The following is a 56,011-nucleotide window of genomic DNA, read 5'->3' as shown; positions in this document are numbered from 1 at the left end:
AGGGGCCGGGCGCACCGCGTTCCCCGCGGGCCCCGCGAAGCCCCGTGCCCCCGGCGGGTTAGTGGCAGTTCGCAGACAGCCACCCCGTCACGGGGGCCATGGCCGCCTCGAACTCGCCGTTGGAATATACGCTCTGGTCAGAGAGCCCCGCCAGCGCCACCTCGTTGAACCGTGCGAAGTCCGCCTTCAGCGCCTCCGGCACCCGCTGTGCCGTCTCCGCAAGCTCCGCTTTCTTCTGCTCCAGTTCCGCTGTCTTGCCCTGGGCGGCGGAAAGGGGCAGCAGGGAGGCCCCCGTGGCTTGCGTGGAAATGGCGGCACAGGCCTCAGCCGCCGAGGCGTAGCCGCCAAAGGGACCGGACGCCGCGCTCGCGGACGCGGTCGGAGCGGCGCTGCCGGCCGGCGTCGTGGACGTTGCAGAGGCCGACGGCGCACCGCCGGAGGCGGGCGCGGAGCAGGCAGTAAGTGCCACTACGGCAAAAAGGGCGGCGAAGTGCAGCGGGCGGGCAAGATAGTTCACGGTTTCCATTCCTGGAGTGGTTTTGCCGCCTTCGGCGGCCTGGCTGGGCAGCCGACGAACGCCTGCCCCGTCCCCCGGCGTGCGAGTCTAGCCCGGCGGAAGCGCCTCTTTCCAAGTTGACAGGCCAGGTGCACTTTTGCTGTCCGGCCTCAAAACAGCTCTGTATATACAGTGATTCGGTGCAGCAGAAGGCGCCCGGACCTGGAAATACTCACCAGGTCCGGGCGCCTCCCGGTTATTGCAACAGTTACGGCTTACTTGTAGAGGCCGTTGCCGCCAACGTGGACGTTGGTGGGCAGGTAACCGAACGGGCCGAGGCCGTTCTTGCCGAAGCTGCGGTCAACCTTGGACACACCGTCCCGGAAGTTGATCTTCACGGTGGGCGACAGGGAGCCGCCGCGGACGCCGTTCACGTTGTCGATGAAGGACTGGACCAGGCCGCCCGGCTGCACGTAGTGCGAGTAGGCCTGGAACTGACGGCCGTTCTGGTTCGGCGTCGGCGCTTCCGGGGACTCTGACGGCAGGTTCAGATCTGTCGGGGAGCCGAGGGCCAGGCCGCTGTTGTTCATCGGCTGGTAGTCGGAGCGGACGCCGTTGCCCACGAAGCCGTAGACGCCGTCGGGTCCGCGCATGCCTGCAGCGTAGGTGAACTGGTGGCTGATCGTGAACAGGTAGTACTTGTTCTTGCCGCCTTCATTCTGGATGAAGATCTGCGGACGCTCGGTCTGGTCGTTGACGCAATTGGCGGACAGGATCGGCGGCAGGAAGTGCCACTTGGTCAGATCCTTGTTGTCTGCCACGGCCAGGCCAACGTTGGCGGTCTGGTAGTAGGCGCCCTTGCTGTTGACCTCGGCGAGGTTCTCGGCGTTGGGGTCACCCTTGGCGAAACCCAGGTCCTCGTTCTTGCAGCGGTAGTCGCCGCGCTTGCCGCCGGTGTTGCCTTCGAACACCATGAAGGTCTTGCCGGGGTGTGCCGGGTCAGCGAACGTGTACGGGTCGCGGAACGCGAAGCCCGGGTTCTGTGCCTTGTTCTGGTAGAGCTTTCCGTCCGGCTCAAGCAGCTTGGTGTGCTGGAAGCCGTCGAAGGTCACGCCGTTCTTGTCCGCGTGGATGTTGCCGAGCGCCTTGGCGATGGCTGCGTCCGGGGCGATGCCGCCGCCGCCGGCGTTGCGCTCCTTGACGTCGTAGAACGTGGTGGCCGTGTAGAACACGTTCACGTGGTTGCCCTGCATCAGACGCGTGGATCCGGACCATTCGGTGTTGCCGATGGAAGTGTTGTCCAGGAACAGGTGTCCGCCGTAGTTCCACTTGTCCTTGGCCGGGTCAGCGTTGGTCTTGCGGAAGAAGTAGCCGATGCGGGCGTTCCAGTGGCGCTGGTCGAAGCCGTAGCCTGCGTGCCGGTCAGCAACCAGCGAGAAGATCACGTCGTAACCCTTGTAGCTGATCTGGTTCGCGTTCTCGTCGGTCAGCGACCAGGTGTCCCAAACCCACACGTCATCGTTCATGGCGGGGAAGTCCTGGGGGATCTCCGGCATGGTGACGTCGGGGCTCATGGAGTTCTGGCCCGGCTTAACCTTGGAATCGCTCTGCGCCATGATCTGCTTGGCATCCGCACGGGTCCACTTTGAGGTGAAGTCCGACGCCGGATCGTGTGCCGTCTGGGTGTGGGGCGTCGGCAGGGGGAAGCCCGGAGTCGGCGCCGGCATCTGGGTGCTCGCCGGCGGATCCGACGGCTCGTTTGCCTGCGCCGAGGGCACGGCGAGGAACGCCGTGGCGGCGACAGTTGCCACCAGAGCTGCGGCGGCGGGGCGCCACCGCAGCATCCGGGGGGTGTTGGGGTGCTTGTGCATGTTTTGCTCTTCTCGCGGAGTTACGTTCGTGGAAGACGGGCAGCTGCCCTTGTCCCTTCACTCCGGCGACCCCGATGACACGGCGTGCGTCATCGAGGACGCCGTTGTGTCGAGGGAGAGACGGGGTTTGGGTGGACCCCGCGTTGGACGCTCAGAAATGTCTTACATTTCGCGGCCCACACTCAACGCTAGACAACGTTGTCACCCGAGTTCAACACGGTTTTCGGTCCTCACCCCTGGGTAAGCCTCCTGGTGTGCAAGCGCTTACATCTCGTTTGCGCGCGCGTGCCCCACTTCAGGACCGGAATCAAATGTGTCTTCATAATCGCGTCATCAATGGCCGTGATCACACCCGTGGCTGGCGGGCCGGCCGACCAAAACGGGGGACTTCGACGCCCAACACGCCGGCCGCCGTCGTGATTTAAGATGCCGAGGCCTCCAAATGCCCGACGGCGGTCGCTATCAGAAGAGAAAGGGTGGCAGTGAAACCGGGGTTTAACGGAACAGGGTGCAGGGAAACCCGGGAACGAAAAAACCCCGCTGTTCCTAAGGGAACAGCGGGGTTCTAGCTGGTGGCTCCGACCGGCGTCGATCCGGTGACCTTTCGATTTTCAGTCGAACGCTCTACCAACTGAGCTACAGAGCCTAGGTGACATGTCACCATGAATGCCGGAATTTCTTCCGGCAATCAAAGCGACCCTGACGGGACTTGAACCCGCGACCTCCGCCGTGACAGGGCGGCGCGCTAACCAACTGCGCTACAGGGCCTTGCTATTTCTTGCTTTGCGCAGTATTGCTACTGCGTTTTTTCAAGGACTCCAGCCTACCAGACTTTCTTGCCTGCTTTGACCACTTCCTTGCGTACCCCCAACGGGATTCGAACCCGTGCCGCCGCCGTGAAAGGGCGGTGTCCTAGGCCGCTAGACGATGGGGGCCTGGACTCAATTCGGTTGAACAAGGGCAAAAATAAAGGGCCGAAGCCTTTCGTTCTTGTCCTTTCGTGTTCCTCCGAACTGGACCTGTAAAACTATAGAGCCTCTCCCCGGAATATCCAAAATCGGCCCGGTGGACGCACAAACGGCAGGCAAATCGAAGCCCGCCACATTGGCAGTTTCTTGGCTAGACATGGCCGATTTCCGCCAGCCACCGCGCGGGGAACGGAGCTAGATTGGCACCATGGCATCCCCCGCCGGCACCAGCCCACTCCAGCCCCACTCCCCCGACGGCCCCTCCCCTGAAGGATCGATGCCGGAAGGCCCCGCCTCCGAAAAACCGGCACCCTCCATGAACGCGTTCGGCGTCGCCGCCGTCGTGGTGACGGTGATACTTCGGGCCTCCGCCTTCGTGGGCATTCGCGCCGTTGGCCCAAGCTTCTCCCCCGGAGCACTGACGCTGGGGCGGCTGGCGGTTGCCGCCATCGTGCTTGGCGCTGTGGTGCTTCCCAAACTCCGGGCGCTGCCGCGGGGCCGGGAGTGGTGGCCGATCCTCGCCTACGGCGTCATGTGGTTCGCCGGGTACAACGTGGCACTCAACGCTGCGGAGCATTCGCTCGACGCCGGAACCAGCGCGCTGCTCATCAACGTGAACCCGATCCTGGTGGCCGTGATGGCTGGCATCATCCTCAAGGAGGGCTTTCCGCGCTGGCTGATTATCGGCAGCCTGGTGGCGTTCGGCGGTGTCGCGGTCATCGCGCTGGGTTCAGGGCAGCGTTCGACGGCGGACGTGGCAGGCGTGCTGCTTTGCCTCCTCGCTGCTGCACTCGCCGCAGTGAGCGTCATCATCCAGAAGCCCGTGCTGCGGAAGTTTCCGGCGGGGCAGGCCACGTGGTTCGGCATCATGGTGGGTCTGGTCTGCTGCCTGCCTTTCGCAGGCCAGCTGGTGCAGGAGCTGCAGGCGGCGCCGTTGCCAGCCACCCTTGGCCTGGTCTACCTGGGCATCTTCCCCACTGCCATCGCCTTCACCACGTGGGCCTACGCCCTTTCGCTGATCGATGCCGGCAAACTGGCTGCCACCACGTACCTGGTGCCCGGCACGACGGTGCTGATCTCATGGCTGGTGCTCAGCGAAATCCCGACGGCCTGGGGACTCGTCGGCGGCGCCATCTGCCTCCTCGGCGTGGGGCTGACCCGGCGGAGATCCCGCTAAAGTTTGGGTATGCCCGCTAACCTGCCGCCCGGCCTCCCGATCGTGCCGGACGGAGCTGGCGACCCCTCCGGCTTCGACATGTCCGAAGCCGACTTCGAAGCCGCCGTCAGCGACGCCCTGGACCAGCTTCCCGCCGAGGTGGCGCGGGCCATGGACAACGTGGCGGTGTTCATCGACGACGACTACGTCCCCCAGCCCGGCGAGGACCCGGACACGGTGCTCCTGGGACTGTACGAGGGCGTTCCGCTGACCGAGCGCGATTCCTGGTGGGATGCCGGATCGCTTCCGGACCGCATCACCATCTACCGCCAGCCCATCCTGGACATCTGCTCCTCGCGCGAGGACGTGGTGGAGGAGGTGGCGGTGACAGTGATCCACGAGATTGCGCACCACTTCGGAATCGACGACCAGCGGCTTCACGAACTCGGGTGGGACTAGCCTTGTAGGCATGGGACACGACCACAACCACACCCACGGCCTCACGGCAACGGGTAGGCATCGCGGCAGGCTGATTGCGGTTCTGGTCATCACCCTCTCCGTGATGCTCATCCAGGTGGTCGGTTCCCTGCTCTCCGGCTCCCTTGCCCTGCTGGCCGATGCGGGCCACATGCTTTCCGACGCAGCCGGCGTCTTCATCGCCCTGATGGCTGCATGGATCGCTGCACTGCCGGCCAGCGATCTACGGACCTATGGCTACCAGCGCGCGGAAGTCCTGGCCGCCCTCGCCAACGCCCTGATCCTGGTGGTGGTCGCGGCTGTCATCTTTACCGAAGCCATCCGCCGCATTGGCTCCGCGCCCGAGGTGCACACAGACATCATGCTGTACGCCGCAATCCTGGGTGCGGCCGCCAACTTCGTCTCGCTGCTGATCCTGCGAAAGGCCCAGCAGGAAAGCCTGAACGTCCGCGGCGCCTACCTGGAGGTGCTGGGCGATCTCCTCGGCTCGTTCGCCGTCATCGCCGCGGCACTGGTCATCAAGTTCACCGGCTACCTGGCGGCGGACACCATCGCATCCGTGATCATCGCGCTGATGATCCTGCCGAGAGCCTGGCACCTGCTCCGCGAAGTGGTCGATGTCCTGCTGGAGGCCACCCCAAAGGGCGTGGAAGTCAGCATGATCCGCGAACATATCCTCTCCGTGGCGGGCGTGGTTGCCGTCCACGACATCCACATCTGGACGATCACGTCCGGCGTGCCGGTGTTTTCCGCCCACGTGGTGGTGGAGGACGAGATGCTGAGCGCGAAGGGTGCAGACCAGGTCCTGGACAAACTCACGACCTGCCTGGGCTCGCATTTCGATACCGAGCACTGCACCTTCCAACTGGAACCGGCCAGCCACTACGAGCACGAATCGCCTCAGCACGCCTGAGGCGTTTCCTGCCTGTTTCGTTGCCTCCGGGCGACGGTGACGCGACCCGCGCGTCGCATCTCCATCAAAATGCACTGATGTTGTTTATGTTATTGATGTGACTAGTGTTGCCAAAGTGGCAACCTGGCCCTAACCTCAGAGGGCTGGGCATCTTCAGAGGAGCACTTCCGTGCTGCCTCCCGACTCGTTTGCCCCGCCCTGACTTGCGAGGTTATGAATGAGTTTGACCGGCCCCGGCCGCACAGCGGCAGTCTTCTGCACCGCCGTCGTCCTCTTCGGAACCCTCGCGGCACCTGCGACCGCTGACCGGGCCATTGCCAAAATGGTGCCCACGACAGGTCTTCTGGCAACAGCCCTGACGGTACCGGCGTCGCCGGAAGTTCCCTCCCCCGCGGACATCGCTGCCGCCAGGTCCAGTGAAAGTGCGACGGCGGCAAAGGTCGCCGACATTGAGGGCATCCTGGCCGACGCCGCCACGGCCCAGGAGGTCACGTTCGCACGGACGCTCGAAGCCAACAACGCGTACAGCAACGCACTCGTGGAGCTGGACACAAGGTCGGACGCGGCCGCGGTGGCCACGGCCAGGGCTTCCGCCGCGGACAAGGAACAGTCCAAAAGCCGCAAGGCCGTGGGGCTGCTGGCCGGGGACCTCTACCGGAACGGTGGGCTTAATCCTGAGGTGAGCGGCCTGGTCACGGGCACGGGCGATGTCCTCGCCAAGGCGGCAACGCTGCAGGCACTTACCGCCGGCCGGAGCAGGGCCTTCGCTGCCGCAGAAACCACCGCCGCGGCCGCCGAATCGCTCACCGCTGCTGCCGCCGACGCCCGCCGCGCGGCAGACGACGCCGCGAAAACTGCCGAGACGCTCAAGGCAGAGGCAGACCAGGCCAATGCAGCCCAGGTAAAGGCGGTAGCGGACGCCAAGGCGCAGCGGACTGTTCTTGTGGGGCAGCTTGCCTCGTTGCGGAACACTACGGCAGCGCTCGAGTCCGCCCGCGTGGACGGCCTGGAACGCCAACGCCAGCAGGCCCGCCTCGCCGCCGTAACTGCAGCAGCTGAACGGGCCGCCGCGGCCCAGGCGGCCGCAGACAAGACAGCGGCGGCGAACGCTGCGGCGGCAGGCAGCGCGAGTGCTGCCTCGGCGGAGCAGTCCGCTTCCGCGCCATCCCGGACGCCTGCCCGGGCCGCTCCTTCACAGGCAGCTCCGGCACCTGCGGCTCCGGCCGCTCCTCCAGAGGCGGCTCCGGCTCCGGCAGCTCCCGCGCCGGCCCGCCCGGCACCTGCTCCGGCCCGCCCGGCTCCCGCGCCAGCACAGCCTGCCCCAGCGCAGCCGGCACCCGCACAGCCGGCACCAGCCCCGGTCCAGCCTGCCCCGTCTCCCGGCGGTTCCAACATGGCTGCCATCTCGGTGGCCATGGGCAAGGTGGGGTCCCCGTACTTCTATCAATATGGCGGCACTGGCACGTACGGCTTCGACTGTTCGGGTCTGGTCCAGAACGCGTTCGCGGCCATCGGGAAGCAACTTCCGCGCACGGCTGCGGAGCAGTTCGCCCAGGCGCCCGTCCACGTGCCCCTGTCCCAGGCGCAGCCCGGTGATCTGCTGGTTTGGGGATCGGCGCCCGGTTTCTACCATGTGGCGATCTACCTGGGTGGCGGCAGGGTGGTCCAGGCGCTGAACCCGTCCGCGGGCATCACCGTGACGGACCTGAGCATGATGGCCGGCATGCAGCTCCACCCGGTCGCTGCGCGGTACTAGCTCGCCCGCCACTAGCACCCCGCTACAAGGACCCCGACAGCGGAAACACCTAGGACAGCACGTCCTTGCTCACGAACCTGCCGTACGCGAGCGCGCCGAACACTGCGATGTAGCCCGCCTGCAAGAGCGCATTGTCACCGAACGAATCCCAGCCGATGGGTTGGCGAAGCAAGTCTGCGAAGCCGAACCAGTTGTGCGTGAACAGCCACGGGTGCAGCCACTCCAGCTGGGGCAGCTGGTCGAGCACCTGGGAAACGACGGACAGGACGATCGTGGCGGCCATGGCGCCGACAGGCACGTCGGTCAGCGTGGACAGAAACAGCCCGATGGCCGACAAACCCAGCAGGGACACGGCCTGATAAGCGGCGATCAGCAGCATCCTGACCAGCGCCTCGTCCGGTTCCACGAGGTCGCCCGAGAGCAGTGCAACCGGTCCCACCGGGAAAAGTACCCAGCCGATGCCCGCGCCGGCGAGCGCCACAGCCAGCGGGGCGGAAAGACAGAACGCAGCGGCCCCGGCATACTTGACCAGCAGGAGGCGCACCCTGCCGGCCGGAGCCACCAGTAAATACCGCAGCGTGCCTAGTCCGGCTTCCCCGGCAATGGTGTCCCCCGCGACCACCCCGATGGTCAGCGGAAGGAACAGCGGAACGGAAACCAGCATCGCGGTGACGGCCACGAACAGGCCATTCTGGCTGATCCGGTCCAGGAACGCCGGCCCCCTCCCCGGAGGAACAGCCGAGGAAACGCGGACGACGACGGCGATCACCACCGGGATGGCGGCCAGCGCCAGGAGCATGGCCTGGATCCTGCGGCGGCGGAACAGCTGCTTCAGCTCCGAGGCGAGCAGCGAACCGCTGGACGGCCGGCGCCTGGCACCCGGCGCCGGGCTGTTTTGCACGGTGAGCCGGTGCACCGCCGGTTCCCGTGCCGCCAGCCCATGCCCATCCGGTTCCTGCCCTGCGGGCGCCTGAGCTTCCGGTTCCCCCGCCGCCGGCTCCTGCGCTTCAGGGTCCTGCACTGGCGACCAATCACTGTGCGACATCGAAGCCCTCCCCCGTCAAAGCCACGAAGCGGTCCTCCAGGCTGCCGCGCTCCACCGTGAACCCGCGCACCCGCACGCCGTCCGCCACGAGGGCAGCGACGATCGCCTCCGGTGCCACGCCTCCGTCGGCGGCTGGGAGCCCCGCCGTGCCGTCAAACCCTGCGCCACCGGAGAACCCTGCTGTACGGTCAAACCCCTCCCCATTAGGAAGGCTGGACGTTATGACGGCATCCACTCCGTCTGGATGACCCACAACGGGGGACAGACCGAACCGCACCAAAACGCCCGAGGCCGTACCGGCGTCGGGCGTCACGAGGCGGAGCTGCGCGGTGCCCGACTCGCGGAGTTCGGCCAGGGGCCCCTGGGCCACCAGCCTGCCGGCGCTCATGATAGCCGCGTGGGTGCAAATCTGCTCCACTTCGGCCAACAGGTGGCTGGAGACGAACACGGTGGCGCCGTCAGCGGCGAGGGACCGGACCAGGTTCCGCACCTCCCGTGTGCCCTGGGGATCCAGCCCGTTGGTCGGTTCGTCCAGGACCAGCAGTTCGCGGCGTGCCAGCAGCGCGTTGGCGATTCCCAGCCGCTGTTTCATGCCGAGCGAGTAGGCCCGCACCTTCTTGCGGGCGGCATGGGAAAGCCCCACCCGTTCCAGCGCTTCGTCCACCCGCGCGCGGCGGGTGGACGGCGCAGCGTGCCGGTCCGCTGCATCAAAGCGGTGCAGATTTGCCGCACCTGAGAGGAAAGGATAGAAAGCCGGCCCCTCCACCAGCGCACCGACCCTGGGCAGGACCTCATCCAGCTGCCGCGGCATGTCCATCCCGAGGACCCGGACCTCGCCCGCGGTCGGCGCGGCGAGGCCGAGCATCATGCGGATGGTGGTGGTCTTGCCGGATCCGTTGGGCCCGAGGAAGCCGAAGACGGAACCCCGGGGCACAGCCAGATCTATGCTGTTGACCGCCAACTGGTGGCCGAACCGCTTGCTCAGCCCCTGTGTCTCTAGCGCCAGAGCGCGGCCAGCGGCTGTCACCTCACGGCTGCGGCGGCTTGGAGCCGCTCCAGGGGCACGGAACCAACGAACGTCCGGCCGTCGTCGGTCAGCAGGACATTAACCAGTGATGTGGAGATGGCCCGCCCGCCCTGGACAGTCACGGTCGCCTGGCGAAGCAGTGGATCATTGAGCAGCCTGTCGACTGATTGCTTTCCGGACTCACGGGACGCGGATGGGGCGGAAGCGGACGGGGCCGGAATGCCGACGATCCGTTCCCACCCGGAGCCGGTGACGGTGGGGGCGTGCCCGCGCAGGTCCTTATTGGCGCTGTTCTTGTCGGCCAGATCCTTGCCGGTACGGTTCTTGTCGGCCTGGCCCTTCGTGCCGTTGGGCTTTGCCGGCACCGCAAGTTCCTTCACCGAGGCACCCGGCGGCGGCGAGAAGTTGAACAGGGCTGCGTCAGGAGCACCCAGCGTTAGGCTGGAGAACGCCGTCCGGAACGCAGGCTCCTGCTGACCGCGGGCCCGTACCTCCACGCTCAGCGGCATGCCGTTCTCACCATCCACGGCCACGGCCACCGACCCCACCAGGGTCACAGCCGACCGCGGCGTGAGGACCAGGTTGTATGCCGCCCTGCCTGCCACCTCGGTATCTTCGGCCACCGCCGCGTCGGTGGTGCCGTCCAGCTTTTCAAGCATCTTCGCGGCCAGTTCCTCCGGCGTTGCCACGCCTGCCGGCATGTCATGGCTGCGGGATTCCTTCGACGCAGCGGCGGGAAGCGTGACGTGCGTGGCCGTGTTGTCCTTGGAGTTGTACAGCCACAGCTCATTGCCCTGCCGGACGGCGTCGCGTTCGGCCATCCGGTCCATCACCTGGATGCGGGCCTTGGTTGGTCCGTCGATGAAGACGCGGGCGCTGTGTGGGCCGGTCAGCAGCTCGGCGAGGGAACCCGTCCCTGCACCCGAGGTGGGTCCTACCTGGGGGACATCGGGCAGGCCGAGTTCGGACGACTGCTCCACCGTGCCGGAGAAGGACTTGGTCTGGTGTTGTCCGATCATCGCCAGCACCTGGGCAGGTGTCTTCTCTGGCAACGGATCCCGGGCGCTCGCGGGCAAGGACCCCGCCAGGACTCCGGCAGCTATCACAGCAGGTACGGCCACGGCGGGTGTCCACCGCAGCCAGATGGCAGTCATGTCAACTCCGCTCCGACGTCGCAGCTCATACCCTCAGGGTACGCCTCGGCCTCCCCTGTGGCAGCCCCCGGCCGGCTGTCCGCTTTCCCTGTACCGGCTGGTGGGCCAGACTGGGTGGGACGCCGTTTTCCAGTCCAGGAGCCGTAGACAATGCGCATTCCCGGTGCCACATCCAGTCCCGCCGACGAACTGACAGGCATCGTGGGCTTCGCCGCCCAGGCGATCGATTCGCTCGGGGAATGGGGTGTGGGCCTCTTTACCTTCCTCGAGACGGTGTTCCCGCCGATTCCCAGCGAAGTGATTCTTCCGCTGGCCGGGTTCCTGACCCGGCAGGGGTCCCTCAACCTGGTACTGGTCTTTGTGACCAGCACACTGGGCGCCTATCTTGGCGCCCTTGCGCTGTATCTCCTGGGCGCGAAGGTGGGGCTGGAGCGTTCGATCCGCTGGCTGTCCAAGCTGCCGCTGGTGGACCGGGAGGACTTCGAGCGCGCGGACGCCTGGTTCCGCCGCCACGGCAGGTCGGCGATCTTCTTCGGCCGGCTGCTGCCCGGCGTGCGGAGCCTCATTTCGTTGCCGGCGGGCGCCGAGAGGATGCACCTGGGCACCTTCAGCATTTTCACCATCGCCGGCAGTGGCATCTGGAACGGCGCGCTGATCGGCTTCGGCGTACTGCTGGGCCGGCAGTACTCGATGGTGGAGCAGTACTCCCGCTACCTCAACTACGCCGTCTACGCCGCCCTGGCCAGCTTCGTGGCCTGGCTCGTGGTCCGGCACATCCGGCGCGGGAAGCCGGCACAGGACCGGCAGTAGCCACGGGCCTGAGCAGCCACCGCCCTCAGCAGCCACCGCCCTCAGCAGCCGCTGCCCTCAGGCGCCGGGCAGCACGGTGCCCGCGCCGCCGTCGACCGTCACTTCCTGGCCCGTCCTGAGCAGCGAGGTGGCGTCAGCCACGCCCACCACGGCGGGGATGCCGTACTCCCTGGCCACGACGGCGCCGTGGGAGTTGGGGCCGCCCATCTCCATCACCAGGCCGCCTGCCGTGAGGAACAGCGGGGTCCAGCCTGGATCGGTGGACGGCGCCACAAGGATTTCCCCCGGTTCCAGGTGGGCGCCCACGGGTTCGAGGATGACACGTGCGGGCGCTGTCACCGTCCCCGCCGACGCCGGGCTCCCGGACAGTGCCCCGGCAACGGTTCCGACGGCGGTAAGCAGCGTTTCCGGTTCCGTTCCGTCCGACAGCAGCATCCGCGGAATGTGGCGCCGCTCCAGTTCCAGGTAATAGGCCCCCTGCCGCTGCGCCACGAGATCCCGCATGTCCGCACCATCCAGCGCCTGGTTTGCTTCGGCAAAGTCCAGGAAGAAGATGTCCTCTGCGCGGGCGAGCCGTCCCTGCTCCGCCAGGACGGTGCCGACTTCGGCCAGCTGCTTCCGGACTTCCGCCAGCGCCAGGACGATCTGGAACTTGGGAAGTTCGCGCAGCCCGGCGAACAGCCGCGCCCGCCGCAACGCCGCCCGGACGGCCACGGCGCGAAGGCGTCCCCTCGAACGGGCCTCGGCCACCAGCCGCTCAATGTGTGCATCCGCTTCGGCTGCTGCCTTGCTGAACTGCCGGTCAGGGGCCCGTTCCGGGTCCTCCAGCCGGAGGTAGTTGGCCAGGACGCCAAGAATGTGGGTGGGGTCGTCCCGCCAGCGGGGCATGCCGACGTCGATCTCGGCGACAGCCCGGTGCCCGTACCGCGCCAGAAACCCTGCCACGCCGGTCTGGGCCGCGGCCGGCAATCCGCCCGCGACGAAGCGCTGCGCCAGCACCGCAGGCGGATGAGCCGTGAGCACGGCCAGCGATTCCGCGTCGGCCTTGATCGCCGTGGCGACCCGCCACAGCTCGAGGTCCATCTGGGTGGTCACGTTGTTGGGCAGGCCGCGGAGGACAGGCTGCAGGTCTGTGTTCCTGCTTCCCCGGGGGCCGCCGTCCTTGCCGGCCCCCGGGAGCTTGCCAACACCGCCCTCGCTAACACTGCCCTCCCCAGCACCGGCCTCGCGGGCACCAAAGAGTTTGCCGGCACCCAGGAGTTTCCCGGCGAGGCCGAGCATGGCGAAGCCCATGCCGGCAAGCGGGAGCACGGCCGGCAGGTTGGGGAAGAGCCGCGACACTATCCCCTCGGCATGGTCAAGCCGCGCGCGCGGGGAAGCACCATGGGGCAGTTCCAGCGTCGCGTTGAACTCCGTGGTGAAGCGGTTCAGGCGTTTGAGGGCCGCCTCGGGACGGAGCAGCGCCCGGAGCGCTGCTTCCGGCACGCGGGCCCGGGCAGCTATGGGGACCACGTGCTTGAGGAGGTCCCAGGGCGTGCGGCGGGTGATGGACAGGCGCGGGTCGTCGAACACACTGCGCAGGACTCTTGCGGAGCGTGCCTCCATGACGTCAAAGACCTTGGGAATGATCCGGCGGCCCACGGTGCTCCGGGCGGCGGCGGTCAGGTCGATAAAGATGCGCTGTCCGGCTTCGACGTACGGCGGCGGCCCGCTGCGTGGGTCCGGAAGGTCGAAGCCGGCCGCGGCAGCAACTGATGAGCCGATCCGCCGGAGGGCGGCAAGTCCCATCGGGGTCAGCGGCCGGGTAAGGCCCTGGGCGAGGCTGAAGCACAGGTAGACACGCAGGTCCTCCCCCGGGCCGGACCGTTCCGGGACCTTCTCCGGCAGCGGGTAAAGCGTGGTGATGGGCCGGGACTGGGTCAGCCAAACCTTTCCGTCGCCGTCGAGCGCCCACTCGGTGTCCTGCGGGGCGCCGTAGTGGGCCTCCGCCTTGCCACCCAGCGCGGTGAGTTCCCGGATCTGCGCGTCGGTCAGGCAGGGCTGGTTCTGCGCACCCTGGTCGCCTGCCGTCTGCTCGACGAATTCGGTGCCTCCCGCGGGCAGCGGCCGGACAGCCGTCCGTTTGTCCCCCAGCCGGCGCTGCCGGATGGCACCGGATGCAGTGTCCACCACGAAATGGTCCGGATTGACTGCGCCCGACACCACTGCCTCGCCAAGCCCGGGGCTCGCATCGATCACAACCTCCCGGCGCCTGCCGGTGACGGGGTTCGCGGTGAACATCACGCCGGCTGCCTCGGCATCCACCATCTGTTGGACGACGACGGCGAGGGCCACCGTTGCGGGGTCAATGTTCCGGCTGGCGCGGTAGGCCACCGCCCGGTCAGTCCACAGCGAGGCCCAGCACTTCCGGACGGCGTCCAGCAGCGCCACGGCGTCTATGACGTTCAGGTACGTGTCCTGCTGGCCGGCAAAGCTGGCGAAGGGAAGGTCCTCGGCCGTGGCGGAGGACCTCACTGCGACCGGAACGCCGTCCAGCGTCCGGTAGGCCGTAAGCACCTCCCCGGCGATCGCCGTCGGCATTTCTGCCGAAGTGATCAGGCTGCGGGCCCTGGCAGCCAGGCTTGCGAGGGCTTCGAGATCATCGGCCGGGGTGTCCTGGAGGGCGCGGTGCACGTCCCTGAGGCCCAGTGGCTCCACGGCCTGGACGTAGGCATCGGTGGTGAGGCAGAACCCGTCCGGCACCGGGAGGCCGGCCGCGAGCAGCTCGCCGAGGTTGGCAGCCTTGCCGCCAACCTCCGGCAGCATGGAGGCGCTGAGGTCCCCGAGACCGAGCACCAGGCCGTTCATGCGTTAAGAGGCGCCGAGCATGGGTCCGAAGCTGGCGCGGTCGGCGAGCCGGGGGTCCTCCCGGTCCGGCACCACCATCACGGGGCTTTTGGCATGGTGCAGGACGCCGTCCGACGTCGATCCCAAAAGCATGCCGGTGAAGCCGCCGCGGCCGCGGGTTCCCACGACTATCAGCTCAACATGCCGGCTGGCCTCCACCAGCACATCCACGGGTGACCCGTCCAGCAGGCGGGTCTCAATGGCCAGCCGCGGGAAATGGCTCTGCAGCCAGGCCACCCCGGCCTTCAGCTGGACCTGGATATCGGCGAACAGCGCTTCCCTGTCCATCGGGGCCGGAACCCAGGCCAGGGATCCGCTGTATTGCGGCACGGCGCAGATCACGCGCAGCGGCGCACCCAGCCGTTCGGCCTCCTCCGCAGCTTCCAAGACGGCGACGCGGGCCTGTTCGGACCCGTCCACTCCCACCACGACAGCTTTCTCCACGGGGCCGTGGCCGGCCTTGGCCTGTTCCGCCCGGATGTGCTTGTCCTGGGTGGTCTCGCCCAAGCGGTCGGAACAGATCAGCGGAACTGTCACCGTAGGGCACTTGGCGTGGGCGGGGAGCGCGCTGCTCACGGAGCCGAGGAGCCGTCCCACGAAGCCGCCCCGCCCGCGTGTGCCGAAAACCAGCAGCTCGGCGGTTTCGGAAAAGTCGAGCAGTACGCCCGAAGCGTCCCCGTTCTCGACCGAGGCACTGACGTTGATGTTGTAGCCGGCCACCTTGTCCACTGCGTGCTGCAGGATGGCCTCGGCGCCCTCGCGGATCACCGAGTCGTCCACGGTGGCATAGCCGCCGTCGAGTCCGGAAGCGGCAAAAATGGGCACCGAGTAGGCGGTGACAATATGGAGCGGACTACGGCGGCGTTCGGCTTCACGGGCAGCCCACACGAGGGCGCACTGGCCATGGTCCGAACCATCGACGCCGACCACGATTCCTTCGGGTCTCGCGTGCCGGGCACCGCCATCCCGTGCCGGGTCGGGATGCAATTCGTGTGCGTCCATTTGGTCCGCCTCCTCGCGATACTGCCTGATGATGCGGCTATTCTGCCAGAAGCAGCCTGTCTAGCCGGCACCGGCAGGCCGTCCGGTTCCCGGTTACGTACAGCCTGCACTTAAGTCCAACTATTCTCGGTCCGCGATCTCTTAGCAAGCGGGCCCCACGCGGCTTTTCGGGTCCTTTCGGAAGGCTGATTCTTGCCCGTTCCGAGTGCTCTTCCGGCACGGCTCCGAGTGCCCTATCGGCACTGCTCGGGGTGCGCTGGTAACGCCGTGCAAAGCCCTGCAAGCCAATGTTTCGGGTGGGGTATCCAGCGACCAAAAAATTCTGTAATGTCGAGGCACTATCGATCCGGATTGTGCTCCACTGCACATCCGTAGATGGCTGGTGTCTGCTTACTGGGGCAGTGGACGGTGCACGGCAATGATGCCCTGCGCTTCGAAATTCTCGAGGAGGAAGTTGTAGTGTCACGCATGCCTGGTCTCAGCGGCGCAGAACGGACCACCACTGTGGTCATCGGCACCGGACTTCCCGGTTTGGCAATCGCCACGGAACTCCGGCGCCGGGGCGTTGATTCAATCACCGTCAGCAGGCTGGAATCCCCGAGGGGCGGCCAGCCGTCCCAGAAATCCGCACCGCAGCGTTGCGACGATGCCGAGGCGGCGTCGCTCCAGGAGCGGAACGAAATCCTCCGGCACCTGCGCAACTACGCGTCAAGCCACCAGCTGGACATCCGCAGCGATACGTCTGCCGTGTTGCTCGACAAGATGGGTCCGGGGGCGGAGGCCTCGCTGCATCGCTGGGCCGTGCATACCCCGGACGGCGTGCTGCTGGCCGACCACATCGTGCTCACGCGCTGTGCCCACAGCCAGCTGCGGCGCATGCTCACGGACCTCGGCATCTCCATTGGAGCCAACCTCGTCGCGGCCATGCGCGCCATCGGCATTTACCTGGTGGGCGTCGGCGAGCTCATCACGCCCACGCCGAAGGAAGTCCTGCGCCAGGCCAAGGTGGTGGGCCAGGCCATCTCGGCGAAGGTCTACCCGGACAGCGTGCCGTCGGTGCTGACCGGAAGTTTCCCGGCGCTGCCCGCCGGGGCTCTCTGAAGCCGGGGCTCTCTGAAGCCGGGGCTCTCCGAAGCCACGGCTGTCTGAAGCGGTCGTTAGTTCCCGTCGCCGTCAGGCTCGTCACTGACGCCGAGCCGCCGGCGGGCCAGCACACCCAGGGTGATGAGCAGGCCGAGGGCCACGGCTGCGAACACCACGATGCTCCACGGGAAAGGTTCCGAGGAATTCGGGGTTGTCCCCGTTGCCTGGGTTGCCCCCGGCTGCGGCGTACCGACGGTCGGAACCGGCGCCGCCGTTGCCCCCGCTGCAGCCGCCGCGGCAGTAAAGGAGAACGTCCCCTCGATCGGATGAGAGTCCGAGCTCGCCACCCGCCACACGACCGAATACTTCCCGGCAGGCGCACCTTCCCGCAGGTTCTGCGTGGCGACGTTGTCCACGATCTCCACCTTGCCGTCAGCCCAGTCGGCTCCGGCGGCATCCGTCACCTTGACCTGGGAACCGAGCCCCAGCGGGGTGTTGTTGAAGGTTATCGAGACTTTGGCGGGCGCTGCCGCCACGGTGGCGCCGTCGGCCGGGCTGCTGGATTCGGCGGCGTCGTGTGCGGAAGCGGGACCCGCCGTAAGGAGCAGGGCGACGAGCGTGAGCCCACCAAGGAGGGCGGACAGCAGCTGGCGGGTGAAACGCATGGGCGGACTACTCCTAGTGTTGACTTCCTTACAGACTAGGCGAATTTGCTGGGACGGCATCCGGCAACCTACTAGGATTCAAGCAACCCCCCACACTCTCACCGGAGGACTAATGCTCAAGCAGGGCTCTGCACTGGACCGGTACTTCAAGATATCCGAACGGGGGTCCAACCTCTCCCGCGAGATCCGGGGCGGTTTTGCCACCTTCTTCGCCATGAGCTACATCGTGGTGCTGAACCCCCTGATCCTGTCCGTTGCGGACTCCTCCGGCGCCACACTCGGTTTCCAGGCCGTTGCTGCGGTCACCGCCTTTGTTGCCGGCATCCTGACCATCCTCATGGGCGCGTGGGCCAAGCACCCGTTTGCCATGGCCACGGGCCTGGGCGTCAACGCCTTCGTGGCCGTGACAGTGGCCACCAACCCGGGTCTGACCTGGCCGGACATGATGGGCCTGGTGGTCCTCTCCGGCGTCACCATGATGATCCTGGTCCTTACCGGATTTCGGACCGCCGTGTTCCGGGCTGTTCCGGACGGTCTCAAGACCGCAATCGTGGTTGGCATCGGCCTGTTCATCGCCCTCATTGGCCTGGTCAACGCCGGCTTCGTCCGGCGCGTTCCGGACGCGGCCGGGACCACCGTTCCGGTGGGCCTAGGCTTTGACGGCAAGCTCCTGGGGTGGCCAACCCTGGTGTTCGTCTTCGGCCTGATCCTGACCATCGCCCTGCTGGTGCGCAACGTCAAGGGTGCCATCCTGATCGGCATCGTCGCCTCCACCATCCTGGCCGTCATCCTTGAGTTCACGCTGCACATCGGACCCAGCTTCGACGGCAAGAACTTCAACCCGCAGGGCTGGTCCCTGGTTGCCCCCAAGTTCACCGAATGGTCAGCCCCCGATCTCTCCCTGATCGGCAAGGCCAACCCGATTGGCGCCTTCGGCCATCTGGGTGTCGTGGCAGCGGCGCTGCTCGCGTTCGTGATCCTGCTCAGCATCTTCTTCGACGCGATAGGCACCATGGTGGGCCTGGCCAACGAGGCCGGAACCGTGGACAAGGACGGCAACATCCCCAACGTTGACCGCGTGCTGCAGGTGGACGCCCTCGGCGCCATCGTCGGCGGCGGCGCCTCCGTGTCCTCCAACCAGATCTTTGTCGAATCCGGCGCCGGCATCGGCGAGGGCGCGCGGACGGGCCTGGCCTCGATCGTGACCGGCCTGCTGTTCCTGGTGGCCATGTTCTTCACCCCGCTGATCAACCTGGTGCCGTTCGAGGCCGTGGCCCCGGCTTTGGTAGTGGTCGGCTTCATGATGGTGGCCCAGATCAGCAAGATCCACTGGCAGGACTGGGGCATCGCCCTGCCCGCCTTCCTCACGTTCACGCTGATGCCCTTCACCTATTCGATCGCCAACGGCCTGGGCGCCGGCTTCATCTCCTACGTCCTCATCCGCACCTTCCAGGGCCGCGCCCGCGAAGTGCACCCGCTGATGTGGGCCGTCGCGGCAGCCTTCGTTCTGTTCTTCGCCATTGGCCCGATCGAACAGGGACTCGGCATGTAGCAGCCCCCGCTTCCGCGCCCCCCCCCCCCGAGATGGCATTTGGCGGCAGTGTTCCCCAGTGACACTGCCGCGAAGTGCCATCTCGCGCTTAAGCGAGTTCCGGTATTTCAGACATCACGACGGCGGCGCTGCTGGCTTTCGCTGTGTCCGTGCGGTGAGCTGGAAGCATGGACTTTCCCGCGCTCTCTGTTGACGCTGAACCCCGCCCCTGGACAGGCCGTTACGACGGCGACGGCGAAGCCCACCGGCGGTGGTGGCAGGCCGTGGCCCCGGCCACCGTTAACACTGCCGCACCGAACACCCCCGCCCCCAACGCCTCGGCCCCTAAACAGCGCCCTGCCGTGATCCTCGGCTTCTGCAGCGATGAGGGCGTGCGCCGGAACAAGGGCAGGACCGGAGCCGCAGCCGCCCCTGCGGCCATCCGCGGTGCGCTGGGGCCTCTGGCCTACCACTCGGAGCGGCCCGCCGCGGACGCCGGCGACGTGGTGGTCCGCGACGGCGAGCTGGAGGCCGGCCAGGCCCGCGCGGGCCTTGCCGTGTCCGCGCTGCTCGACGGCGGCCACCTCACCTTGCTGCTGGGCGGCGGCCACGAAACCGCGTACGCGAGCTACCTAGGCGTGGCAGGGTCCCGGGCGGTCCGCGATGGCCAGCGGCTGGGCGTGCTCAACCTTGACGCCCACTTCGACCTCAGGGACGAGGCCGCCCCCAGTTCGGGCACGCCGTTCCTCCAGATGGCCCGTGCGGAAGCGGCCGCAGGGCGCGAACTGAAGTACGCCGTCGTCGGAATTTCCGAACCCAACAACACACGGGCGCTGTTCAGCACCGCCGAGGAGCTGGGGGTGAAGTATCTGCTGGATGAGGACTGCACCGCCGGGGCCACGGAGGCCTTTGTGGCGGATTTCCTCAGCGGGATCGATGTCCTGTACCTGACCATCGACCTTGACGTGCTGCCGGCGGCGGTGGCTCCCGGAGTCAGCGCCCCGGCCGCATACGGCGTTCCGCTGCCGGTGATCAGTGCCGTCTGCCGCCAGGTGGTGGCCAGCGGCAAGCTGCTGCATGCGGACATCGCCGAGCTGAACCCGGCCTTCGACATCGACAACCGGACGGCCCGGGTAGCCGCGCGGCTGGTCAGCATCCTGCTGGGCTAAGCAGCTGCTTGTCCGCCCGGCTAATCCGGGGCCCGGCTAATTCTTGGGCTTGGGCTTGGCCGGCGGCTTCGGGGTTGGCCGGGCGGGCGCCTTGGGCTTGGCCGCGGGCTTGCTGACGATCGACGCCGGCGGTTTGGGGAAGGCGGCCGCCGGATAGAGCCGCACCACCTGGAGCATGTAGTTCGCCCACTGCGGGCCCGCGACCATGTAGCCGTCAATGCGATCGTAGTGCTTGCCGTTGACAGTGAGATTCCGGCCAGGTCGCTGCTGGCCCTCCAGGGCGTCCCCGAAGAACGAGGCGGTCGCCAGGCCGGTGGTGTAGCCCAGCACCCAGGTGGCGCCGTTGCTGTTGTTGGTGCCCGTTTTCGCCGCCACCGGCACAGTCTTCTGCACCTTGGGGTTGATGTAAATGCCGGAGCCCTTGTTGAGCATGTCCTGGAGCGCCTTGTTCACGCCGCGGACCACGTTCTTGTCCATTGTTTCGCTGCATTCCTGGGCCTCGGCCGGAAGTTTCTTGCCCGCCATGTCCGCCACCCCGGCCAGGGCCACCGGCACGCAGTACCGGCCGTCGGCGGCGAAGGTGGCAAAGGCGTTGGCCATGGTCAAGGGCGCCACCCCGGTGCCGCCCAGGAGGTTGCCCAGCTGGTGCATGTTCACTGGCGTCCCGTCCAGCCCGCTGCGGAGCCCGACGGCGTTGACCATCTTCTGTATCCCGCAGAAGTCCAGCTGCGCGGCCTCGGCGAAGGTGGCCGTGTTGATGGAGTTGTAGAGCCCGTAGTCGGCCGGCATCTTGCGGTAGTAGCCCTCCGAGGCGTTCTGCAGGTCGTCAGCCGTGTCGAGTCCTGCCCTGCGCTGCTTCGTGCTGTAGCCGCCCGCCACCTTGCCGCAGGAGGACCGCCAGCCGAAGCCCAGCGGGTACTCGCGCTTTGAGGCGTCCACCACCGCGGTCATGGTCTTGCCCTGGTGCAGCCACTCGGCGAAGGTGAAGGGCTTCATGGTGGAGCCTGGCTGGAACCCGCCGGCGCCGTTGAGATCGTTGCCGTTCGCGTCCTTGGCGTCCACGTTGAAGTTCAGCTGGGTGTCGAACTTTCCGGGCCCGGGCAGGTATACCGTGTTCTGCGCCATCGCCAGGACCCGGCCGGTGCCCGGCTGGACCGTGACCAGCGAGGCGCCCCACCTGTCCGGATTGGCGCCGGCGGTGGCGTTCACCTGCGCCTGGGCCTTGGCCTGCAGCCGGCTGTCCAGAGTGGTGGTGAGGGTCAGCCCGCCGCGGAGGAGCCGTTTTTCGCGCGCCTCAGTGTCCGCACCGTAGGCCGGGTTGTTGAGGAAGAGCCGGGTCACATAGTCACAGAAGTACGGGGCCATGGTGGCAGCAGCGCAGCCCTGCCGCGAGGGCTTCACCTTCAAACCGACGCCGGAGGCCACAGCGGCGTCATGCTCCTTCTTGGAGATCATCTTCTGCTTGAGCATTTCGCCGAGGACCTGGTTGCGGCGTGTCAGCGAGTTTTTGGGGTTGGTGACGGGATCGTAGAAGCTGGGGCTGTTGACCAGGCCCGCGAGCAGCGCCGACTGGGGCAGGGTCAGCTTGCTGGCCGGAACGCTGAAGAAATACTGGGACGCCGCCTCAATGCCGTAGGCGCTGCGGTTGAAGAAGACGATGTTGAGGTAGCCCTCGAGGATCTGGTCCTTGGTGAACTTCTTTTCCAGTGCCATGGCGAGCCGCATCTCGCGCAGCTTGTCCCCCATGCTCTTTTGCCCGCTGAGGACCACCTGATCCTCACGGCCCTCGGAAATCAGGGATTCGTTCACAATGTTGGTGACGTACTGCTGGGTGAGGGTGGAGGCGCCCTGCCGGTCGCCGTGGGTCAGGTTGCTGGTCAGCGCGCGCAGGATGCCCTGTGTGTCGACGCCGCTGTGTTCATAAAAGCGGCTGTCCTCGATGGCGACGGCGGCCTTCCGGATGAACGGGGACATCTGCTTCAGGGGCACGCGGACGCGGTTCTCGGAATAGAACGTGGCGATGAGTTTGCCGTCCGCCGTCAGCATGCGGGCGGTCTGCGACGGTGCGGGCACCGCGAGTTCGGTGGGCAGGCTGTTGAAGTAGGAAATCGACCGGCTGACCGAGGTGCCGGCGAGGGCGGCTCCGGGGACCAGGAAGCTGGCCGCGAGGACCCCGCAGAGGCAGCTGACAATCACGAACCCCAGCAACTTTGCCAGGCCGAGAGCCATACGGGATATCAACCTTTTGCCTGCCATGATCCAAGCTCACCACACGATGGGATTGAATGCAGAATATTCGCCGCTGGCCTGATCAGTGCTCCGCAGGGTCAGACCGGCGTGTGCGGCGCCTTTCCCTCGTCGCCGAATTTCTCGGCGGCCCTTCGTTCGCGCAGCCGGTCCAGGCGCTTCATGACCGGCGCCGTGGTGGCGCCGTGCAGCACCACGGACATGGCCACGACGAGTCCGATGATGCTCCACAGGTACTCCGCCCGTTCCCCGAAGCCGCCCTGGCCCAGAGCGTAGGCAAGGTAATACAGGGACCCGATGCCACGGATGCCGAAGAAGGAAATGGCGATCCGTTCCCGGGGACCGGTCTTGCCGCGGGCCAGTGCCAGCCAGCCGGACAGCGGACGAACCAGGACCAGGAAGGCCAGCGCAACGCCCACTTCGGCCCAGCCGACGCCGGCCAGCAGGCCCCGCGCGATCGCTCCGCCCAGGAGGACCAGGATGACCACTGTCATCAGCCGCTCGAGTTGTTCCACGTAGGAGTGAAGAATGCGGTGGTAACCGTGGGTGCGTTCCGCAGCCCTGATAGTCACCGCACAGACGAACACCGCGATGAAGCCGTAGCCCTCGATCATCTCGGTGACGCCGTATGCCAGGAAGGTCGCGGCCAGCGCTACGAAACCCTCGGAGTGGTTGGACAGCCGGATGCTGTCGTGCCGGGCGGAGAAGAAAAGCCGGGCCAGCGCCTTGCCCGTGCCGTAGCCCAGCAGCACGCCGATTCCGATGCGCCACAGGACGTCCACGCCGAACCACTCCGGAAACCAGGCCGACGGCGCCGTCCCCACAAGGCTCATGGCAATGGCCAGGTATACAAAGGGAAAGGCGAGCCCGTCATTCAGTCCCGCCTCCGAGGTCAGGGAAAACCTGACCTCGTCCTCCTGGTCGGTGCCCTCCTCCTCGTCGGCGGGCTCACCCACCTGGACCTCGGATGCCAGGACCGGATCGGTGGGTGCCAGTGCGGCGGCCACGAGGAGCGCGGCGGCGAGTCCCAGGCCCAGCAGCCAGAGTCCCAGGAGCGTCAGGCCCAGCATGCACAGGGGCATGGCAATGCCGAGCATCCGCCAGGTGGTTGACCAGTTCCGCCGCCCGACCGGACGGTCGAGCGCCAGCCCGGCTCCCATCAGCGAGATGATCACGCAGATCTCGGTCAGATGCAACGTCAGCTCGGGGTGCTGGACCGGGTTGGGGTCCGGAAGGTTTGGAAGCAGGCCGAAGGCGGCCGCGCCGGCGCCCAGGAACACCATGGGCATGGAGATCGGAGCATTGCGCAGCGCCTTGGGCAGGATGGCGGCAACAAAGACGGCTACGCCCGCCGCGGCGAACATGATGCTGGCACCTTCAAACACGGTCGCCTCCTGCGCCGTCGGCCTCTCAGACCTGACCAACACTAGCGGTCGGAGCGCCCGTGGTGGGCTTTCGGGGTGGGGCTTTCGGCGGATGCGAAGGGGCTCTGTACCGGCGCCATCGCCTAAAGAATGGTTGATGAGACAACTACCGTCAATACCGTTGTCAAACGACAGTCATCTTACCTTTGCGCCGATTCCCGGTAGAATGGTCTACTGCCCCCCGGCAAGAACCACAGAAAGTCAGTACATTGAGCACAGCAACCATGGAGCGCCCAACCGCTCCTACGAGCGCATCTCCCTCTGCGGATGCCCGGTCCATCCACCTGGCATTCACGAGTGCCGCCCAGGTCCACGACGGCCTGGAAAGCGCGGTGGAGACGCTGATTGAAACGGCCGCCCAGGAAGGCACCTGCGGCATCAAGGTCACGCGCCTCGAGCCAGGCCGTTACACGGTGGCCCTCGACGAGTCTGTTCCCTTCGGTGAAACACACGAGGACATCGCGGCCTAACACGCGAAAAAGCCCCCGATCCTGGACTCATTCTGGCCGAACGGCCGAATGATCCAAGGTCGGGGGCTTTTTGATTTCCGGTGCGCGGCCTGCCGCGCGCGGCTTCAGCCGGACTACATCCGGCGCACCTGCACGCCGTCGGACTTCATGAAGAGCTGCGATTCCGCCACTCCGCCGCAGATAACCCACAGCACGTTTCCGCTCCGTGAGACTTCCTCCACCTCGCCTGCCGCAATGACATGAGCATGCTTGATGATCTCGACCCGCTCGCCCACGTGCAGCGATCCCCAGTTGGAAACCGTAGCTGCGTGTGCAATGCGCCTGGACAGGACTGTCCCGCGTGCTTTCATTTGAACTTCTACCCCTTTGTGGATGTTCTTCTTCCGCCACAGCCTCTTTGATGTGACTTTTACTACACCTTCAGTTCTACTACACTCTTGGGCCTGCGTGTGGCGCGTTGCAGAGTATTTCGGCACCGCCGGCAAACGTCCGCCGGCGGTGCACATTATTCACCTTTAGGCAAGGTTTCCGACGGCGGATTCGGCTGCCGCCCGCACCGCCCCGGAGGCGACCAGCCGGTCGGCCGCTTCGAGCTCGGGTGAGAGGAACCTGTCCGTGCCCGGACCGCCGACGACGGTCCGCAGCGCTTCGAGGACGGCCGCCCCTGCGGGGCCAGGCGTCAGCTCACCGCCGGAGAGCTGGATGCGCATGTCAATCGCCCGGGCCGACGTCACGAGTTCGATCGCGAGCACCCGGCGCAGGTTCTCCACGGCCTTCCGGAGCTTGCGTGCAGCGTGCCAGCCCATGGACACGTGGTCCTCCTGCATGGCCGAGCTCGGGATCGAGTCCACGGACGCGGGCACCGCGAGCCGCTTGTTGTCCGAGACCAGCCCGGCCTGCGTGTACTGGGCAATCATGAGGCCCGAGTCCACACCTGGATCGGCGGCCAGGAACGCCGGCAGGCCATGGGAGCGGGCCGGGTCCAGCATGCGGTCCGTCCGCCGTTCGGCGATGGAGCTAAGGTCCGCGACGGCGATGGCCAGGAAGTCGAGCACATACGCCACCGGGGCGCCGTGGAAATTGCCGTTGGAGCTGACCCGGCCGTCAGGCAGGACCACGGGGTTGTCGATGGCGGCAGCGAGTTCACGGGAAGCCACAAGTTCGGCGTGGTCGACCGTGTCCCGGACGGCGCCGGCAACCTGGGGTGCGCAGCGCAGGGAGTAGGCATCCTGGACGCGGGAATCGCCCACGCGGTGCGAGGCCACGATCGCCGAGTCGGACAGCACACGGAGCATATTGTCGGCACTGGCCGCCTGGCCGGGGTGCGGCCGGAGGGCGGCGTGCAGCTCGGGCAGGAACACCTGGTCGGTGCCGAGCAGCGCCTCGACGCTGAGCGCGGCGGTGATGTCCGCCGTCGTGAGCAGTTGCCGCAGGTCCGCAATGGCCATCAGGAGCATGCCCAGCATGCCCTCGGTGCCGTTGACCAGCGCCAGCCCTTCCTTCTCGGCCAGGGTCACCGGTTCGATGCCGTGCGTGGCGAGCAGTTCAGCAACCGTCCTTTGGCCGGCGCCGCCGTACAGTTCGCCGTCGGGTCCGGTCGCCTCGCCTTCGCCCATGAGGACCAGGGCGCAGTGGGACAGCGGTGCGAGGTCGCCGGAGCAGCCCAGCGAACCGAACTCCCGGACCACCGGCGTGATGCCGGCGTTGAGCACGTCCACCATGGTCTGCAGGACCACGGGCCTGACGCCGGTGCGGCCCGAGGCAAGGGTCTTGGCGCGCAGGAACATGATGCCGCGGACCACTTCGCGTTCCACCGCGGGGCCCATGCCTGCGGCGTGGCTGCGGATCAGCGACTTCTGCAGCTGGGTGCGCAGCTCGCCGGGAATGTGGCGGTTGGCCAGCGCGCCGAAGCCCGTGGAGATGCCGTACGCGGGCACGTCGCTGTGGGCCAGTTCGTCGATGTGTGCGCGGACCTTTGCGACGGTGTCCAGGGCGTCCTGGGAAATGCTCACCTGGGCGTCATTGCGTGCGACGGCGACGAGGTCCTCGGGCGTGGCACCGCTGGCACCGAGAGTAACAGTGAGCGGTTCGTGGGTGGTGATAGTCATTATTCCTACTTCTGGTGTTGAGCCTGTTCGCCGGTTGAGCCTGCCGCTGGTTGAGCTTGTCGAAACCTTGATTCGACAGGATCGATCAGCGGATACGTCGGCGCTATTCGTTCATGGGGATTCGGACGCCGCGTTCCTTGGCGACGTCGACGGCGCGGTCATAGCCGGCGTCGACATGCCGGATCACGCCCATGCCGGGATCGTTGGTGAGGAGCCGCTCAAGCTTCTGCGCGGCGAGATCGGTGCCGTCGGCAACGGAGACCTGGCCGGCGTGGATGGAGCGGCCGATGCCTACTCCCCCGCCGTGGTGGATGGAAACCCAGGTGGCGCCGGAGGCGGTGTTGAGGAGGGCGTTGAGCAGGGGCCAGTCGGCGATGGCGTCCGAGCCGTCGGCCATGGCTTCGGTCTCCCGGTACGGGGAGGCGACGGAGCCGGAGTCCAGGTGGTCGCGGCCGATCACGATGGGCGCCTTGACCTTGCCTTCCTTGACCAGCTGGTTGAAGAGCAGACCGGCCTTGGCGCGTTCGCCGTAGCCCAGCCAACAAATGCGAGCCGGCAGGCCTTCGAATTCGACGCGCTCGGCGGCGGCGTCGATCCAGCGGTGCAGGTGCTTGTTCTCGGGGAAAAGCTCCTTGATGGCCTCGTCGGTGACGCGGATGTCCTCGGGGTCGCCGGAGAGCGCCACCCAACGGAACGGGCCGAGGCCCTCGCAGAACAGCGGGCGGATGTAGGCCGGGACGAATCCGGGGAACTCGAATGCCCGGCTGTAGCCGCCCTTACGGGCCTCGTCGCGGATGGAGTTTCCGTAGTCGAACACCTCGGCGCCGGCGTCCTGGAATTCGACCATGGCCTGGACGTGCTTGGCCATCGATGCCTGGGCCTTCTTGGTGAAGCCTTCCGGGTCAGCCTCGGCCTCGCGGTGCCATTCGTCCACGGAGATGGCTTCCGGCAGGTAGCTCAGGGGGTCGTGGGCGGAGGTCTGGTCGGTGACGATGTCGATGGTCAGCTCGCCGGCCTTGTGCCGGCGAAGGAGTTCGGGGAAGACCTCGGCGGCGTTGCCCACGTAGCCCACGGACCAGCCGCGGCGCTCCTCCTTGGCCTTAAGGACCTTGGCGATCGCGGCGTCGAGGTCGGTCTCCACCTCGTCGAGGTAGCGCTTGCCGGCGCGGCGGCGGAGGCGGGTCTCGTCGACGTCGACAATCAGGCAGGCGCCCTCGTTCAGGGTGACGGCGAGGGGCTGGGCGCCGCCCATGCCGCCGCAGCCGCCGGTCAGAGTCAGAGTGCCGGCAAGTGTGCCGTTGCTATCCCCGGTGAGCTTGCGGGCGATTGCTGCGAAGGTTTCGAACGTGCCCTGCAGGATGCCCTGCGTGCCGATGTAGATCCAGGACCCGGCCGTCATCTGCCCGTACATCATCAGGCCCTCGGCCTCGAGCCGGCGGAATTCGGGCCACGTCGCCCAGTCGCCGACGAGGTTGGAGTTGGCCAGAAGCACGCGCGGCGCCCATTCGTTGGTGCGGAAGACGCCCACCGGCTTGCCGGACTGGACCAGCAGGGTCTCGTCCTTGTCCATGGTTTCCAGGGTGCGGGTGATGGCATCGAAGGCGGCCCAGGAGCGCACGGCCCGGCCGGTGCCGCCGTAGACCACCAGGTCATCCGGGCGTTCGGCCACCTCGGGGTCGAGGTTGTTCATGAGCATGCGCAGGGGTGCCTCGGTCTGCCAGGACTTGGCGGTGAGCTCGGTACCTCGGGCTGCTTTGACCGGGCGGGCACCGGTGGTGAAATCGGCGGGTGCCATGGTGGCTCCTTCGTATCGCGGGAATATGTTGTATCGGGAGTGTTGCGTGTTGCGGAATTCTTGAGAGCGAAAGTGCTTCTGTATCAACTAAAGCCCCTCCGGAGCGGGCCAGACAGGGGTTTCCGGCGGGTGCTGTCCGGTATTCCAGACCTAACCAGGTAGCAGATCAGGGCGTTCCCAGCCCTCAGAACGCCCTGTGCTGCTACCCACTTGGGCCAGTCCTCCGGCGACAGGCCGCTACGTGGCTGGCGCTACTTCGCGGGGCGGCCGTGGATGCGCACCGAGAGCTCGTCGGCGACCTTCTGCACTCGGGCGGCGAGCACCGGCCACTGGTCCTCCGGCAGCTTGTCCTCGAGGAACGTGACGGCGACTGCCGCCGTCGGCCAGCCAAGATGATCCGTGACAGCGGCGGCGATGGAGCCAAAGCCGGGTGTCACCTCACCGTGTTCCGTGGCGTAGCCACGCTGCCGCACCTGGTCAAGGTGCGAGGACAGCGCCGAGTACTTCATGATCGCGCCCTCCACCTCGTGCCGGGCACTGAAGGCGGCGGCGTTCGGATAGAGCGCACGGACCTGGGACTTTGGCAGCGCGGCAAGGATGGCCCGACCGCTGGCGGTGAGGTGGCTCGGCAGCCGGACGCCGACATCGGTCACGAGGGACGGCCGGTTCTTGGCCCGCTCCTCCACGATGTAGAGCACATCCCGTCCGTGCAGGACCGCCAGGTGTGCACTTTCGCCCAGGACATCAACGAGGGAGGCCAGCATGGGCCGCCCAAGCCGAGACAGCGGCTCCTGCCGCGAGTAGGCGGAGCTGAGCTCGAAGGCGCTGATGCCGAGGCCGTACCGCTGTTCCTCGTGCAGGTGCAGGACAAAGCCGTTCGCCTCCATGACGCCAAGGAGGTGGTACACGCTTGAGCGCGGCAGTCCCAATGCCGTGGCAATGTTCGATGCCGCCATCGGCCCCCGCTTAGAACCCAACAGTTTGAGGATCCGCAGGGTATTTTCGGCGGCTGGAACTTTCGCCTTGACTGCTGATTCCGGCCGGTTTGCCGCCGTTGTGGGCATCGTGCCTGCCATGTGTCCTCCGGGCCTCGCCGTTAGGCTGTCTATTCGGAATTTCTGTTCTTCGGGTATCTCCGAATGGTGTCCGGTATCCCGTACTTAAAGTTTGCGGCCAGCCCGCTCACTGCAGACCCCCTTTAGAAGTACTCCTGTCTGGAATACCGGACATCCCAGTTACCCTGCCTATCATCCCGCTTTCCCGCGCACGGAGGTAGCGTTTGTCCATGGAACTTCCGCTCACGGGCAAGGTAGCTCTGGTCGCGGGGGCCACTCGAGGGGCAGGGCGCGGCACGGCCGTGGCCCTGGGTGAGGCCGGGGCTGTGGTCTACTGCACCGGCCGCACTACGAAAGGCCAGACCTCCGACTATCGTCGCCCCGAAACCATTGAAGAAACCGCCGCCATGGTCGGTGCGGCCGGCGGAACTGGCATCGCTGTGGCGGTGGACCATCTCAACGCTTCGGAGGTGGACGCGGTGGTCCGCCACATCGACCACGAGCAGGGCCGGCTGGACATCCTGGTGAACGATATTTGGGGCGGTGAGAACCTCATCCAGTGGAACACGCCCCTGTGGGAACACGAGCTTGACGGCGGCTTGAGGATGCTGCACGGCGCCGTGGACACGCACCTGATCACCAGCCACTTCGCGCTGCCGCTCCTCATCCGCCGGCCGGGAGGACTGGTGGTGGAAATGACAGACGGAACGCGAGAGTACAACGCTGCGCATTACCGGCTCTCCGCGTTTTACGACCTCGCCAAGTCAGCCGTCCTGCGGCTCGCCTTCAGCCAGGCCGAGGAGCTGAAGCCGTTCGGATGCACGGCCGTGGCGCTGACGCCGGGCTGGATGCGCTCGGAAATGATGCTCGAACACTACGGCGTGACCGAAGCCAATTGGCGCGAGGCGGCCGCCACGAATCCGCACTTCGCCGCCATCTCCGAAAGCCCCCGCTTTGTGGGCCGGGCGGTCGCCGCCCTCGCCGCCGATCCCGACGTGCACCGACGGACCGGCGACTCCTTCTCCTCCGGCGGGCTTGCGCAGGAGTACGGCTTTACCGACGTCGACGGCTCCCGGCCAGACTGCTGGCGCTATCTGGAGGAGATCCAGGAGGCCGGGCTGCCGGCGGATGCCAGCGGCTACCGCTGAGGTGCGGGGCTGCCGCTGAGCTGGACGGGGCTGCCGGCATGCAGGGGTCTGAACACCCAGTCGCCCTGCATTAGGCTGCTTCGCGGCCTGCCCCCGGCGCTACTTCGGCCCCCGGCACTACTTCGTGAGCCAATGCATACCAGTCACTATCCTGCCCCGCAGGTAGCGGCGAGGCGTGGGCGCGATCGTCAGGCGGTTCGGGCATGCGCGGGTCAAGGCTGTTGAGCACGGCTGGGTCATTGAGCACGGCTGGGTTATTGAGTATGGCTTGGATGGGTGGTGGCCAGTGGGGTGGTTCCCAGTCGGGTTGTTCGCTGGTGTAGCGGCGGCCGGTGGGTGAGGTCCAGCCGGGCGGGTCGTTGGCGCTGGCGGCGGTGGGTGTCCACGCTGAATTGTGTTTGAGCCGGTGATGTTTGGGGCATGGTTGACCGAGGTTGCTGATCCCGGTGCCGCCGCCATCGGCCCAGGCCAGGAGGTGGTCGGCGTCGTTGTCCAGGGAGCGGTTGTTGCAGCTGGGGAACGTGCATTTCGCGTCCCGAAGCCGCAGCCATTGCCGCATAGCTTTGGGAATGCGGTAGCTGGCCCGGCCGATTTCCAAGGGTGCGCCGTCGCGGGGGTCGATGAGCACCCTGCGGAACGACTGGGCCCCATCGGCTACGAGTGCACGGGCCATGGAGGGCGGGATCGGCCCGTAGCCGTCAAGCATGGCCGGTTCCTCGGTCAGACCCAGCAGCGAGAACACCGGAACGGTGACAAGGACCTGGGCTCCGGGCGAGGGCACACCCCCGGCCAGCCCGGAACCGGCGATCCCGTCATCAATCACGCCGACCCGGGGCCCACCAACAGTGCTGCCGTCGCTGGAGCCGGCCGGTGACTGTTCGAGGCCCGCCGTGAGGAGCCAGGTTGAGGTGACGTCGGCGCGGAGTTGAGTGAGGGTCCTGGCCTCGGCCGGTCCCTGCATGGCGCGGGCGGCGGCAGTGGTGCCCTCCCAAATCCCGGCGGCCTGGGCCGCGGGCAAATAAGCCGAGAGCCAAGCCATCCCGTCCCGGTCCGGGGCGTATTCCACCCGCCGGTCCGCCGCAGAGCGGGCGTGGCGTTTTTCGATGCTGACCGGGTGGTGCCGTTCCCGCCAGGTCCGGACCTTCGCACGGAACCGGCACGGGACGAGCTCCCCGGCCGGGCAGCCCCGGGCCCGGTCCGGCGCGTCCGGGTCCAGGAAGTGCGCCTCCAACGCCGCGGCACCCGCCGGATCGAGGTTCGCGGTTTCGTCGACCATAATCCGGGCGTGCTGCCACGACATGGCCCCTGCCTGCAGCGCGAACAGCGTCAGCGGCCGGGCGCTGGTCAGTTCAAGGGCGTCGAACAGCAGGGCGCCGGCGGCGCGTTCGCTGATGGTCAGGACACACGCGACCTCCGAGGTCACGGCCATCTCCCTGACGGTGCGATCCTGCGGGGACTCGGCCGGCGACGCCATGGCCTCCTCAGCAGCGGCATAACCGGCAACGAGCTGCACCTTCAAAGCCGCCATCCGGGCCTCCATCCGGGCCAGCTCGGTCAGCCCGTCCAGGCAGGCATCCGCCTGCTCCCGCAGCGGATCACCACCGTCCGACGCCGGGCTATCTGTTCCTTGGAACGCAAGGCCGCCCGTCCCGCGGCGGACAAAAGCAGCCAGCACCGGAGTGGAGGCGTCAATGGCCTCCATCGTCTCGACAGCTGCACTGCTTTCCATACCCGCAGCCTTTCACGAGCCACTGACATTTTTCCGGCGCACGAGTTAAGCGCGTCGGCGGGCCCATGTGAGGAGTGCACGACCGCGGAGGTACCACCCCCACAGTCCACCGCACAGTCTGAAATCGAAGACACCAAGGGCCCGTGAGCCTCATCACAGCTCCTCCGGACGTGGTCTGCTGGATAGCGATCCCCCTCCCAATGACGAGAAGGTATTGGCATGCAACAAGCCCAAACAAGAAATGAATTGGCGCCCGTAAGCGCGACCGGAGCGGCCCGCACCGCCGTCGGAACCGCCGTCGGAACGGTCCTGACCCGCGGGCTCAACGTCCGCCACATCCGCTTCATGGCGCTGGGCTCCGCCATCGGCACCGGCCTGTTCTACGGTTCGGCCTCGGCCATCCAAAAAGCCGGCCCCGCCGTGCTGTTCGCCTACATGATCGGCGGCGCCGCCGTGTTTATGGTGATGCGCGCCCTGGGGGAAATGGCCGTGCGGCATCCGGTCTCGGGATCCTTCGGGCAGTACGCCAGCCGTTATCTTGGCCCCCTGGCCGGATTCGTGACTGGCTGGACCTACGTCTTCGAGATGGCGATCGTGGCCATCGCCGACGTCACCGCCTTCAGCATCTACATGGGCTTCTGGTTCCCGTCCGTGGAGCGGTGGGTCTGGATCCTGGCCATCATCTTCCTTCTCGCGGCGCTGAATCTGCTGAGCGTGAAGGTCTTCGGCGAACTCGAATTCTGGTTCACGCTGGTCAAGGTTGCAGCAATTATCGCCATGATCGCGGGCGGAGCGGCCATCCTCGCGTTCGGCTTCCAGAACGGCGACGCCACGGCGGCCCCGGGCCTGGGCAACCTCGTGGAGCACGGCGGTCTGTTCCCGAACGGCTTCGAGGGACTCCTGGCCTCGTTCGCCGTCGTCATGTTCGCCTTCGGCGGCATCGAAACGATCGGCATCACAGCCGGCGAGGCAGCCGACCCCAAGAAGGTGATCCCGAAGGCCGTCAATACGGTGCCGGTCCGCGTCCTGCTGTTCTATGTGCTGACTTTAGGCGTGCTGATGAGCCTCTTCCCGTGGAACGAGATCGGCAGCAACGGCAGTCCGTTCGTCCAGATCTTCAGCGGCCTGGGCATTCCCGCCGCCCCCCACATCCTCAACGCCGTGGTGATAACCGCCGCACTGTCCGCCATCAACAGCGACATCTTTGGCGCCGGACGGATCCTCTTCGGTTTGGCCAAGCAAGGGCATGCACCGCAGAGCTTCGGGCGGGTTTCCCGGCATGGCGTTCCATGGATGACTGTTGTGATGATGGCCGGGATCCTCCTGGTGGGAGTGGTGCTGAACGCGGTCATCCCGGAGAATGTCTTCCTGCTCATCGCCTCCATTGCCACCTTCGCAACGGTCTGGGTGTGGGTGATGATTCTCGCCTCCCACGTGGCCATGAAACGCGAGATCGCCCGGAAGGGCCTGCCGGCGTCGGACTTCCCCTCCCCGTGGTGGCCGACGGCGTCCGTTCTCACCATTGGCTTCATGGTGCTGGTGATCGCGGTGCTTGGCTTCTTCGAGGAGACGCGCGTGGCGCTGTACGTGGGAGCTGTGTGGCTGGGAGCGCTGGTGGCCGCCTATCGGCTTTGGGTCAGGGGCAACGGACGACGCCGGGCCCACCTTGAGGACGAGACGTCACCGCTGCCCGTGGTCGCCAAAACTGAGTAGGATTCCGGCGGAAATGGCGCGCCAAGCTGGAAACGGTCAAAACAAGTAGTAAAAATAGGCAAAGACAGGTACTCACCGCCTGTTACGCGAGGGCCTGTTGTGATAAATGAGGTAGATGTTACTCGTGTGACGCATGTGGTTATTTCCTACAGTTGACTACACGGTGCCAGCCGGCCGGGAATCAAACCCGGATGATGAACCGGACCCGCGCCGCCAGTGCTTGAACTTTGGTCACACTGTGAAGGAGTGGTCCTCATGTTGGAAATCCAGGCCGGGGCGCCGGCAGAGAATATTCAATCCGGGCGGTTGTCCGGCTTCCTGGCCCAGACGCTGCAGCGGGCGCGCACGGCCGCTGTTCCCTACAGGATCGGCGACGTTCTGCTGGGCGACGATCCGTTCAACGGCAGGCGGGAAGGCACCGTGGTGGTCAAGAACGGCCGATCGATCGGGATCCGGTCCTCGGACCAGGTGTACTTCTACGACCACCGGCAACTGAGGCGGCCGGACTAGGCGGGTCATCCCGCCTAGTCCAGCCGACGACCAACAGGAGCCGATTCCATGTCCATCGCCAACCTGCCAACCGCTTACCTCACCATTGCCGAGGTGGCCGCGGCCCTGCGCCTTTCCAAAATGACCGTCTACCGGATGGTCCGGGCCGGAACGCTGGCGGCCGACCGCTTCGGCAAGTCCTACCGCGTACCGGAGTCGGCTGTGGAGGAGTACATCCGGGCCTCAGGCAACCCGGGCCCGGGGGATCCCCCGGGCGCACTAAGGTGAGCGCACGAAGTTGAGGCGCCGTTGGTTCATTGCCAGCCGCTTAAAGCACATCGGTGCTGGCTGGCCGCCAACGGCCGGCGTTACCATCAGGCATGCTGCCGCTGCAGAATCTACTGACCTTTGCCTTGGTCTCCGCATTGCTGATCGCCGTCCCGGGCCCAAGCGTCCTGTTCGTCATCGGACGGTCGCTGGCCTTGGGGCGGCGGGGCGGACTGCTGAGTGTCCTCGGCAATGCGGCCGGGGAACTGCTGCAGATCGCGGCCGTGGCCCTGGGACTCGGCGTGGTGCTGGCGCAGTCCGTGCTGCTGTTCACCGTGGTGAAGTTTGCCGGCGCGGCTTACCTCATTTTTCTGGGAATCCAGGCGGTGCTGCATCGCCGGGGCGGCCCTGCGGGCCCGGATCCGTCCAGGCCGGCGACCACCCGGCGGATTCTGCGCGAAGGCTTCATTGTGGGGGCCACCAATCCGAAGTCCGTTGTGTTCTTCGTGGCAGTCCTCCCCCAGTTCGTGGACCATTCTGCCGGCGCCATTCCCGTCCAGCTCGCCCTGCTCGGTGCCACGTTCCTGGCCATCGCGCTGGTTTCGGACAGCGTCTGGGCGCTGGCCGCCGGAACTGCCAGGCAGTGGTTCGCCCGCTCACCCCGCCGGGTAGCAGCAGTCACCACTACTGGCGGGGTGATGATGATCGGGCTCGGCGGCACCCTCGCCCTGACGGGTTCAAAGAGCTAGATTGGACTGCCCGCGACGGCTAGGGAGACGGCGGGTGGGCCCACGCCGTCAGGGTTCCCTGGCCGAGCTTGCGAGGCTAGGGAGACGGTGGGGACTACCGGGCGGACCACCCTCCGTCCATGGTGTAACTGGCCCCGGTGACCATTCCGGCGGCGTCGGAGGATAGCCATGCAACCAGCGATGCCACCTCCTCGGGTTCCACGAGCCGCTTCACAGCGGACTCGGTCAGCATCACCTTCGCCAGGACCTCGGACTCCGGAATGCCGTGGACTCGAGCCTGGTCCGCGATCTGCTTCTCCACCAGCGGCGTGCGCACATAACCGGGATTGATGCAGTTGGACGTGACGCCATGCTCACCGCCCTCGAGTGCAGTCACCTTGCTCAACCCTTCGAGCCCATGCTTCGCCGAGACATAGGCGCTCTTGAACGGGGAAGCCCGGAGCCCGTGCACCGACGACAAATTGATGACGCGGCCAAAGCCGTTGGCGTACATGTGCGGCAAGGCGGCACGGATCAGCAGGAAGGGCGCCTCGAGCATCAGCGCCAGGATCCGCCGGAATGCCACGGGATCGAAGTCCTCGATGGGGCTGATGCGCTGGATGCCGGCGTTGTTCACCAGGATGTCGCAGTCCAGGCTCAGCGCAGCCAGGGCCTCGACGTCCAGGAGGTCGACAGCCCAGGACGTGCCGCCCACCTCATCGGCGAGGGCCGCGGCGCCGGCTTCGTCGACGTCGGCCACCACCACTTTGGCTCCCCTGGCGGCCAGTTCCCGTACGCACGCCGCGCCTATGCCGCTGGCCCCGCCGGTGACCAGCGCCTTGCGGCCGTTCAGGTTCTTTTCCACGTCCGGACCTTGTGCGTCCACAGTCTGCTCCTCCAAGTGTCCACGCTGACACGTGCCGCCTCGTGCAGCACTTCCGATTCACCCGAGTATTCCTGCAGACGGAACGCGGTTCAATGACCAATCAGGCACTGGATTCGTGCAAAATTGCAGATATGGATGCCAACCCGGACGACCTGCTGGTGCTGCTCGCCGTCTCCCGCTCGGCGAAGTTCACGACGGCGGCCCAGGTCCTGGGCCTGAACCACACCACCGTTTCACGCCGGATTGCCGCACTGGAAAAGGCCTTGGGCGGCCGTGTTCTCGCCCGGGCCTCCGGGGGCTGGGAGCTGACCGAGCTCGGCGCTCAGGCCGTGCTGGTGGCCGAGCAGGTGGAAACGGCGGTGCGTGCGCTGGGACCGTCAGGCCGCGCGCCTGACCCGATTACCGGCGTAGTACGCATGACGGCGACCGACGGCTTCAGCGCGTACATCGCCGCTCCGGCGGTGGCCCGGCTGAGGAGGGATCACCCGGGGCTCAGCGTCGAGATCGTCACCGTCACCCGCCGGGCGCTCCAGCAGCGCTCGGGACTGGACATCGAGGTGGTGGTGGGCGAGCCGCAGGTCCACCGGGCCGAAGCGTTCCGGCTCGGCGAGTACGAGCTCGGAATGTACGCGTCCCGCTCGTACATCGAGGCCAACGGAACGCCGGAGTCGGTGGAGGCCCTGACCGCCCATCCGCTCGTGTACTTCGTGGACTCTATGCTGCAGGTGGACGATCTTGATGCACCGCGGCGGCTGGTGCCGGCAATGCGCGACGGCGTCAGCTCCACCAACGTATTTGTGCACGTCGAGGCCACCCGGGCAGGAGCCGGTGTGGGGTTCCTCCCGTGTTTCATGGCCGACAGGCACGAGGACCTGGTGCGCCTGCTGCCCGGGGACATCGCCGAACGGCTGCCCTACTGGATGGTCCTGCGCCCGGAGTCGATGCGCCGGCCGGCCGTCGCTGCCGTGGTGACGGCGCTGCGCGAGCAAACTACCGCGCACCGGGAGTGGCTGCTCGGGCAAGGACGCGGCGGCTCAGCCGCTGACTGACGGCTGAGGCCCTGGATCGGCGGTGATTGCGGCGTCCGTGCCGGGTTCAGCATCTGTGCGAGCCGCAGGGTCGTGGCGCACCTGGGCTCCGGCGGCGAAGGCACGCACCTTCGCGTCATTCCAGATGTGCGCTGGCACTGCCCCGCCCAGGAGCCGCCGCGCGAGCTGTGGGTCGTCGTCGAACGGCTGATCGCTGCCGGCCATCACCATGTTGCCGTAGCGGCGCCCCTTCAGCATGGCGGGATCCGCGATGATGATGGTGTGTTCGAAGGCGGCCGCGATGGTGGCGGCGTCCTCACGGGCATTCTTCAGGTCCGGACCGTCGCCCGAGTTCACCACGTAGATACCGCCGGGGGCGAGTACCTGCCGGACATTTTCGTTGAATTCGGCCGTGGTCAGCGCAACCGGGGTCACCGCGCCGGCGAAGACGTCCCGGATGATGAAGTCTCGGGTGTCCGGGGTGAGGGTCTCGGTCACGGCGCGGGCTTCGCCGACGCGCAGCCGCAGCAGCGGGGCCTTGGGCAGGTCGAACCAGCCGCGGACGTACTCGGCAAGCTTCCCGTCCAGTTCCACCACCACCTGCCGGGCGTCCGGGTAGGCCGCGTGGAAGTAGCGCGCCAGTGAGCACGCTCCGCCGCCCAGGTGCAGACCCCGCAGCCTGGGCTTGGTCTCAGGCTGCCAGCGGGATTCGATGAGGGCGGACATCCAGCGCATGTACTCGAAGTCGAGGAACAGCGGATCGGCAAGGTCAATGTGGGAACTCATCACGCCGTTGATGCGCAGGAGCCAGCCCGTGGAGTTGTCCTGGTCGGCGATGAGCTCGCAGTCGCCAGTGTCGATGTAGTAGACCCCCTCAACGGGGCGGTCGGCACGCGCTCCCTTGGGAACTTCCAGCACCTCGGAGGCCGCTGCCGTGCCTCTTCTGCCGCCCGTTTTACTGCTTGCGTTGGAACCCGGCTTTCCGCCTGACTTGGTGCGCCGTGCCATCAGTTCTCCGCCGCTTCCGTCATGCTTCAAGCCTAGTTGACCGGGGGGTGGTGGGGCGTGCCGGGTCAGAGCTCGATCACCGGCGGGCGGCAGGCCCAGCCAGCGTTTTACCCCTCCGGGACAGGGGCGCCCTCGCCGTTGCGGATGCGCTGGACCATCGCCGTGGTGGAACGCTCGGCCACATAGTCGAGGATGCTGACCGTGCCGCCGTACGCCTCCACGGCCTCGGTTTCGGCCAGCATCTCCGGCGTGTAGTCCCCGCCCTTGGCGTAGATTTCCGGACGCAGCTGTTCGATCAGAGGAATCGGCGTCGCGGTGTCGAAGACGGTCACGTAGTCCACGCAGCTCAGGGCGGCGATCACGGCCGCCCGGTCCGCCACGCTGTTGATAGGACGGCCCGGCCCCTTGAGCTTCCGGACGGAGTCGTCACTGTTGAGCGCCACCACCAGGATGTCGCCGAGCTGCTTGGCCTGGTTCAGGTAACGAGTGTGCCCGCGGTGCAGGACGTCGAAACATCCGTTGGTCAGCACCACACGCTGGCCGTCGTTGCGGTGGGCCCGGATGTGCCGCTCCAGTTCGTCTGCCGTCACGGCGGCGTCCCCGAAGCTCTCCAGGTAGCGGCCCAGCTCGTCCGTGCCGCACACCGACGTGCCGGGATGGTGGACCACCACATCCGCAGCGGCCTGCGCCAGGTCCAGGCTGGCCGACAGCGGCAACGACGCCGCACGCGCCAGGGTCAGGGCAGCCACGAACGTGTCGCCCGCGCCGGAGGCCTGCTTCTCGGTGGCAGGCCGTGCCCACGTCCGGTGCGGGTTTCCGGCGGCTGGAATGAGGACCGTCCCGTCCCGGTCCAGCGTGACCACGACGGCGCGTGCTCCCGTAGCCTGCAGCAGCTCGCCGGCGTGCTCGGTCACCACCGCCGCGCGCTCAGGCCCGCTGCCCAGCCGGAGGTCAAGCATCCGGGCGGCCTCCTGCGCGTTGGGCGTGACCAGGTCCGGCTCGAGTCCGGCCCACGGGCGCGGATCGTGCGCGTCCACCACCACCAGCGTGTCCTGACCGCGCCCGGCCAGGGATTCGATGAGCCGGCCGCGGACCGGTTCTGCGAGGACGCCCGTTCCGTAGTCGCAGATCACCACCGCGTTCTGGTGTCCGACGGCGGCGGGAACCGCCGCCGTAAACGTCGCCAGGGCGTCGGGCGGGACAGTTGCCGCGGTGTCGTCGAAGCGCAGGAGGACCTGGCCGCCGCTGCTGATCCGGATCTTGGTGGGGGTGGCCATGTCCGGGTGTTCGGCGAGCAGCGTGGTGTCCACCCCCGCGGCGACCAGTTGACGCCGAAGTTCCGCGCCGGCGTCGTCCGCTCCGATGATTCCTGCCACGCTGACACGCGCGCCGAGTGCGGCCAGGTTCATGGCCGTGTTGGCGGCACCGCCGGGGGCAAAGTCACGCCGGGCGATGTCCACCACGGGAGCCGGGGCCTCGCGGCACATCCTGTCGATCGTGCCGGTCCACCAGCCGTCGAGCATGAAGTCGCCCACGACGGTGACGGCAGGATGCTCCTGGGCCAGCCTCCGGGGAAGCCACGCCGCAAGGCCGCGCTGTTCTGAAAGCACCGGCTCGGAAAGCGCTGGTCCGGACTGCCCAGGTTCGGAAGGCGCTGGTGAGGAATGCGCAGTTTCGGAAAACTCCGGTTTGGAAGACATCGGGCCGCCGTCGTCCCCTGTGAGTCCTCCGGCGCCGGCTGTCCCGGCGGTCACGATGCTGCCCCGTCAGCTGACACTGCCCCGTCACCTGGCACTGCCCCTTCAGGTGGCACTGCCCCGTCACCTGACACTGCCCCGCCGGCTGGCCCAGCGTCGTTGGCTTGCCGGGCCTGGGCCGCCGGCGCAGGCGGCGCAGCGATGTGCACCACCTTGACACGTGTGAATTCGTCCAGGAGTTCGGGTCCGTAGCCAAACCCGTGCCCGCTTTCGCCCCGGGGCTGGGCGGCTCCGCCGGGTGCGCCACCGAACACTTCGTTGACCTTGACGGTCCCCACCGGCAGCGCGGCGACGGCTTGCTGGGCGTGGGCGATGGTGCCGGTCAGAACGGTGGCGGCAAGTCCGTACCGGCCGGCCGCGGCGAGCGTGAGCCCTTCCTCGAAGCTGTCCACCACACGCACCGGAGCGACAGGGCCGAACGTTTCCTCGGCCATGACGTCCATGGTGTCGGTGCAGTCCAACAGGACCGTGGCCGGGTAGAAGGCGCCTGGCCCGTCCGGGACCGTGCCGCCCTCCACGGCCCGGGCACCCAGCTGCAGCGCCTCGGCCACGTGCCGGTGGACCGCGTCCCGCATCCGGGTGTCCACGAGCGGCGCGAGCCGGCGTTCGGTGTTCCGGTCCCGGGCCTGTCCGGCGAGCGCCCGGCAGAACGGTTCGGCGATGGACCGGTGGACATAGATCCGCTCCACCGACGTGCAGATCTGCCCGCTGTTGCTGAAGGCCCCGATCGCCGCCTGCTCCGCGGCCCAGCCGGGATCCACGTCCGCATCCACCAGCAGCGGATCATTCCCGCCGTTTTCCCTGATCACATATGCACCCGTCAGCACCGCCGCGCGCGCAATCCGGTCACCGGTCGCGCTGGACCCGACGTGGGCGAACATATCAATGTCAGTCTGCTGCGTGAGGAGGGTCCCGACGTCGGCCCCTCCAATCAGCGTGACCAGCACGTTGGGCGGAAAAACCGGCGCCAGCGCCTCCCCCAGCAGCTCTCCCACGTGGGGGCAGCGCTCGCTCGGTTTGTGAACGGCCGTGTTCCCGGTAACCAGGGCGGCCCCTATGAGCCCGCAGGCCACGGCGACGGGATCGTTCCACGGCGTCAGCAAGACGGCCACGCCGCGGGGCTCCGCGACGGTGTAATCAGCTGCAAGCGCGTTGCCGCGGAGGCTGTGGCCGCGGTGTACGGGACCGAGCTCCGCATACTGCTCCAGCGTGGAAACACCGGCGGCAATACCGGCCAGGGCCTCATCCACCGGACGGCCGGTCTCCTGTGCGTTCAGATCCGCAAGTTCGGCAGCGGCCGCCTCCAGCGCCCGGGCGGCCGCGCGCAGCAGCTGGCCCCGCTCCCCGGGAGGCGTGGCAGCCCAGCCGGGTTGGGCAGCGCGGGCCGCCGCCACGGCTCCTGCCACATCATCTGCGCCGGCGACGGAAAGGTTGCCGACGGTTTCCCCGGTTCGCGGGTTCAGGATGGTGAGCGTGTCTTCAGCATTCGCCAACTCACTGGTGATGGTGGATTGCATGTGGCTCCTCACTGGGGCTTGGCCTGTGCCACCGGGGGCTGCAGGCGCTGGGTCTCCAGACGCTGGTCCTTCGATTCTCGGTCTCCAAGGCACTGGTCTCAAGGCACTGGTCTCAAGGCACTGGTCTTTAGGCATGCTGCTCGGTGTTGCCGGGCGTCCGTTCCCGCCCTCTCTGAGGTGATCCGTACCCCGGTGTCGGGAGGTTTACACGCGCCTCCGGCAGGAGTTTTCAGAGCTGGAAGGCGGGTCTTACTGAGCCGGCGGGCCGGGTCATACTCAGCTGGCGGGCCGGGTTTTCTGAGCTGGCACAACAGGCCCGATGCACCGTAGGGTGGGCCCACTGAACTGATCCCGACCTGAACGCATCCCGACCTGAACGATCCGGAGCCGAGAGGGCTGACACCATGGAACTCTTCAACGCCGACTTCGGCGGAGCACGCATCACAGGGCACGGAATCGGCCCGGTTTTGGAACCCTTCAGCGGTGTCTCCCGCATCGCCGTTCTCCGTGGCGGGGGGCTGGGCGACCTGATGTTTGCCCTCCCGGCGGTGGCAGCCCTGAAGGCCGCCTATCCTGGGGCCAGCGTCACCCTGCTGGGCACCCCGGTACATGCTGAACTGCTGGCGCAGACGGTGGGACCCGTGGATGAGACGGTGATTCTGCCGTTCGCCGAAGGGGTCCGCCCGGGGCCGGAAGACGACGACGAAGTGGAGCGGTTCTTTGCAGCGATGCGCGCCAGGAACTTCGACCTGGCCGTCCAGTTGCACGGCGGCGGCCGGTACTCGAATCCTTTCCTGCTGCGCCTCGGCGCCCGGCATGCCGTGGGGACCAGAACTCCGGACGCCGCTCCCCTGGAGCGGACCGTGCCCTACGTGTACTACCAGCACGAACCGCTCCGGGCCCTCGAGGTGGCGGGATTCGCCGGGGCCCCTCCCCGTGAGCTGGAAGCGAGGCTCGAGGCGCTGCCTGAGTTTGGCCAGCAGCTCGCCCAGGACCTGCCTTTGGGGAACGGCGGGCATGGGCAGGGCAACGACGGGCCGGGCCAAGGCAACTGCGGGCCCGGGCAGGGCCGCGTGCTGGTCATCCATCCGGGCGCGACCGATCCCCGCCGGCGCTGGCCGGCCGAACGCTTCGCCGCGGTGGCACGGAAGGCCGCCGACGACGGCTTCCGGGTTTACGTGGTGGGCGACAGCAGCGAAAAGGAACTTGCTGAGACGGTGGTGGAACTCGCCGCAGAACAATCCAGCCCGGAACAATCCCCTGCGGGCGAGTCCGGTGCCGCCCGCCCCGCCATAGAGTCACTGGCCGGCAAACTCAGCCTCGGTGAGCTTGCCGCCCTGCTGGCGGGCAGCGCCGTCGTGGTGGCGAACGACAGCGGACCGCGCCACCTCGCCCAGGCCCTCGGCACTTCCACAGTGGGCATCTACTGGGCGGGCAATGCCATCAACGCTGCCCCGCTGGGCCGCAGCAAGCACCGCGTCCGGCTAGGCTGGGTCACGCGCTGCCCGGTGTGCGGCGTGGACGTCACCCAGGTCGGATGGACGGCCCCACGGTGCCCGCATGACGAGTCCACCGTTAAGGCCGTCGAACCCGGGGAAGTCTACGAGGATGTTCTCCAGCTCACGGCCACGAACCCTCTTCCTCATGGCAGATAAGCATTTCGCGGACCTCGCAGCCGATGGGCTGGGACAGCACAAACAGAATTGCCTGCGCCACGTTGCCGGGGTCGTTGAGGCGTGAGTCGTCCTGCGGCTTGTACTGCTCGGCGCGGTCGTCGAAGAAGCGCGTCTTCATGCCGCCGGGAATCATGGTGGTCACGCCAATCTCGCCGCCGGTCTCGGCTGCCAGCGAATGGCTAAAGCCCACTACGCCGAATTTCGAGGCGCAGTAGGCGGTGGCCTCCGGCAGCGCCCGTTTGCCCAGCGTGGACGCGATGGTGACCACCCGGCCGCGCGACGTTTTGAGGTACGGAAGGGCCGCCCGGACAACGGACACCGTGCCCATCAGGTTGACGCCGATGACGCGTTCCCATTCCTCTGCGGCCACGTCCTCCAGCTTGCCGCACCGGTCGATGCCGGCAGCGGTGACCACGGCGTCCAGCCCGTCCAGGGTTTCGGCTGCCTGCCGGACAGCCTCGGTCACGGCAACGCGGTCCGACACGTCCACTTCAAAGGCCTTCGCCGCGGCGACGTTCCGGATGTCCCGGTCCAGCACCACCGGCGTCCCGCCGGCTTTCAGTACGGCATCGACGACGGCGGCTCCCAGTCCGGAGGCGCCGCCGGTTACCAGCACCCGGCCGGGCTTGAAAGTCGATTCAGTCATGGTGTTCCTTTCGCTTGGGACTAGTTCAAGATTTGTTATGTAGGTCAGCTGACCTTCGCCAGGGCGTCCGCGAGGACGGACGTGGACCGGGCCTGGTGGAACGGCACCGTCATGCAGCGCCCTCCCCAGCTCTCGACCAGGCCTGCCTCGGGAAGCTCCGACGCGCGGTAGTCCCCGCCCTTCACCCAGACGTCCGGCCGCAGCGTTTCCAGGCAGGCCTCCGGGGTGTCCTCCCCGAAGACCAGGACGGCGTCCACACTCTCGAGTGCCAGCAGGAGCTCGGCTCGGTCCTGTTGGCTCACAATGGGCCGCTGCTCACCTTTGATCCGGCGCACCGACTCGTCCGAGTTCAGGCACACGATCAGGCAGTCGCCCAGGTCCCTGGCTGCCGCCAGTGTGCGGGCGTGGCCGGCGTGCAGCAGGTCGAAGCAGCCTCCCGTGGCTACGACGGTTCCACCGTTGGCGCGCACCCGCCGGGCAAGGCCGAGGGCGTCTTCCTCGCGGCTGTGGTGCCAGACCGGCCGGTGGCGGTCCGGCAGGGAGGCCACCCCGCCGGCACCGAGGAAGGCTGCCGCCTCATTGATCGCTCGTTCCGCGGCGTCACTGAGGCTGCAGCCCTCTGCCAGGTGCACGGCCAGACTGGCCGCGAGCCGGTCGCCGGCGCCGCAGGGATCAGTCACTTCGGTGGGAGGCGCCGGGATGGCCAAGGGTGAAGTGTCGCGCTGAGATAAGGTGCCGCCCTGCTCCCCCATGGTCACAAGGACCGCCTGGCTCTGCCAGCGGTCCAGCAGCAGGGTGCCGATGGCGGCAATCGCCGCAGGCGTACCGCTACCGGAGTCCGCGGCCTTGGCAGCCTCGGACAAGTTTGGGGTCACCACGGCCACCCCGGGCACGGGTGCGGCGCCGGAGGGGTGCGGATCCCACACGATCGGAATGACGCCGGCACGGGCGGCGAGGAGGTCGCGGATCTCCCGGTTCGCGGCAACACCGCGTCCGTAATCGGCCACAACAATCGCTTCGGCGCGCTCCAGCGCCCTGAGCATGCCCGCCGTCGCCGCCGGCACCTCCGGCCGCCCGCATCCCTCATCCACCCGCACCACCGGCTGGCGGCCTGCCCGGACCCGGGTCTTTACCGGGGTCCTGGCGCCGGAGGGCCCGGAGACAACATGCACCCCAGCGAGGGCGCCTTCCAGCTCGAGGGAGGCGTCGTCGTCGGAAAGCACTGTCACGAGAGTGACGCGGTGGCCGTCATGGGCCAGCATCCTGGCCACTAGTCCGGCACCACCGGCCCGCCGCCGGACGTCGGAGACGTCCACCACTGGCACCGGCGCATCGGGACACAGCCGTGTTGCCTCACCGGTAAGGTCCACGTCCAGCAAAACGTCGCCAACCACTGTGATCCTCATCCGCGATCAACCTCCGGTCCGGGAACACCCCGGCCCTTGCGGGCCACCTCGGCTTCGAAGGCCCGGCAAATGGCGTGCAGCGCAATCAGGTGCCCCTCCTGGGCATTGGCCGAGATGGCATCGATGGCCACGGCATCATCGCAGCAGGATGCCAGCGGGTTGGGCGCCGGCCCGGTCAGGGCCCACGTGGTCACGTTCAACCTGGAGGCCGCCTCGGCTGCACGGAGCAGGTTGGGGCTCTGGCCGCTCGTGGACAGCAGCACGAGGATGTCCCCCGACCTGCCGTGGGCGCGGACCTGCCGGGCGAAGAGCTCCTCGTAGCCGTAGTCATTGGCAATCGCCGTGACGGCCGAACTCTCCGCGTGCAGGGAGATCGCGGAAAAGGGCATCCGCTCGGCGTCGAACCTGCCCACAAGTTCCGCAGTCAGGTGCTGCGCCTCGGCTGCGGACCCGCCGTTCCCGGCGGCAAGCAGTTTCTGCCCGCTCAGCAGGCGCTGGGCCAGCTCCACGCCCCAGTCGGCCAGCCTGTCTGCCTGGCTTTCCAGGGACCGCAGGGCGGGCAGGACGTTCTCCAGGTGGGTCCGCACTGCCTCCCGGGGGCCCGGGCTGGCGTGGTGCCGGGCGTCGTCGTGCCCAGCCTCCTCCGGGGAGGAAACCGCGTCCGGAGAGGGAAAACCCGGTGTGCCAACCCGGTGCATGGCAGGAAGCTCAGCCTCCCGCAGGGATTCCGGAGTCACAGTACCGCTCCTTCCATCGGTTCCAGGCTGCCAGCGTCCGCAGAGCCTGCGATAGCCACCTGGTAGGCCTTTTCGGTTTCCGCGGCGACTCTGCTCCAGGAGTAGCGGGCTTTGGCCCGCCGTTCGCCGGCGCGCCCGAGTTTGGCGCGAAGGTCCGGGCTGGCCAACAAGGTGCCGATGGCTTCGGCGATGGCTTCCGGATCCTTCGGCGGAACATGCAGTCCGGTTCCCCGGTCCACCACGCTGTCCGTCAGGCCGCCCACCGCAGCGGCGACCACCGGAACGCCGCAGGCCATGGCCTCCAGGGGAACAATCCCGAAGGGCTCGTACCACGGCGTGCAGACCACAGCGTCCGCACTTCGGAAGACCCCGGGCATGGCCTCCCGGGGCACCTGGCCCCGGAGCTCCACATGGCCCGCCACCCCGAGGTCCCGGGCAAGGTCCAGCAGCCTGCGCGCCTCCGGATCCTGCCCGCCCGCGTCCGCGTCGCCGCCCACAATGAGCAGCTCGACGTCGTCGAACCCCGCCTGCAACAGATACGGCAGCGCGCGGATCACCAGATCCATGCCCTTGCGCGGGACCAGGCGGCCCACGGACAGGATGCGGTGGGAGCGGGAGGGAGGGTCGGCCGGACCGTCGCTGGAGAAGAGTTCCAGATCCACTCCGCAGGGGGCGATGGAAACCCGGCGGGTATCGATCCCCATCGCCCTCAGCTCGAACACTTCGTCGGAGCACGTGGCCACGATCCGGTCCGCCGACCGGCCCACGGACGGTTCGAGGAAACGCCTCTCGGCCGGGCTCGTGTCGGCGGCGCCCTGGTGGCGGCGCTTGACCGTGCCCAATGCGTGGAAGGTCTGCACCACGGGCACCCGGAAGCCGCCCGGCTCACGGCGTGCGGCGTCCAGCGCGGCGACGCCGGACATCCAGAAGTGGCCGTGCACCACGTGCGGCGGCGAGTCGCCCCAGTCCTGGACCACGCCGTCCGCCAGGGCGCCCATGAAGGGCAGCAGCTCGTCCTTAGGCACATGTTCGGCCGGCCCGGCGTCCACGTGCACCACCTCGAGCCGGGGATGCACGCGCACCCTCGTGGGCAAATCCGGCGAGTCACGCCTCGTGTAGACCGTTACCCGGTGGCCCCGACGGGCCAGTGCCGACGAAAGGGCCGCCACATGGACGTTCTGGCCGCCAGCGTCCACTCCGCCAAGCGCTGCCAAAGGACTGGCGTGTTCCGAAATCATTGAGATCTTCAATGCATATTCCCTTCTCGCGCCGCGGTGAGGGCATCCGGTCCGGACCCCTTCAAAGCTGCATCGCCGGATGCCGCCCCCTCCAAAGACCCCTGCTGCCGCCCCTCCCCCTGCACTTTCCCTCCGCCGCGGGCCGGCACAAGATCCGCCAGCAGCTCATCCCAGTCGGCCAGGAAACGTTCCAGCCCATAGCGCTCCAGCACCGCCTCCCGGGCAACTTGGCCCCGCCGTCGGGCCTCCTCCGGATCGTGGACCAGCTGCCGGGCACACCGGCGCAGCTCCTCCACGTCAGTGGAGATGCAGCCTGCCTCAGGCGGGACGGCCCGTGCCGCCTCGGTGGTGGCCAGCGCCAGGACCGGCATGCCGAGATGCATCGCCTCCAGCAGCGCCAGCCCAAGGGAAGTCCAGCGCAACGGGTGCAGGTATGCCCGGCAGCGCGCCAGTTCACGGTGGAGCTCCGCGGTCTTCAGATCGCCCCGGACCGTGAGGTGCGCCGAAGGAATTCCCGTAGCCTGCGCCAGCCCGTCGCCGCCCATGCCGAAGACCTGAAGCGGGGCTGCGGTGGCGAAGCGGGGCAGCAGGTCCGTGCCCGTCACCCGTCCGCGGCGCACCGGTTCGTTGACCACCACGCCCAGCTCCGGAACCTCGCCCGTGTAAAGGCAGCCGGGGTCCGCGATGCCGTGCTCGATGACCTTGGTCGGTGCGCGGCCGCTGTCCCAGAACAACTCGTTGAAATGGGTCACGTGGACGATCGGGATGCCGTTCTGATCCCCGAGCGGATGGACGGTGAAGGGAACATCACCTTTCGGGGTGTTGTGTTCCACGTACACGGCCGGAAGATCGACGCCGGCCCGGCGGCCCAGGACGCGCATCACCTCCGCGGCTTCCTCCGGACGCTGAAGCACGACGGCGTCAATGCTGCCGGCGTCCAGCTCCGCGAGCGCGACCTCCCGCACGGAAGCTGGCCAGGGCCGGCCCGCCCGGCCCAGCCCCCAGGGACCGCCGCCGGGCAGGACCGGCAGCAGGTACTCGTGCCGGCCGCGGACAAAGGCGTCCGTCCACGACCCGTGCACGTGCCAGAGCAGGATTCTCATTGTTTCCGGACCTTTCTCCGTGTGCTGAGGGAGGAGACACCACTCAGCAGGCGTTCGACCGCTTCCACCACCTGCTCCGGCGAAACAGAGCTGAGGCAGGGATGTCCCGGTACCGGACAGTCGCGTGCGCGGCTGAGCCGGCACGGCGCGTTCTGGTCGCCCAGCAGTTCCAGCGGAACACCGTAGGGCGCCCAGCGGACGGCCGGCACGACTGGCGAAAACAGGCTCACCACGGGGGTTCCGACCGCGGCAGCCAGGTGGGCGGGCCCCGTGTTTCCGGTGACCACGACGTCCGCGTTGGCGAGGACGCCGGACAACGTTGACAAATCCGTCCGGCCGCCCAGATCGATGGCGGAGGGGCCGGCCACGGTTGCGGTGAGGGCTGTTTCCCCCGGACCGCCGGTCACCACCACCCGGTGGCCGGCGCCCTCCAGCAGCTCCACGGCCGCCGCATGGTGCAGCGGGGGCCAGGCCCGGGCTGGGACCGTTGCCCCCGGGTGGACCACCACGTAGGGGCCCTCCCCCACCAGGTGCCGGATGCCGGGAGGGTCCTTGACCATGAGCTTTCCGTCGTCACCCGTCTTGAGCCGGAAGCCCGCCGCCCGGGCGATCCCGAGCGCCCGCACGGACTCCGGCTGGTCCTCGGGAAAGTCCTCGCCGGGTTTCAGCCTGACGTCCAGGAGGGAGCCAGCGTAGTCAGTGGACGCGCCGGTGATGCGCTCCACGCCGGCCAGGCGCAGGAGGAGCGCCAGCGGAAGCGGCGACTGGTGGAAGGAGGTGAGGATGACTGCCTCGGTGATGCGGGAATTCCGGACATAGCCCACCAGCGAGTCCAGATGCGGTCCTGTGACCGCCGGAGCGGGGTTGCTGATCCACGGGGAATCCCAGGAATAAACGTCGGCCACGTGGGGCAGCAGCGAGGCTGCCGACTGGCCCTGCGGTCCGCAAAGCACGACGACGTCGTTGGGGCTGCCGCCGTCGGCCCGCCGTCCGTTCGCCACGGCACGGACTGCCGGGCCTGCCAGGAGGACGTCACCGACGCTGTCCAGCCGGGCCACCAGGACCCTGCTCATGCCGGTCCTCGAAGCACCGGTCCCCGGAGCAGCAGCTCCCCAAACAACAGCGCGACGGCCTGCTCGAGGTCCGCGGCTACCTCGGCGGCGGCCTCGACTTCTTCGGCTCTGGTCTGCGGAGTGGGAACCAGGACACCCCGTGCACCGGCGGCCACGGCCGCCTCGACGTCGCTGCCGATGTCACCGATGAACGCCGCCTCCGACGGCTCGATGCCAAGGCGCCGGCAGGCGCTGTGGATCATGCCCGGCGCGGGCTTCCGGCACAGGCAGCCGTCCCCGGCCCCGTGCGGGCAGACCTCCCAGACGTCAAAAGGGCCCAGCAGGTCCTCCACCCGCGCGTTCACGTTGTCCACCTCCTCGGCTGTCAGGAGGCCGCGGGCAATGCCCGACTGGTTACTCAGCACGCCGGTGGCCAGTCCCAAGCTGCGCACTTCGTCGAGGACTTTCCGCGCACCGGGAAAGGGCGTGACCCTCTGCGGGTCGCCGTTGTAAGGCACGTCAACCACAAGCGTCCCGTCCCGGTCGAAAAGCACAGCCTTGAGCGTAGAAGCATCACTTGCCATATCCCCTTCGTTCCCCGCCCACGTGAGACCTAAACAAAAGGCTGCCTACTTCTTCTCCGCTAGACTCCTCGACAGGCGGCCGAGCCGGGCCGGCCTGAAGACGAGAAAGGACGGCAGTGGGAGCACCGAACGCCAAGCACGAACAACCGGTCCTACTGGTCCTGCGGGCACTGAAGCTGGGCGACTTGCTGGTTGCTGTGCCGGCTCTCCGCGCCCTGCGGCGCGCCTATCCGGAACACCGCATGCTCTATGCGGCCCAGGACTGGCTGGAAGATGCGCTGGCGCTCGTGGGCGGCTATGACCTGCTTCCCACCCACGGCCTCGATGTTCCGATCCCCATCGAGGCCGGCAAGGTCGACGTCGCCGTGAACCTGCACGGCAGCGGACCGGAAAGCGAGGCCCGGCTCGCCGCCGTCCGGCCCAGGACCATCGTCGGCCACCGGACCTCCGCGCGGCCGGGTCCGGCCTGGTTGGAGGAAATCCATGAGCGGGAGCGGTGGACCAGGCTCTTGCAGTGGCACGGCATCGAGGCAGAACCTGACGATTTCCGTCTCCTCCCGCCGGCCGTTCCCAGCCCGTGCCCGGGGGCCACGGTGCTGCACGTGGGGGCCGCCTACGGCAGCCGGCTATGGCCCGAGGACCGCTTTGCCGAAGTGGCCCGCACCCTCTCAGAGGATGGCCACCGGGTGGTGTTCACCGGCAGCTCGGCGGAACGGCGGCGGGCGCTGGATGTTGCACGGCTCGCGGGGCTCCCGGAAAACCACGTCCTGGCGGGGCGGCTGCGGCTGGCCGAATTCATGGCCGCCATCGCGGAGTCCCGGCTTGTGGTGTCCGCGGACACCGGTGCGGCGCACCTCGCCTCAGCGTATTCGCGGCCTTCGGTGGTGCTTTTCGGTCCGGCCCCGGCCGAGGTCTGGGGGCCGCCGCCGGGACCGCACATCGTGCTGACTGACGCTCAGGTGCGCCGCGGCGACACCTTCGCGGCCACTCCTGATCCGGCCCTGCTGGCAGTTTCAGTGGAGGATGTCCTGGCGGCTGTGGGGCAGCTCCGGCTCGCCTGATCCGCGCTGGCCCGATCGCTGCCCGCCCTGGCGCTGCGGGCGCTGCCGCCGTCCCCATCCTCCTCATCGAGCAGCCGGCGCTGCAGCCAGACTAGGATCCGGGACAGCCGCCGGGACACCTGCATCTGGGAGATGCCGAACCGTTTGCCGAGTTCCACCTGGGTCTCCTCGCGGAAGTAGCGCCGGTACAGCATCTCCCGGTCGTCAGGGTCCAGCTCCTGGATTGCCTCGTGGAGGCAGACGAGTTCTTCGAGGTGCTCGATCGGCTGGTCCGGGGAGACCAGCCCCTCGCCCATGGTTGGCCCGCCCCAGGGATCCGGGCTGTCCAGCGAGTCGGGATGCATGCTGCTGCCGGCTGCCTGCGCTTCCCGGACGTCAGCCGGGGTGACGCCCAGTTCGCTGGCCAATTCCTGCGCCGAGGGAACACGGCCCAGCGACTGGGCCAGGTCCGGGGCAGTGTGCAGGAGCTGCGTCCGGACGTCCTGGATGCGCCGCGGCGGCCGGACGGTCCAGCACCGGTCCCGCAAGAAGCGCTTGAGTTCGCCGCTGATGGTGGGCGCCGCGTAGGCAGGGAAGCTTTCGCCCTTCTCTTCATCGAAGCCGCGGGCGGCCTTGATGAGCCCCAGGTAGGCCACCTGGACCAGGTCTGAGCGCTCCCGTCCCCGGGCTGCAAATCGCGAGGCGAGCGATTCCGCCAGATCTAGGTAGTTGAGCACCAGTTGGTTCTGGAAAGCATCGTGCAGCTGCCCCGTCTGGGGCACTACCGGGTTCACAGGCGGGTACACAGGCCGGGGTGCTGCCCGGGGCGGGCCGGTCACGGACAAAGAGGGCGGAGTTTCTGGCATTGTCGTGGGTTCCTTCGATTGGGAGCTCGAGAAAGCCTGCGGCAAGACTTAGAAGAAGGAAAACATAAGCGTGCTTATTACACAATGGCCCCAGGCGTTAGGCTCGAAAGAAGCACCAGGGCCACGGCACCGTTACCAGGCGGCCCGGCAGTCACGTTTCAGGCAACGGACGGAAGGCATTTCATGCGTATAGCGATCACCGGCGCCAGCGGCAATGCGGGAACAGCACTCCTTCGCAGGCTCCATGAGGCAAGGCAGGAACACCCGGGTGGACTGGAACTGGTGGGCATCAGCCGACGCGCGCCAGACACTTCACGGCCACCGTACGCCAACGTCGAATGGCACACCCTGGACGTGGGCGGTGACGGTGCCGCACAGAACCTGGCCAAGGCCTTTGCCGGCGCAGACGCTGTGGTGCATCTGGCCTGGCAGATCCAACCGAACCGGAATCTCCCACTGCTGCACCGCACCAATGTCACCGGCACGGCGAACGTACTGGCGGCCGCCCGGGACGCAGGCGTGCACCACGTAGTATGCGCCTCCTCGGTGGGCGCGTACAGCAAGTCGCCTAAGGACCGCCGCGTGGACGAATCCTGGCCGGCGGGAGGCATGGAGGGCTCACATTACAGCCGGCACAAGGCGGAGCAGGAAAAGCTGCTGGACGGGTTCGCGGCGGACAATCCCTCGGTTGCTGTGGCGAGACTGCGCCCCGGACTCATCTTCCAGGCGGAGGCCGGAAGCGAAATCGGCAGGTACTTCCTGGGGTGGGTCCACCCGAGATTCGTACCGCGCCGGCCGGTGTTGCCGGTATTGCCGATCCCCGACGAACTGGTCTTCCAGGCGGTGCATGCCGACGACGTCGCGGACGCGTACTGGCGCGTGCTTGAGCGCAGGGCCAGCGGGGCCTTCAACGTGGCGTCCGAACCGGTGGTCACGCCGCAAAACCTGGCCAGGCTTTTTTCGGCGCGGAGAATCCTCCCCGTACCGGTCCGGGCGCTGCGCGCCTTTGTCGGCGCCACCTGGCGGCTGCGGCTTCAACAGACGGACTCGGGGTGGGTGGAGATGGCTGCGGGTGCACCGATCATGGACACCGGGCGGATCCGGAACGAGCTCGGCTGGGAGCCGCACACGCCCTCACTTGAGGCCATCCGAGAGGTGATTGACGGCATGGGCAAAGGCGCCGGCGTGCCGGCCTCTCCACCGCTCAAACCGCGGCGCAGCCTCCTTGGCCTCACCCGCCGCCGCTAATACCCTCGCACCGACTTCCGCTGGTGCAGACAACCGACGGCAGCCTACTCGCGCGGAGTGTCCCGCCGGGTAGCGTCAGTGCTGGCGTCGGCATCCGAGCGGGCGTTCCGTGCATCGGCGGCCCGACCATCATCAGTTCCGGCATCCGCCCGTGCATCCTCGCGCCGGTTGCCGTCCTCGTCCACGTCCGGGTCAAGGGCGTTCGCCTTGTACTGGTGCTTCTCGGCATCCGTCCGGAGGTCCTGGGCAGCCGACTGCTTTTGCTCGGCCTCCTGGCGAAGCCGGGCAGCCTCTACCTGGGCTTTCTCGGCATCAGCCTTGGCGTGCATGGCCCCCGCCGCGTTTTCGCGCGCCTCAAGATCGGCATTCTCCGCTTTCCTGCGGATCTCGGCTGCGTGCTGGCGGTTCTGCTCATCGCGCTTCTGCCGGAACGCCTCCCTGCGCTTGCGGCTGGACATCAGAAGCACCACAACGAGTGCAATGACGACGATTACAACGACGATCCAAATCCAGGCACTTGGGTCCACGGTGGATCCACCTCTCTCTTTTTCAGCACGTGACTATCCGGCAGGCCCGGTCACCTGCGCCGGCCACACGTTGCCGGAGCGGGCGGCCGGTTGAACTAGCGGCCATCAGGGTACTTACTATCTAATAGTAATCATGCTTACTATTTTATGGCGAGTGATTGCCGGTTGTACTCGGCAACCCGAGATGCTGGAGAGGTATCAACCATGACGGAGAACCAATGGCAGCAGGGCGCAGGGGCCCGCCCGACCGATGATACGGAAAGCACAGGTCCCGAACAGGCCGGCGGCGGCCCGGGCAGCGGCGGCCCGGGCAGCGGCGGCCCGGACCAGGATCCCAACCCGCTGGCCTCCAGCCAGCTGGCCGAGACCCCGCAATCAGACACCCGGATGGCGGACGATCCGCTGGACGGAAAGCAGCCGGCCGACGATCCGCTGGGCAGCGACCCGCTAACCCTGGACCGCCGCAACCCACCAAGAGCCCCCGGACAGTAGCAACTGACGCCTGATGCGACCTGTTGCACGACCCACGAGCCCAAACCCCTGACAGCGGGCAGGGAACGTTCCGCGACTTCCGGAACATGGCCCCGCCCGCGAACGAAAGGATGCCCAATGGCTACGAAAGAAGCCCCGGAAACCAGCACGGCAAAGGCGGGAAGCGCGCCTGCCCCGGATGACACGCGGAAGCCGGACAGTCCCACCGATGTGGACAAGCCATCGTGGAAGTACATTGCCCGCAAGACCCTGCGTGAATTTACTGCGGACCAATGCCCCGACCTCGCGGCCGGACTTACCTACTACGCGATCTTCTCGCTTTTCCCCGCCCTGCTCGCCCTCGTTTCGCTGCTCGGCATCTTTGGACAGGCGGAAAAGACGACGGCGGCACTCCTGGAAATCGTCCAGGGCGTCGCGCCCGGGCAGGCGGTGGAGATGATCCGCGGACCTATCCAGGAGCTGACCACCTCACCGGCAGCCGGCTTCACTCTGGTCATCGGTCTCGCGACAGCCATCTGGTCCGCGTCGGGGTACGTGACCGCGTTCGGCCGGGCGATGAACCGGATTTATGAAATAGATGAGGGCCGGGGATTCGTAAAGCTTCGCGGCACCATGCTCGGCGTCACAGTGGTCTCTCTGATCATCGTTGCGCTGCTCGCCGCAATGCTGGTTATCAGCGGCCCTGTGGCTGAGGCCGTTGGCAATGCCATGGGGCTGGGCGGAGTGTTCCTGACCGTGTGGAACATCGCGAAGTGGCCGGTCATCGTTGCGCTGGTGATCGTGGTCATCGCAATCCTCTATTACTTCACTCCGAACATCCGCCAGCCAAAGTTTCGCTGGATGAGCCTTGGTTCCCTCATCGCCCTGTTTATTTTCGTGCTGGCCTCCGTGGGTTTTGGCTTTTACGTGGGTAACTTCAGCAACTACAACAAGACGTACGGCGCGATCGGCGGCGTGATCGTCATGCTGCTGTGGCTCTGGATTCTTAACATGTCCCTGCTTTTTGGCGCCGAGTTCGACGCCGAGATGGAGCGTGGCCGGCAACTGCAGGCCGGCATTGAGGCTGAGGACACGCTCCAGCTCCCGCCCCGCGATACGAAGAAGAGCGACAAGCTCCAGGAGAAGGAAGAGGAAGACATCCGCCTGGGGCGCGAACTGCGCGAGAAGTACAGCGAGCAGGGCAACGGCGAGGACGGCAGCGACCAGCCCGCCCCGGGGCACGGCAACGGCCAGGACGACCCCCGGAATGGCGACGGCGGAGCCACCGCCAGCCGGGGCAATGGCAGCAGCCACTGAACGACCCGAGGTGAACCCGGCAGCTGCCGCCACAGGCGGCTGCCCGGGAGGTGCGGCGCAACTTTCAGCTGCTCCGCAGCGCGGCAGCCGTCTCCACGCCCAGGGCACGGAGGGAGGCACCAAAACCGAGCGGCGCCCGGGCGACGGTCCGTCCGGAAGTCAGCACACGTGTGCTGTCCGTGGCCATGACGGCGAAGCCACTCCCCCGCAGCTGCTCAACCAGGGCGCTGTCCTCGGAGGAGCGCAGCGGCGAAAATCCGCCAGCCTGGCGGTAAGCCGAGGCGCGCACGCCGAGGTTGGCGCCATAGACATGGCCGTGCCTTTCCTCCGGCGGATGCCGCAGGCGCCAGCTGCGCAGAAGCTCCGGATCCATCCCTGCGGAGTCCGGCTCCACGGAACCCAGCACCACGTCCCAGCCGGCGTCCGCAAACTTCAACTGGCGCACGAGCCAGTCCGCCGGAACGCGGGAATCGGCGTCGGTATTTGCCAGCCAAGTGCTTTCCAGATACCCGGTACTGTCCAGATGCCCGGGACTTTCCAGGTGCCCGGCGTCTTGCAGGTGTCCGGTCTCGCGGTTCCCCAACGCCGCTGCCACCCCTGCCGCCCTGCTGGCACCCGCGTTGCGGAACCGCCGGTGCAGTACCCGCACGCCGATATTTAGTCCGGCGGTTGACCCGGCGAAGCGTGCGGCGATCGCCGGCGAACGGTCGGTGCAGTGGTCC

The 56,011-nt window shown here is 67.4% G+C and carries 49 protein-coding genes and 3 tRNA genes (1 of these 52 only partly in view); 20 read left to right on the top strand and 32 right to left on the bottom strand.

Annotation, left to right across the window (positions count from 1 at the left end):
* Positions 1 to 58 precede the first annotated feature (58 nt).
* From J7I85_RS02325 to J7I85_RS02305, 5 genes are all read right to left on the bottom strand, one after another.
* Positions 59 to 526: a hypothetical protein gene (locus tag J7I85_RS02325; RefSeq protein ID WP_251023826.1), complete on the bottom strand. Its 468-nt coding sequence runs from the start codon at positions 524 to 526 to the stop codon at positions 59 to 61.
* A 245-nt stretch (positions 527 to 771) separates the two neighbouring features.
* On the bottom strand, positions 772 to 2,367 hold the full coding sequence (locus tag J7I85_RS02320) for a glycoside hydrolase family 68 protein (RefSeq protein WP_214846074.1): 1,596 nt from the start codon (positions 2,365 to 2,367) through the stop codon (positions 772 to 774).
* A gap of 570 nt (positions 2,368 to 2,937) precedes the next feature.
* A tRNA-Phe gene (locus J7I85_RS02315) sits at positions 2,938 to 3,013 on the bottom strand.
* Positions 3,014 to 3,061: 48 nt separating this feature from the next.
* A tRNA-Asp gene (locus tag J7I85_RS02310) sits at positions 3,062 to 3,135 on the bottom strand.
* A 94-nt stretch (positions 3,136 to 3,229) separates the two neighbouring features.
* Positions 3,230 to 3,302: transfer RNA gene (locus J7I85_RS02305), tRNA-Glu, on the bottom strand.
* A gap of 241 nt (positions 3,303 to 3,543) precedes the next feature.
* Between J7I85_RS02305 and J7I85_RS02300 the strand changes: the two genes are divergently transcribed.
* The 4 genes from J7I85_RS02300 to J7I85_RS02285 all read left to right on the top strand — a co-directional run bounded on the left by J7I85_RS02300 (position 3,544) and on the right by J7I85_RS02285 (position 7,637).
* A complete protein-coding gene (locus J7I85_RS02300; protein WP_214846072.1) occupies positions 3,544 to 4,512 on the top strand; it encodes a DMT family transporter in 969 nt (322 codons plus the stop codon).
* A 9-nt stretch (positions 4,513 to 4,521) separates the two neighbouring features.
* Positions 4,522 to 4,950 carry a metallopeptidase family protein gene (locus J7I85_RS02295; RefSeq protein ID WP_214846070.1) on the top strand — a complete coding sequence of 143 codons (429 nt, stop codon included), beginning with the start codon at positions 4,522 to 4,524 and terminating at the stop codon, positions 4,948 to 4,950.
* 10 nt (positions 4,951 to 4,960) lie between these two features.
* A complete protein-coding gene (locus tag J7I85_RS02290) occupies positions 4,961 to 5,881 on the top strand; it encodes a cation diffusion facilitator family transporter (protein WP_214846068.1) in 921 nt (306 codons plus the stop codon).
* A 217-nt stretch (positions 5,882 to 6,098) separates the two neighbouring features.
* The gene (locus J7I85_RS02285; protein WP_214846066.1) at positions 6,099 to 7,637 is read left to right on the top strand and encodes a C40 family peptidase; all 1,539 of its coding nucleotides are present in this window, start codon (positions 6,099 to 6,101) and stop codon (positions 7,635 to 7,637) included.
* Positions 7,638 to 7,686: 49 nt separating this feature from the next.
* Here the strand turns inward: J7I85_RS02285 and J7I85_RS02280 are convergent, their stop codons facing one another.
* From J7I85_RS02280 to J7I85_RS02270, 3 genes are read right to left on the bottom strand one after another with little or no spacing between them, the layout of a single operon-like run.
* Positions 7,687 to 8,682 (bottom strand): ABC transporter permease, encoded by a 996-nt coding sequence (locus J7I85_RS02280; protein WP_285289509.1) that lies wholly within the window; start codon positions 8,680 to 8,682, stop codon positions 7,687 to 7,689.
* On the bottom strand, positions 8,669 to 9,709 hold the full coding sequence (locus J7I85_RS02275; protein ID WP_214846064.1) for an ABC transporter ATP-binding protein: 1,041 nt from the start codon (positions 9,707 to 9,709) through the stop codon (positions 8,669 to 8,671). The genes J7I85_RS02280 and J7I85_RS02275 overlap by 14 nt, the downstream gene beginning before the upstream one ends.
* Complete coding sequence (locus J7I85_RS02270) at positions 9,706 to 10,863, bottom strand: hypothetical protein (protein WP_214846062.1); 1,158 nt, start codon at positions 10,861 to 10,863, stop codon at positions 9,706 to 9,708. The genes J7I85_RS02275 and J7I85_RS02270 overlap by 4 nt, the downstream gene beginning before the upstream one ends.
* A 150-nt stretch (positions 10,864 to 11,013) precedes the next feature.
* Between J7I85_RS02270 and J7I85_RS02265 the strand changes: the two genes are divergently transcribed.
* Positions 11,014 to 11,673 carry a DedA family protein gene (locus J7I85_RS02265; protein ID WP_214846060.1) on the top strand — a complete coding sequence of 220 codons (660 nt, stop codon included), beginning with the start codon at positions 11,014 to 11,016 and terminating at the stop codon, positions 11,671 to 11,673.
* A 57-nt stretch (positions 11,674 to 11,730) separates the two neighbouring features.
* Here the strand turns inward: J7I85_RS02265 and J7I85_RS02260 are convergent, their stop codons facing one another.
* Together J7I85_RS02260 and J7I85_RS02255 are read right to left on the bottom strand one after the other, a co-directional pair.
* Entirely contained in the window at positions 11,731 to 14,520 is a 2,790-nt protein-coding gene (locus J7I85_RS02260) for a PEP/pyruvate-binding domain-containing protein (protein ID WP_214846053.1), read from the bottom strand.
* A 3-nt stretch (positions 14,521 to 14,523) separates the two neighbouring features.
* A complete protein-coding gene (locus J7I85_RS02255; protein ID WP_214846051.1) occupies positions 14,524 to 15,561 on the bottom strand; it encodes a universal stress protein in 1,038 nt (345 codons plus the stop codon).
* Positions 15,562 to 16,029: 468 nt separating this feature from the next.
* On the opposite strand from J7I85_RS02255, the gene J7I85_RS02250 reads away from it, so the two are divergent.
* Complete coding sequence (locus J7I85_RS02250; protein WP_214846112.1) at positions 16,030 to 16,662, top strand: FAD-binding protein; 633 nt, start codon at positions 16,030 to 16,032, stop codon at positions 16,660 to 16,662.
* A gap of 56 nt (positions 16,663 to 16,718) precedes the next feature.
* Here J7I85_RS02250 and J7I85_RS02245 read toward each other — a convergent pair whose 3' ends face one another.
* Positions 16,719 to 17,309, bottom strand: coding sequence for a copper resistance CopC family protein (locus J7I85_RS02245; protein WP_214846049.1), 591 nt, complete (start codon positions 17,307 to 17,309; stop codon positions 16,719 to 16,721).
* A 112-nt stretch (positions 17,310 to 17,421) separates the two neighbouring features.
* Here J7I85_RS02245 and J7I85_RS02240 point away from each other — a divergent pair, with 112 nt between their 5' ends.
* Both J7I85_RS02240 and hutG read left to right on the top strand, forming a co-directional pair.
* Positions 17,422 to 18,861, top strand: a complete 1,440-nt coding sequence (locus J7I85_RS02240; RefSeq protein ID WP_214846047.1) for an NCS2 family permease — start codon at positions 17,422 to 17,424, stop codon at positions 18,859 to 18,861.
* A gap of 167 nt (positions 18,862 to 19,028) precedes the next feature.
* A complete protein-coding gene (gene hutG / locus J7I85_RS02235; protein ID WP_214846041.1) occupies positions 19,029 to 20,009 on the top strand; it encodes a formimidoylglutamase in 981 nt (326 codons plus the stop codon).
* Between the two features lie 36 nt (positions 20,010 to 20,045).
* Here the strand turns inward: hutG and J7I85_RS02230 are convergent, their stop codons facing one another.
* Both J7I85_RS02230 and J7I85_RS02225 read right to left on the bottom strand, forming a co-directional pair.
* Positions 20,046 to 22,238, bottom strand: coding sequence for a transglycosylase domain-containing protein (locus tag J7I85_RS02230; protein WP_214846039.1), 2,193 nt, complete (start codon positions 22,236 to 22,238; stop codon positions 20,046 to 20,048).
* A gap of 98 nt (positions 22,239 to 22,336) precedes the next feature.
* Complete coding sequence (locus J7I85_RS02225) at positions 22,337 to 23,641, bottom strand: sodium:proton antiporter (RefSeq protein WP_214846037.1); 1,305 nt, start codon at positions 23,639 to 23,641, stop codon at positions 22,337 to 22,339.
* 248 nt (positions 23,642 to 23,889) lie between these two features.
* On the opposite strand from J7I85_RS02225, the gene J7I85_RS02220 reads away from it, so the two are divergent.
* A complete protein-coding gene (locus J7I85_RS02220) occupies positions 23,890 to 24,150 on the top strand; it encodes a hypothetical protein (RefSeq protein ID WP_251023825.1) in 261 nt (86 codons plus the stop codon).
* A gap of 113 nt (positions 24,151 to 24,263) precedes the next feature.
* Here the strand turns inward: J7I85_RS02220 and J7I85_RS02215 are convergent, their stop codons facing one another.
* From J7I85_RS02215 to J7I85_RS02200, 4 genes are all read right to left on the bottom strand, one after another.
* The gene (locus J7I85_RS02215; RefSeq protein WP_190607323.1) at positions 24,264 to 24,500 is read right to left on the bottom strand and encodes a hypothetical protein; all 237 of its coding nucleotides are present in this window, start codon (positions 24,498 to 24,500) and stop codon (positions 24,264 to 24,266) included.
* Positions 24,501 to 24,665: 165 nt separating this feature from the next.
* Positions 24,666 to 26,258, bottom strand: coding sequence for a histidine ammonia-lyase (gene hutH, locus J7I85_RS02210; RefSeq protein WP_214846028.1), 1,593 nt, complete (start codon positions 26,256 to 26,258; stop codon positions 24,666 to 24,668).
* A gap of 103 nt (positions 26,259 to 26,361) precedes the next feature.
* Positions 26,362 to 28,053: a urocanate hydratase gene (hutU, locus tag J7I85_RS02205; protein ID WP_214846026.1), complete on the bottom strand. Its 1,692-nt coding sequence runs from the start codon at positions 28,051 to 28,053 to the stop codon at positions 26,362 to 26,364.
* 251 nt (positions 28,054 to 28,304) lie between these two features.
* On the bottom strand, positions 28,305 to 29,129 hold the full coding sequence (locus tag J7I85_RS02200; RefSeq protein WP_214846024.1) for an IclR family transcriptional regulator: 825 nt from the start codon (positions 29,127 to 29,129) through the stop codon (positions 28,305 to 28,307).
* A 209-nt stretch (positions 29,130 to 29,338) separates the two neighbouring features.
* Here J7I85_RS02200 and J7I85_RS02195 point away from each other — a divergent pair, with 209 nt between their 5' ends.
* Positions 29,339 to 30,256, top strand: coding sequence for an SDR family oxidoreductase (locus J7I85_RS02195; protein ID WP_214846022.1), 918 nt, complete (start codon positions 29,339 to 29,341; stop codon positions 30,254 to 30,256).
* 70 nt (positions 30,257 to 30,326) lie between these two features.
* On the opposite strand, the gene J7I85_RS02190 is transcribed toward J7I85_RS02195, so the two are convergent.
* Positions 30,327 to 31,985 carry an HNH endonuclease signature motif containing protein gene (locus tag J7I85_RS02190; protein WP_214846020.1) on the bottom strand — a complete coding sequence of 553 codons (1,659 nt, stop codon included), beginning with the start codon at positions 31,983 to 31,985 and terminating at the stop codon, positions 30,327 to 30,329.
* Positions 31,986 to 32,204: 219 nt separating this feature from the next.
* Here J7I85_RS02190 and J7I85_RS02185 point away from each other — a divergent pair, with 219 nt between their 5' ends.
* The 4 genes from J7I85_RS02185 to J7I85_RS02170 all read left to right on the top strand — a co-directional run bounded on the left by J7I85_RS02185 (position 32,205) and on the right by J7I85_RS02170 (position 35,203).
* Complete coding sequence (locus J7I85_RS02185) at positions 32,205 to 33,698, top strand: amino acid permease (RefSeq protein ID WP_214846018.1); 1,494 nt, start codon at positions 32,205 to 32,207, stop codon at positions 33,696 to 33,698.
* A 255-nt stretch (positions 33,699 to 33,953) separates the two neighbouring features.
* Complete coding sequence (locus J7I85_RS02180; RefSeq protein WP_214846016.1) at positions 33,954 to 34,208, top strand: hypothetical protein; 255 nt, start codon at positions 33,954 to 33,956, stop codon at positions 34,206 to 34,208.
* 48 nt (positions 34,209 to 34,256) lie between these two features.
* A complete protein-coding gene (locus J7I85_RS02175; RefSeq protein ID WP_214846014.1) occupies positions 34,257 to 34,475 on the top strand; it encodes a helix-turn-helix domain-containing protein in 219 nt (72 codons plus the stop codon).
* Between the two features lie 92 nt (positions 34,476 to 34,567).
* Positions 34,568 to 35,203, top strand: coding sequence for a LysE family translocator (locus J7I85_RS02170; RefSeq protein ID WP_214846012.1), 636 nt, complete (start codon positions 34,568 to 34,570; stop codon positions 35,201 to 35,203).
* 94 nt (positions 35,204 to 35,297) lie between these two features.
* Here the strand turns inward: J7I85_RS02170 and J7I85_RS02165 are convergent, their stop codons facing one another.
* Entirely contained in the window at positions 35,298 to 36,047 is a 750-nt protein-coding gene (locus tag J7I85_RS02165) for a 3-hydroxybutyrate dehydrogenase (protein ID WP_214846108.1), read from the bottom strand.
* A 152-nt stretch (positions 36,048 to 36,199) separates the two neighbouring features.
* On the opposite strand from J7I85_RS02165, the gene J7I85_RS02160 reads away from it, so the two are divergent.
* Complete coding sequence (locus J7I85_RS02160; protein ID WP_214846010.1) at positions 36,200 to 37,117, top strand: LysR family transcriptional regulator; 918 nt, start codon at positions 36,200 to 36,202, stop codon at positions 37,115 to 37,117.
* On the opposite strand, the gene J7I85_RS02155 is transcribed toward J7I85_RS02160, so the two are convergent.
* From J7I85_RS02155 to J7I85_RS02145, 3 genes are all read right to left on the bottom strand, one after another.
* Positions 37,103 to 38,104 (bottom strand): spermidine synthase, encoded by a 1,002-nt coding sequence (locus tag J7I85_RS02155; protein ID WP_251023823.1) that lies wholly within the window; start codon positions 38,102 to 38,104, stop codon positions 37,103 to 37,105. The genes J7I85_RS02160 and J7I85_RS02155 overlap by 15 nt on opposite strands.
* Before the next feature lie 107 nt (positions 38,105 to 38,211).
* Positions 38,212 to 39,858, bottom strand: coding sequence for a D-glycero-beta-D-manno-heptose 1-phosphate adenylyltransferase (rfaE2, locus tag J7I85_RS02150; protein WP_308159364.1), 1,647 nt, complete (start codon positions 39,856 to 39,858; stop codon positions 38,212 to 38,214).
* A complete protein-coding gene (locus J7I85_RS02145) occupies positions 39,855 to 41,378 on the bottom strand; it encodes an aldehyde dehydrogenase (protein ID WP_251023822.1) in 1,524 nt (507 codons plus the stop codon). Before J7I85_RS02145 ends, rfaE2 begins: the two co-directional genes overlap by 4 nt.
* Before the next feature lie 404 nt (positions 41,379 to 41,782).
* Between J7I85_RS02145 and J7I85_RS02140 the strand changes: the two genes are divergently transcribed.
* On the top strand, positions 41,783 to 43,033 hold the full coding sequence (locus tag J7I85_RS02140; protein ID WP_214846008.1) for a glycosyltransferase family 9 protein: 1,251 nt from the start codon (positions 41,783 to 41,785) through the stop codon (positions 43,031 to 43,033).
* Here the strand turns inward: J7I85_RS02140 and J7I85_RS02135 are convergent.
* The 7 genes from J7I85_RS02135 to J7I85_RS02105 are packed head-to-tail and all read right to left on the bottom strand — an operon-like array spanning position 42,999 to position 49,820.
* Entirely contained in the window at positions 42,999 to 43,700 is a 702-nt protein-coding gene (locus tag J7I85_RS02135) for an SDR family oxidoreductase (RefSeq protein WP_214846006.1), read from the bottom strand. The genes J7I85_RS02140 and J7I85_RS02135 overlap by 35 nt on opposite strands.
* Before the next feature lie 44 nt (positions 43,701 to 43,744).
* The gene (locus tag J7I85_RS02130; RefSeq protein WP_214846004.1) at positions 43,745 to 45,106 is read right to left on the bottom strand and encodes a PfkB family carbohydrate kinase; all 1,362 of its coding nucleotides are present in this window, start codon (positions 45,104 to 45,106) and stop codon (positions 43,745 to 43,747) included.
* Positions 45,103 to 45,843 (bottom strand): SIS domain-containing protein, encoded by a 741-nt coding sequence (locus J7I85_RS02125; protein ID WP_308159362.1) that lies wholly within the window; start codon positions 45,841 to 45,843, stop codon positions 45,103 to 45,105. Before J7I85_RS02125 ends, J7I85_RS02130 begins: the two co-directional genes overlap by 4 nt.
* Positions 45,840 to 47,093 (bottom strand): glycosyltransferase, encoded by a 1,254-nt coding sequence (locus J7I85_RS02120; RefSeq protein ID WP_214846002.1) that lies wholly within the window; start codon positions 47,091 to 47,093, stop codon positions 45,840 to 45,842. Before J7I85_RS02120 ends, J7I85_RS02125 begins: the two co-directional genes overlap by 4 nt.
* Positions 47,090 to 48,184 carry a glycosyltransferase gene (locus tag J7I85_RS02115; RefSeq protein ID WP_214846000.1) on the bottom strand — a complete coding sequence of 365 codons (1,095 nt, stop codon included), beginning with the start codon at positions 48,182 to 48,184 and terminating at the stop codon, positions 47,090 to 47,092. Before J7I85_RS02115 ends, J7I85_RS02120 begins: the two co-directional genes overlap by 4 nt.
* Positions 48,181 to 49,257: a glycosyltransferase family 9 protein gene (locus J7I85_RS02110; protein WP_214845998.1), complete on the bottom strand. Its 1,077-nt coding sequence runs from the start codon at positions 49,255 to 49,257 to the stop codon at positions 48,181 to 48,183. The genes J7I85_RS02115 and J7I85_RS02110 overlap by 4 nt, the downstream gene beginning before the upstream one ends.
* On the bottom strand, positions 49,254 to 49,820 hold the full coding sequence (locus tag J7I85_RS02105) for an HAD-IIIA family hydrolase (protein WP_214845997.1): 567 nt from the start codon (positions 49,818 to 49,820) through the stop codon (positions 49,254 to 49,256). The genes J7I85_RS02110 and J7I85_RS02105 overlap by 4 nt, the downstream gene beginning before the upstream one ends.
* Before the next feature lie 116 nt (positions 49,821 to 49,936).
* Between J7I85_RS02105 and J7I85_RS02100 the strand changes: the two genes are divergently transcribed.
* Positions 49,937 to 50,881 (top strand): glycosyltransferase family 9 protein, encoded by a 945-nt coding sequence (locus tag J7I85_RS02100; protein WP_214845989.1) that lies wholly within the window; start codon positions 49,937 to 49,939, stop codon positions 50,879 to 50,881.
* Here the strand turns inward: J7I85_RS02100 and J7I85_RS02095 are convergent.
* Positions 50,776 to 51,726 carry a sigma-70 family RNA polymerase sigma factor gene (locus J7I85_RS02095; RefSeq protein WP_214845987.1) on the bottom strand — a complete coding sequence of 317 codons (951 nt, stop codon included), beginning with the start codon at positions 51,724 to 51,726 and terminating at the stop codon, positions 50,776 to 50,778. The two genes, J7I85_RS02100 and J7I85_RS02095, sit on opposite strands and share 106 nt — an antisense overlap.
* Before the next feature lie 183 nt (positions 51,727 to 51,909).
* On the opposite strand from J7I85_RS02095, the gene J7I85_RS02090 reads away from it, so the two are divergent.
* Positions 51,910 to 52,974: an NAD-dependent epimerase/dehydratase family protein gene (locus tag J7I85_RS02090; RefSeq protein WP_214845980.1), complete on the top strand. Its 1,065-nt coding sequence runs from the start codon at positions 51,910 to 51,912 to the stop codon at positions 52,972 to 52,974.
* 44 nt (positions 52,975 to 53,018) lie between these two features.
* Here the strand turns inward: J7I85_RS02090 and J7I85_RS02085 are convergent, their stop codons facing one another.
* Positions 53,019 to 53,501, bottom strand: coding sequence for a hypothetical protein (locus J7I85_RS02085; protein WP_214845978.1), 483 nt, complete (start codon positions 53,499 to 53,501; stop codon positions 53,019 to 53,021).
* Positions 53,502 to 53,705: 204 nt separating this feature from the next.
* On the opposite strand from J7I85_RS02085, the gene J7I85_RS02080 reads away from it, so the two are divergent.
* Both J7I85_RS02080 and J7I85_RS02075 read left to right on the top strand, forming a co-directional pair.
* Positions 53,706 to 53,993, top strand: coding sequence for a hypothetical protein (locus J7I85_RS02080; protein WP_214845976.1), 288 nt, complete (start codon positions 53,706 to 53,708; stop codon positions 53,991 to 53,993).
* Between the two features lie 117 nt (positions 53,994 to 54,110).
* Complete coding sequence (locus J7I85_RS02075) at positions 54,111 to 55,289, top strand: YihY/virulence factor BrkB family protein (RefSeq protein ID WP_214845974.1); 1,179 nt, start codon at positions 54,111 to 54,113, stop codon at positions 55,287 to 55,289.
* Between the two features lie 64 nt (positions 55,290 to 55,353).
* Here J7I85_RS02075 and J7I85_RS02070 read toward each other — a convergent pair whose 3' ends face one another.
* Positions 55,354 to 56,011: the 3' portion of a glycosyltransferase family 2 protein gene (locus tag J7I85_RS02070; protein ID WP_214845972.1), read on the bottom strand. 164 nt of this gene lie beyond the right edge of the window; only the last 658 of its 822 coding nucleotides appear in the window; its start codon lies off the right edge, out of view; its stop codon occupies positions 55,354 to 55,356.

Origin of the sequence: Arthrobacter sp. ISL-65 (genome assembly GCF_018613795.1) — a bacterium.
In the GTDB taxonomy this organism is placed as follows: domain Bacteria; phylum Actinomycetota; class Actinomycetes; order Actinomycetales; family Micrococcaceae; genus Arthrobacter.
The sequence above is the reverse complement of the archived record's forward strand: the minus strand, read 5'-3'. Positions and strand labels throughout refer to the sequence as shown.

Coding starts and splice junctions, on each gene's coding strand:
- J7I85_RS02325 (WP_251023826.1), bottom strand. CDS start 526: ATGGAAACCGTGAACTATCTTGCCCGCCCGCTGCACTTCGCCGCCCTT.
- J7I85_RS02320 (WP_214846074.1), bottom strand. CDS start 2,367: ATGCACAAGCACCCCAACACCCCCCGGATGCTGCGGTGGCGCCCCGCC.
- J7I85_RS02300 (WP_214846072.1), top strand. CDS start 3,544: ATGGCATCCCCCGCCGGCACCAGCCCACTCCAGCCCCACTCCCCCGAC.
- J7I85_RS02295 (WP_214846070.1), top strand. CDS start 4,522: ATGCCCGCTAACCTGCCGCCCGGCCTCCCGATCGTGCCGGACGGAGCT.
- J7I85_RS02290 (WP_214846068.1), top strand. CDS start 4,961: ATGGGACACGACCACAACCACACCCACGGCCTCACGGCAACGGGTAGG.
- J7I85_RS02285 (WP_214846066.1), top strand. CDS start 6,099: ATGAGTTTGACCGGCCCCGGCCGCACAGCGGCAGTCTTCTGCACCGCC.
- J7I85_RS02280 (WP_285289509.1), bottom strand. CDS start 8,682: ATGTCGCACAGTGATTGGTCGCCAGTGCAGGACCCTGAAGCGCAGGAG.
- J7I85_RS02270 (WP_214846062.1), bottom strand. CDS start 10,863: ATGACTGCCATCTGGCTGCGGTGGACACCCGCCGTGGCCGTACCTGCT.
- J7I85_RS02265 (WP_214846060.1), top strand. CDS start 11,014: ATGCGCATTCCCGGTGCCACATCCAGTCCCGCCGACGAACTGACAGGC.
- J7I85_RS02260 (WP_214846053.1), bottom strand. CDS start 14,520: ATGAACGGCCTGGTGCTCGGTCTCGGGGACCTCAGCGCCTCCATGCTG.
- J7I85_RS02255 (WP_214846051.1), bottom strand. CDS start 15,561: ATGGACGCACACGAATTGCATCCCGACCCGGCACGGGATGGCGGTGCC.
- J7I85_RS02250 (WP_214846112.1), top strand. CDS start 16,030: ATGCCTGGTCTCAGCGGCGCAGAACGGACCACCACTGTGGTCATCGGC.
- J7I85_RS02245 (WP_214846049.1), bottom strand. CDS start 17,309: ATGCGTTTCACCCGCCAGCTGCTGTCCGCCCTCCTTGGTGGGCTCACG.
- J7I85_RS02240 (WP_214846047.1), top strand. CDS start 17,422: ATGCTCAAGCAGGGCTCTGCACTGGACCGGTACTTCAAGATATCCGAA.
- hutG (WP_214846041.1), top strand. CDS start 19,029: ATGGACTTTCCCGCGCTCTCTGTTGACGCTGAACCCCGCCCCTGGACA.
- J7I85_RS02230 (WP_214846039.1), bottom strand. CDS start 22,238: ATGGCTCTCGGCCTGGCAAAGTTGCTGGGGTTCGTGATTGTCAGCTGC.
- J7I85_RS02215 (WP_190607323.1), bottom strand. CDS start 24,500: ATGAAAGCACGCGGGACAGTCCTGTCCAGGCGCATTGCACACGCAGCT.
- hutH (WP_214846028.1), bottom strand. CDS start 26,258: ATGACTATCACCACCCACGAACCGCTCACTGTTACTCTCGGTGCCAGC.
- hutU (WP_214846026.1), bottom strand. CDS start 28,053: ATGGCACCCGCCGATTTCACCACCGGTGCCCGCCCGGTCAAAGCAGCC.
- J7I85_RS02200 (WP_214846024.1), bottom strand. CDS start 29,129: ATGGCAGGCACGATGCCCACAACGGCGGCAAACCGGCCGGAATCAGCA.
- J7I85_RS02195 (WP_214846022.1), top strand. CDS start 29,339: ATGGAACTTCCGCTCACGGGCAAGGTAGCTCTGGTCGCGGGGGCCACT.
- J7I85_RS02190 (WP_214846020.1), bottom strand. CDS start 31,985: ATGGAAAGCAGTGCAGCTGTCGAGACGATGGAGGCCATTGACGCCTCC.
- J7I85_RS02185 (WP_214846018.1), top strand. CDS start 32,205: ATGCAACAAGCCCAAACAAGAAATGAATTGGCGCCCGTAAGCGCGACC.
- J7I85_RS02180 (WP_214846016.1), top strand. CDS start 33,954: ATGTTGGAAATCCAGGCCGGGGCGCCGGCAGAGAATATTCAATCCGGG.
- J7I85_RS02175 (WP_214846014.1), top strand. CDS start 34,257: ATGTCCATCGCCAACCTGCCAACCGCTTACCTCACCATTGCCGAGGTG.
- J7I85_RS02170 (WP_214846012.1), top strand. CDS start 34,568: ATGCTGCCGCTGCAGAATCTACTGACCTTTGCCTTGGTCTCCGCATTG.
- J7I85_RS02160 (WP_214846010.1), top strand. CDS start 36,200: ATGGATGCCAACCCGGACGACCTGCTGGTGCTGCTCGCCGTCTCCCGC.
- J7I85_RS02155 (WP_251023823.1), bottom strand. CDS start 38,104: ATGGCACGGCGCACCAAGTCAGGCGGAAAGCCGGGTTCCAACGCAAGC.
- J7I85_RS02145 (WP_251023822.1), bottom strand. CDS start 41,378: ATGCAATCCACCATCACCAGTGAGTTGGCGAATGCTGAAGACACGCTC.
- J7I85_RS02140 (WP_214846008.1), top strand. CDS start 41,783: ATGGAACTCTTCAACGCCGACTTCGGCGGAGCACGCATCACAGGGCAC.
- J7I85_RS02135 (WP_214846006.1), bottom strand. CDS start 43,700: ATGACTGAATCGACTTTCAAGCCCGGCCGGGTGCTGGTAACCGGCGGC.
- J7I85_RS02130 (WP_214846004.1), bottom strand. CDS start 45,106: ATGAGGATCACAGTGGTTGGCGACGTTTTGCTGGACGTGGACCTTACC.
- J7I85_RS02115 (WP_214846000.1), bottom strand. CDS start 48,184: ATGAGAATCCTGCTCTGGCACGTGCACGGGTCGTGGACGGACGCCTTT.
- J7I85_RS02110 (WP_214845998.1), bottom strand. CDS start 49,257: ATGAGCAGGGTCCTGGTGGCCCGGCTGGACAGCGTCGGTGACGTCCTC.
- J7I85_RS02105 (WP_214845997.1), bottom strand. CDS start 49,820: ATGGCAAGTGATGCTTCTACGCTCAAGGCTGTGCTTTTCGACCGGGAC.
- J7I85_RS02095 (WP_214845987.1), bottom strand. CDS start 51,726: ATGCCAGAAACTCCGCCCTCTTTGTCCGTGACCGGCCCGCCCCGGGCA.
- J7I85_RS02090 (WP_214845980.1), top strand. CDS start 51,910: ATGCGTATAGCGATCACCGGCGCCAGCGGCAATGCGGGAACAGCACTC.
- J7I85_RS02080 (WP_214845976.1), top strand. CDS start 53,706: ATGACGGAGAACCAATGGCAGCAGGGCGCAGGGGCCCGCCCGACCGAT.
- J7I85_RS02075 (WP_214845974.1), top strand. CDS start 54,111: ATGGCTACGAAAGAAGCCCCGGAAACCAGCACGGCAAAGGCGGGAAGC.